Source organism: Delftia sp. PE138 (genome assembly GCF_018320755.1).
GTDB lineage: Bacteria > Pseudomonadota > Gammaproteobacteria > Burkholderiales > Burkholderiaceae_C > Comamonas > Comamonas tsuruhatensis.
Map to the genome: position 1 here is coordinate 55,120 of NZ_JABEPN010000012.1, position 54,341 is coordinate 109,460.

The window sequence follows — 54,341 nt, forward strand, 5'->3', positions numbered from 1 at the left end:
GGGCGTGGACTACCGGGCCCAGGGCCTGGGCGACTGCATCGACTGCACGCTGTGCGTGCAGGTCTGCCCGGTGGGCATCGACATACGCGACGGCCTGCAGTACGAGTGCATCGGCTGCGGCCTGTGCATCGACGCCTGCAACAGCGTCATGGACCGCATGCACTACCCGCGCGGGCTGATCCGCCTGTCCACGCAGAACGGCGTGGCCCGGGGCTGGCGCCAGAGCGAGCTGGTGCGCCGCATCTTCCGCCCGCGCGTGCTCATCTACGGCACGGCGCTGGTGGCCATCTCCACGGCCATGGTGGCCAGCCTGGCGCTGCGCACGCCGCTGAAGGTGGACGTGGTGCGCGACCGGGGCACGCTGTCGCGCATCGTGGCCGGCGGCCAGATCGAGAACATCTACCGCGTGCAGATCGGCAATGCCACGGAGCAGGACCAGCGCTATGTGCTGTCGGCCTCGGGCATCGAAGGCCTGCGCGTGGCTTCGGAGACCGAGGTGGACGTGGGCGCGGCCCAGGACCGCTGGGTCGTGGTGCGGCTGCAGGCGCCCTATGGCGCGGCCGGCCCTGGCTCGCACGGCGTGGAGATCACGGCCACGGCGGTGGGCGATCCGGCGCTTTCCAAGCAGGCGCACAGCACGTTCCTGGTGCCGCGCTGAAGGGCCAGTTGGATGGATTGATTCACGAGTACAGCGCAGTTGTTGTGCACGATGCCTGGTCCGCTGCAGCGCGGGCTGGCATCGGTTTTGAGGCCCCGGAAGTTTGTTCCGGGGCCTTTTTTTATCGTGTCTTCCCGACAAGGCGGACAAGCGGGCTGGCAGTCAGGCCAAGGAGAAACGACAGGGGCTTGAATGAGGCAGGCACGAGGCAGCACTTCAAATTCGCAGGCTCTACCCTGTGGTGATATGTATGAAGGTGAAATACATACCCGTAACGGGTATAGTTGGGAGGCTGGCATGGCGCGCGTTCTCAAGCGCAAGGACTTTTCCCGATGGCAGGCGAGCGAGAAACTGCCCGATACCGCGCTGTGCAAGGCGGTCAGGGAGATGGAAAGAGGGCTGATCGACGCGGACCTGGGGGGCTTTCTCTACAAGAAGCGGGTGGCGCGTCCAGGCGCGGGCAAGAGTGGGGGTTATCGAACGCTGTTGTCGGCACGAATCGGCAACCGATACATCTTCCTGCATGGTTTCACCAAGAACGACAAGGCGAACATCACACAGGAAGAACAGAGGGCTTTGAGGTTTGCAGGCAAGCTGTTTCTGGACCTGTCCACCCAGGCCTTGTCGGCGGCCTTGCAGTCAGGCGTTTTGTTGGAGGTGCATTGTGAGCAAGATCATTGAATCCCTGCGCGGCGATCTGGCTGCGCTGTACGAAGCGGGCGCCATCGACAAGGTGACGATGCGCGAGTTCGACGCGATCTGTCCTCCCCCGGTGCGGGAGTTCGAGGCGGCCGACATCAAACAGCTGCGCGAGACTTTGAAGTTCAGCCAACCGGTGTTTGCGCTGCATTTGCACACCACGGCTTCCACGGTGCGCAAATGGGAGCAGGGCGAAACCCGTCCCGCCGGACCGGCGCTCAAGCTGCTCAACGTCATCGCCGACAAAGGCCTTCAGGCCATCCTCTGAGCCGGGGCGACACAAGGGTGGTATGCGGGCGACTCCCGGGCGACACGATCTGGTGTAAATGCTCATAGGGAAATCCGCAGACCCCGCTATGGTGGGCGGCTGTTTTCCGTCCCGCGTATGAACAAGAAACCTGCCTCCCCCGACAACGTCTTTTCCGAGTCCAGCGCCTCCGCATCGCTGGCCGCCTCCACCACCACAGCCGGCATCACCAGCACCACCGGCAGCAGCCCGGCAGCGGCCACGCCCACGCCCACGTCCTTTCGCTCCGCCCTGATCCGCTCCGGCACCATCCGTGCCACCACGCGCAGCTTCCTGCATGCCCTGGGCCAGGACGACGAAGACATAGAGCGCCCGCACATCGGCGTGTTCCACACGGGCGGGGAGATGAGCCCCTGCAACCTCAACCTGCGCGACCAGGCCCAGCATGCCAAGACCGGCATCTATGCCGGGGGCGGTACGCCGCATGAATGCCCGGTGGTGTCGGTCAGCGACGGGCTGACCATGGCGCATTCGGGCATGCGGTTCTCGCTGGTCTCGCGCGAGCTGATCGCCGACAGCGTGGAGGCTTCGGTGCGCGGCCACCAGTGGGATGGCATCTTCGCCATCGGCGCCTGCGACAAGAACCTGCCGGGGCTGATGATGGGCATGGTGCGCTGCAATGTGCCCAGCGTCTTCGTGCATGGCGGCTCGGCCCTGCCGGGACAGGCGCCCGGCGTGCACGGGCGCGACCTGAATGTGGTCGATACCTACGAGACCATCGGCCAGGTGCTGGCCGGCACCGCCACGGCGCAGGACCTGGAGGCCATGAGCCGCGCCTGCCTGCCCACGGCCGGCGCCTGCGCTGGCCAGTTCACGGCCAACACCATGGGCATGGTGAGCGAGGCGCTGGGCCTGGCGCCCATCGGCTCCAGCATGGTGCCTGCCGTGTTCAGCGAGCGCGCACCGCTGATGCGCCGCGCCGCGCGCCAGCTCATGCAGGCCGTGTGGGCCAGCGCCGAAGGCGGCGGCCCGCTGCCGCGCGACATCATCACGCGCCGGGCGCTGGAGAATGCCTGCGCCGTGGTCAGCGCCACGGGCGGATCGACCAATGCCGCCCTGCACCTGCCGGCCATCGCGCACGAGGCCGGCATCCGCTTCCACCTGGACGACGTGGCCGAAATCTTCGCGCGCACGCCGCTGATCGCCGACCTGCGCCCCGGCGGGCGCTTCCTGGCGCGCGACGTGTACTACATCGGCGGTGCCGGCGTGATCCTGCGCACGCTGATGGAGCAGGGCTTTGTCCACGGCGATGCGCTCACCTTCACGGGCCGCACCCTGGCCGAAGAACTGGCCGATGCCGCGCCGCCCGATGGCGAGGTGGTGCGCACGCCCGGCAACCCCATCACGCGCGACGGTGGCCTGACCGTGCTCAAGGGCAACCTCTGCCCCGATGGCGCGTTGCTGAAGACGGCCGGCCTCAAGACCCTGGTGCACCGGGGCCCGGCGCGCGTCTTCGAGTCCGAGGAACAGGCCCAGGCCGCCGTGCAGGCCATGCAGTACGCGGCCGGCGATGTCATCGTCATCCGCAACGAAGGCCCGCGCGGCAGCCCCGGCATGCGCGAGATGCTGGGCATCACGGCGCTGCTCTATGGCCAGGGCATGGGCGACAAGGTGGCCCTGCTGACCGATGGGCGCTTCTCCGGCGCCACGCGCGGCCTGTGCATCGGCTACGCAGGCCCCGAGGCCGCCGACAACGGCCCCATTGCCGCACTGCGCGACGGCGACCTCATCGCCATCGACGCCCGCGCCGATGCGCGCAGCATCACGGTGGAAATCGGCGAGGCCGAACTGGCCGAACGTCTGGAACAATCAGCCGCCGCGCGCCGCCAGATGCCGCCGCTGGGCGGCGTGCTGGAAAAATACGCGCTCACCGTGCGCCCGGCCCACCAGGGAGCGGTCACGCATTCGGGCCAAGTGGTCTGGCTGCGCGACGACAGTTGAAGCCGCCGGGCTGGCACGCATTTCCCCCGCTGTTCCCCCACTGTTTTTTTCAGAGTTTCAATTTCAACCGGAGACATACGCATGAACATCGACCGCCGCCAATGGCTGGGCACCGCTGGAGCGGGTGCGCTGCTGGCCAGCCTGGGCCAGCAGGCCTGGGCGCAGGCCCAGGGCCCCATCGAGACCCTGAACATCATCACCGGCTTCGCGGCCGGAGGCACCTCTGACGCCATCTGCCGCCGCGTGGGCACCAAGCTGTCGGGCTATGCCAAGACCGCCGTGGTGGAGAACCGCACGGGCGCGGGCGGGCAGATCGCCATCAGCTACGTCAAGGGCCGGCCCGCAGACGGTGCCACCCTGCTGCAGACGCCCACGTCCATGCTGTCCATCTACCCGCACATCTACAAGAAGCTGCCCTATGACCCGGTGGCCGACCTGGCGCCAGTCACCGTGGGCTGCATCTTCGACTTCGGCTTTGCCGTCGGCCCCGCCGTGCCCGCCAGCGTGACCACCGTGCCCGAATTCTTCGCCTGGGCCAAGGCCAACCCCGCAGGCGCCAACTTCGGCTCGCCTGCGCCCGGCTCCACGCCGCACTTCATCGGCGCCCTGCTGGGCCAGCATGCCGGTGTGGACTTCAAGCACGCCGGCTACCGCGGCACCCAGCCGGCGCTGCTGGACATGCTGGGCGGCAACGTCTCCGCCGTCTGCGGCCCCGTGGGCGACATGCTGCAGCACCTGGCCGGCGGCAAGATGCGCATCCTGGGCGTCAGCGGCGCCAAGCGCAGCCGCTTCGCACCCCAGGTGCCCACGCTGGTGGAGCAGGGCTACAAGGACATGGCGCACAGCGAATGGTTCGCCTTCTTCGTGCCAGCCAAGACCCCCGCCGAGACCGTGCAGCGCCTGAACGGCCACATGCGCAAGGCCCTGGCCACGCCCGACGTGGTGGACAGCCTGGCTACCTTCGGCCTGGACGCCCAATCCTCCACCCCCGCCGAACTGGCCGCGCTGCTGCAGTCCGAACTCGCCAAATGGGGCCCCATCGTCAAGCGCGTGGGATTCACAGCGGAAGGCTAAAAAGAACAAAATGGGCCGAGCGAAGCGACGGCCCGCTCCATGCCCACTCCCCACTCCCCGTATGTCAGCGCAGGTTGCCCGCAGCGAAGCGGAGGGTCGCGGACATTCGGGTCGCCTGCTTTGATCTGACCTTTCTTGGCGAATCAAGAAAGGGCAGTCGGCCGCCGGGCCGAGACCCGGCCTCAGAAAAATACCACCCGGCAGGGTCAAAAACAGACCCACGTAAACCAAAGCCTCAGAACGGCAACGTCCCCTGCACATACAACGTCCGAGGCATCCCCACATACTTGCCCCCGTTGTTGTCCGTAGACCGCGTGTAGTACCTGCGATCAAACAGATTCTTGACCCCCACGGCCACCCGCAGATTGCTCAGCGACTTGCCAAAGTCATAGCCCGCACGCAGGCCCACGGTTGCAAACCCGGGAATATCGCCCAGCCGCCCCGCAGCATCTTCCTGCGTCACATACTGCGTGCCCGACCCCGGAGAGCGCTGCTTCGATTGCGCGGCCAGGTCCGCATTCAGCGTCCACTGCCCCAGCGCATAGCGCGCCCACAGCTGGCCCGTGTGGCGCGAGTACAGCGGCAGGTCGCGCCCCGCGAAATCGCCGGCGCGCGAGACGGCCTCGGTATAGGTATAGGACACACCCGCCGTCAGCCCCTTGAGCGCGGCATTCCACTGGCCCAGGTCGTAGCGCAGCGAGGACTCGATGCCGCGGTGGCGCGTGGCGCCCAGGTCGGTCCAGATGCCGTCCACGCCCACGCGGGTCAGCAGCAGTTCCTTGTCGAAGTCGATGTTGAACAGCGTCAGCTCGGCGTTCAGCGCCGGGCTGTTGTAGTGCGTGCCCACCTCATAGGTCTTGGCCGATTCGGGATGCAGGCCGCGCTCGGTCTGGGCCAGCTGCGCATACTGCTGCGGTCCGAAGGACTTGCCCGCGTTGGCGAACAGCGACCACTGCGCATTCATGCGGTAGAGCACGGACAGCGTGGGCAGGAGCTCGCGTGCCTCGGCCTTGGGGAACAGCTGGCTGGTGACGGTGCTGCCGTCGGCGCCCAGGTTGCTGACGTTGTTGAACGAGTTGATGCGTTCGTAGCGCACGCCGGGCGTGATGGTCCAGTTGCCGATGTCGATGCGGTCATCGATGTAGAAGGCATGGGCCGTGGTGCCGCCCTGGCTGGTCTGGTAGGGCGTGATCGGCAGGGCCATGGCGTTGGCCATGGTGGCGGGGTTGTAGTAGGCGGTGCGCAGCGCGACCTCGGAACTGCTTTCCTTGAGGTAGCGGTAGCCCACGCTGACTTCCTGCACCACGGAGCCGGTCTCGAACAGGCGCGAGTAGCGCGGCTCGATGCCGAAGTAGTGGTAGCTGCGCGGCGCGGCCGTCAGGCGGCGCTGGTTGGCGTTGTCCTGCTCGATGTGGCTGCCGCGGAACGAGTCCACGTAGTAGCCCAGCACCTCGAAGTTGTTGCGCCCGTCCTTGTGGTTGTACTTGAACGAGGCATCGGTGCGGCGGCCGTCGAAGCTGTCGTAGGAGCGCGTGGACTGGAACGGGTCGGCCGCGTACTGCGCCGTGGTCAGGCCGCCGGGCATGCGGCCCGAGCCCTCGAAGTGGTGCAGCGACACGGCGATGTCGTCCTGGGCCGAGATGCGGTAGGCGCCCTTGAGCAGGATGTCGTCGATATCGGTCTTGTCATTGCCTGCGCGCCAGCCGTCGCCATGCGTGCCCGAGTACAGCAGGGCCAGGCCCAGGCCGGATTCGCTGGTGCCGCCCACGAAGAGGCTGGGCGTGGTCTTGGCATTGCCGCCGTGGCTGTAGAACTCGGTGCCCACCGAGGCCTCGGCCGCGAAGGTCTTGGGAATGGCGCGCGTGACGAAGTTGATGATGCCGCCCACGTTCTGGGGGCCGTAGCGCACCGAGCCCGCGCCGCGGATCACGTCCACCGACTCCAGGTTGCCCAGCGAGACGGGCGCCAGCGACAGCTGGGGCTGGCCGTAGGGCGCGTAGGAGACGGGCACGCCGTCCATCAGCACATACGAGCGCGGCGACAGGCGTGCCGTCAGGCCGCGCACGCCGATGTTCAGGGACACATCGCTGCCGCCCGTGCCGTTGCTGTCCTGCACCTGCACGCCGGGCACCAGGCGCAGCACGTCGCGCAGGCTGGAGGAGCCGGTTTCCTCGATGCGCGCCCGCTCGACGATGGTGCGCGCGCCGGCATGGTCCAGCACTTTTTCCTCGCTGGGGTTGTCCAGCCAGTTGCCCGTGACGGTGATGGTGGACAGGCCGGCCTCGGGTGCGGTGGTGGTGGATGGTGCCTGTGCCGACGCCTGCAGCGACAGCAGGGCGGCGGCGACAGCGGCCGCGCAGCGTGTGAGCGTGGCGCAGTGATTGCTGGAAACCATGGAAAACTTCCTTTGTGCCTCTGGGAATGGTGCAGCGCTGAAGGGTCGGCTGGCAGGCTGCAGGACGCGTGGCGGCGGGCGAGGCGGAAGCAGGAGACAAGGACCGGTCAGCATGCATGGCGGCAATGCCGGTTCGGTGCGCGAGTCTAAATGAGAATCATCCAGCCGGCACCAGGCTGGCAGCAGCTGCGCGGGGTCGCGTTGCCCGGGCGCTACAGCGCAGCAGGTGCCGCCAGCGCAGCGGGCGCTTACCCTGCTGCTTTTGCTGCGGGAAGGGACTGCATTGCGCGGGCCAGCTCGCCCAGCGTGGCCAGGGCCTGCCCGGTCTCGTCGCTCCAGTCATGGCCGTAGTTCAGCCGCAGGCAGTGGCCGAAGGCCTGCGAGGCCGAGAAGATCGGCCCCGGCGCCACGCTGATGCCGCGCGCCAGCGCTGCGCGGTGCAGGGCCAGCGCATCGCAGTACGGCGGCAGCTCTATCCACATGAAGTAGCCGCCCTCGGGCCGCGTGGCCCGCGTGCCTTGCGGAAAGTGGCGGGCAATGGCCGATGCCATGTGGTCCCGCTGCAGGGCCAGGCTCTGGCGCAGGCGGCGCAGGTGACGGTCCACGCCACCGCTTTCCAGGTAGTCGGCCAGCGCCTGCTGGCTGGGGGCATTGGTGGCCAGCGTGGTGGTGAGCTTTTGCCGCGCCACGGCGCGCGTGAAGCGGCCCGGAGCGGTCCAGCCCACGCGCCAGCCGGGCGCCAGGCACTTGGAGAACGAGGCGCAGTGCAGCACCCAGCCCTCGGTGTCGAAGGCCTTGGCCGGTGGCGGGCGGTGTTCGCCAAAGTACAGCTCGCCGTAGACATCGTCCTCGATCAGCGGCAGCTGGTGGCGCGTGGCCAGTTCCACCAGGGCCTTCTTGCGCGCCTCGGGCATCAGGCTGCCCAGCGGATTCTGGAAGCTGGTCATCAACCAGATGGCCTGGGGCCGGTGACGCTGCACGGCGGTCTCCAGCGCGGCCAGGTCCATGCCTTCGCCGGGATGCGTGGGCACCTCGATGGCGGACAGCCCCATGCGCTCCAGAGCCTGCAGCGCGCCATAGAAGCAGGGCGATTCGATGACCACGGCGCCACCGGGCCGCGTGACGGCGGCCAGACACAGGTTCAGTGCCTCCAGCGCGCCATTGGTGATGACCAGGTCGGACGGTGACAGTGCCAGACCGTCGGCCAGGTAGCGCCGCGCGATCTGGCGTCGCAATGCCATGCTGCCGGGCGTGAGGTCGTCGATGGCGCTGCGCGGATCGGCCTGGCGCGCGGCGCGGGCCAGGGCCTGGCCCAGGCGCTGCAGCGGGAACAGGCGCGGCGAGGGAAAGGCCGAGCCCAGCGGCACGACATCGCGGTCCATGGACGATTCCAGAACCTCGAACACCCGCTCGCTCACATCGACCACGGCAAAGCGCTCGCCCGGGGGGGCCGACAGCTGCGTGGGCTCGGGCGGGGCGCTGTGCGGCCGCGCCGCGACGAAGTAGCCCGAGCGCTCGCGCGCGCGCACCAGGCCGCGTGCCTCCAGCAGGTAGTAGGCCTGGAACACCGTGGAGGCGCTGACGCCGCGCCGCTCGCTGGTGTGACGCACGGAGGGCAGCTTGTCGCCCGCGCGCAGCACGCCTGCGGCGATGGAGGCCTCGATATCGTCGGCCAGTTCCTGGTAGCGCGTCATGCCTGGGGAGGTCGCGGCCCGGGGATCAGCCCTGTTCGGCCAGCAGTTCCTGCAGCGCCTTGATCTGCTGGCGCAGGCGCTCGTTCTCGGCTTCGAGTTCGTTCACGCGCTGCTGCAGTTCCTCGGGCGAGGCGGTCACGGCCGCACCTTCGCCGTCGGCCGCTTCGGCTTCGGGCTTGGCGGCCTTGGGCTTTTTCTTGGCATCGCGCACGCGCTTGGCGGCCTGCTTGAGTTCGTCGGCGCCGGCGGCGGCCACGGCCTGCTGCTCATCCACGGGCAGGCTGGCGACCACGGCGGCGGTGCTCAGCGAGATGTCGCCCGAGCGCACGGCGGCCACCACTTCGGGCGCGGCCTTTTGCTGGATGGTCTCGATCAGCTTGACCTGGCTGCTGGACAGGCGGGCCACGCGGGCCAGGGCCTCGCGCGTGTCCAGGGCCTCATCGGGCACCTTGGCCACGCTGGCCAGGGCGGCGGCGACCACGGGGTCGGTCTCGCCTTCCCAGGGCGCTTCGCCTTCGGGCTGGGCCGGCGCCTCGGCCTTGGCCGCCATCACGGCGGCGGCAGCGGCCGAGCGGCGGGCCGCAATGATCTCGCGCTTGCGCAGCGCCAGCACGCCGCGCTGGAAGTCGGACACGCTGCGGCGGCCCAGGTGCTGGTCGATCATCCACAGGTGCACGTCATCCATGTTCTTGAACTGCGTGGCCTGGATGGTGTTGAAGGGCAGGCCGTGCTTTTGGCAGATGGCGTAGCGGTTGTGGCCGTCGATGAGCAGGTCGTTCCAGAGCACGAGCGCATCGCGGCAGCCCTCGGCCAGGATGCTGCGCTCCAGCGCGTCGAGTTCATCGGGGGTCAGCGGGTCGATGTAGGCCTTGAGTTCTTCGTTGACGACGATGTCCATGGCAGTGCAGAAATGAGGAATGAAAGAAAAAGGCGCCCGCTCCAGGCCATTGCGGCAATGGACCTGGACGGCCGCCAAGAAGAAAAACTGGAAGCAGGGGCGAAGCCCGCCCTCAGAGCAGGCGCGAGATCAGCGCGCCTTCAACCGGGCCTTCCAGGGGGATGCGCACGCGCACCGGGTTGCCCTGGGCCACCTGCACGGGCTCGCCGTCGAGGTTGAACATCTTCTCCAGCAGCACCTGGCGGTTGCCCTGGGGGTGGATGATCTCCAGCGTGTCGCCCACCGAGAAGCGGTTCTTGGTCTCCACCTCCGCCATGCCGTCGGCATAGCTGCGCACTTCGCCCACGAAGTGGCTGCGCTGCAGCACCGAGTGGCCGGTCTCGTAGTTCTGGTAGTCCTGCGAGGGACGGCGCTCCAGCAGGCCGCCCGTGTAGCCCCGGTTGGCCAGGCCTTCGAGTTCGGTGATCAGGTGCGGGTTGAAGGGGCGGCCGGCCACGGCATCGTCGATGGCGCGGCGGTAGACCTGGGCCGTGCGGGCCACGTAGTACAGGCTCTTGGTGCGGCCCTCGATCTTGAGCGAGTCCACGCCGATCTTCACCAGGCGCTCCACATGCTCCACGGCGCGCAGGTCCTTGGAGTTCATGATGTAGGTGCCGTGCTCGTCTTCCATGATGGGCATCAGCTCGCCGGGGCGGCCCTTTTCCTCCAGCAGGTAGACCTGCTCGGCCTTGGGGTGGCGCGCGCCGTCGCCGCAGGTGCTGGTGAACTGGCTGTCGGCTTCCTCGCGGGCCTTCTCGAAGCTGAAGTCCTGCTCCATGGTCTGGGCCAGGGCCTCGCCGGTATTGGGGTCCACGGCCGCGTCATGCGTCTTGTAGTCCCAGCGGCAGGCATTGGTGCAGGTGCCCTGGTTGGGATCGCGCCGGTTGAAGTAGCCCGACAGCAGGCAGCGGCCCGAGTAGGCGATGCACAGCGCGCCGTGCACGAAGACCTCGATCTCCATGTCCGGGCATTCCTGGCGGATCTTCTCGATCTCGTCCAGCGACAGCTCGCGCGACAGGATGATGCGCGAGACGCCGGCCTTCTGCCAGAACTTCACCGTGGCCCAGTTGGTGGTGTTGGCCTGTACCGAGAGATGGACCTCGGTCTCGGGCCACTTTTCCTTGACCATCATGATCAGGCCGGGGTCGGCCATGATCAGCGCGTCGGGCTTGCACTCGATCACGGGCTCGATGTCGCGGATATAGGTGCGCACCTTGTCGTTGTGGGCGATCAGGTTGCTGGTGACGAAGAATTTCTTGCCCCGCGCATGCGCCTCGGAGATGCCCTGGGCGATCTGTTCGAGGCGGAATTCGTTGTTGCGTGCGCGCAGGCTGTAGCGGGGTTGCCCGGCGTAGATGGCGTCGGCGCCAAAGTCGTAGGCCGCGCGCATCTTGTCGAGCGAGCCGGCCGGCAGCAGCAGTTCGGGGGCTTTGAGGGTCATGATCCCCGTATTGTCCTGCATAGCGCTTTCCAACATGGTTCGCTAAGGCTCAGGCGAGCCAAGCCCTTGCAGATGCTCCAGCAACTGCCTGGCATGGGCGGGCAACTGGTCTTCCCGGACGGTGCACAGCAGCAGCTGGCGCCGGGCCCAGGCATCGCTCAAGGGCACGGCGCGGGCGCCGCTGGCCGGGGCCAGGCGCTGCGCGGCTGCCGCCGGCATGACGGCCACGCCCACGCCCTGGCCCACCAGCTGGCAGATGCTGTCCAGGTGCTGCAGCTGGGCACGCCAGCGCAACTGCCCTTCCGACGGCCCCCCCAGCAAGGCGGCCTGCTGGCGCACCAGCATCTGCAGGGCGGCATCGTGCGGCAGGCCCACCCAGTCTTCGGCCAGCAGCTCCTGCAAGGCCAGGCGCGTGCGCCGGGCCAGGCGGTGGCCGCGCGGCAGCACGGCCACCAGCGGGTCGGGGCGCCAGGGCGTGGCCTGCAGGCCGGTGGTGTCCTGCGCATCGCTGGCCACGCCGATGTCGCACAGGCCCTGGCGCAGCCGGTCCAGCACTTCGGCGCTGCCGCATTCCTGCAGCTCCAGCGCCACGCGCGGGTGGCTGCGCAGAAAGCCCGCCACGGCCAGCGGCAGGTGCTCGCCCACGGCCGAGGTGTTGCCGCAGACGCGCACATGGCCGGCCAGCCCCGCGCCGTATTCGGCCATGTCGCCGCGCAGGCGCTGCATCTGGGCCAGCACGCTGCGCGCATGCTGGCCCAGCGTGTGGCCGGCCGCCGTGGGCCGTACGCCGCGCGCCTGGCGAGCGAGCAGGGCGCAGCCCAGTTGCGCCTCCATGCCGCGCACGCGCTCGCTGGCCGAGGCCAGCGTCATGTGCGAGCGCCCGGCCGCCGCGGTGAGCGTGCCGCAGTCGAGGATGTGGACGAACAGCTGCAGGTCGGTGAGGTCGAATCGCATGGCCTGTGGTGCTGAAGGATCAGGCCATGCCTGAGCCTTGGTTTGAAGATTCCCGATTGTGATCCCTTTGTCGGTGCACGAGCATGGCGCCATGAGGTTCAGGAAGGGCCTGAGCCAAGTCGGTGGAAAGTGCAGGGTGGCCGTGATGTGGGATGCGTGGTGGGTGCTGGCGGCGGCGGTGGCCGTGTTCGGGCTGGCCGGTGTCGTCAAGGGGGTGGTGGGCCTGGGCCTGCCCACGGTGTCCATGGCGCTGCTGGCGCTGTTCATGCCGGCCGGGCAGGCGGCGGCCTGGCTGCTGCTGCCGTCCCTGGTGACCAATGTGGTGCAGATGCGGCCCATGCCATCGCTGCGGCCGCTGCTGCGGCGCCTGGGCTGGATGCAGCTGGGCATTGTCGCGGGCACGGTGGGCGGCATGCTGTGGTGGGGCCCGGTGGGCGAGGCCGCCGTGGCGCGCACGGCGCTGGGCGTGGCCTTGGCTGTGTATGCCCTTTGGGGCCTGTGGGGGCCGGGCCTGCAGTTGCCGATGAGGCATCAGGCCTGGCTGGGCCTGTTGTGTGGTCTGTTGACGGGCGGGATCACGGCGCTGACCGGCGTGTTCGTGGTGCCGGCCGTGGCCTTTTTGCAATCGCTGGCGCTGGGCCGGCAGGCGCTGATGCAGGCCATGGGCCTGTGCTTCACGGTGTCCACGCTGGCGCTGGGCGCGGGCATGGCGCTGGCGCAGGGGCCGGGCCATGCCGCTTCGTCCTGGACGGGCTGGGGGGCCACGGCCCTGGTTTCCGCGCTGATGCTGCTGCCCGCCCTGGCCGGCATGGCCTGGGGCGAGCGGCTGCGCCAGTCGCTGTCGCCCCAGGTCTTCAAGCGCGTGCTGATGTTGGGCCTGCTGGCCCTGGGCATCTACATGTGCGCCAGGGGCTAGCCCCGGGGCGTTCAGGCGCGGAACACCTTCACGGGGCTGCCGCGCTCCACCTCCCAGTGCAGCTGGCTGCGCGTGCGCCGGGCCTGGCCCTCGCCCTGCGCGTTGAGGCGCGCCAGCTTCAGGGCCAGCAGCTCGCGCGCCAGCCGCTTGTTGGCGTGCTGGCTGCGCTCGCTCATGACCTTCACCGAGATCCCGCTGGGCACATGCAGGGCATGGACGGCGGAGTCCGTGGTGTTGACATGCTGGCCGCCCTTGCCCGAGGCCTTGCAGGCCTGGAAGACGATCTCTCCATCGGCCGGCAATTGCCGGGGCGGCTCGCACTGTTGCACGGCCACGAACCAGTTCCTGCGCGGGTGGTGGGGGCGCAGGGGACTGTCGAAGACCCACTGGATGGTGCCCAGCCAGGCGCCCAGCGTGCCGTGAAGCAGGCCGGTGTCGCCCTCGCAGCGCAGCAGCACGGACTTGTAGCCGGCCGGCGTGGGCGTTTCTTCCAGCACGTCCACGGTGATGCCGCTGGCGGCGCAGTCGCGCAGCAGCTCGCGCAGGGTCAGGCGCACGGCATGCTCGCACTCGGCGGGGCCGTGGGATGCGGTCAGCTGGATCAGCAGCATTGCATGGCTCCCTTCTTGTAGGTCAGCAGGGGGCGCAGCCGCGCCACCAGCTGCACCAGGCCGGCTTCCTGCAGGCTGGCGACGACGGAGTCCACGTCCTTGTAGGCCTGGGGGGCCTCCTCGTAGACCAGTTCGCGGTCGGCGCAGACCACGGCGCTGCCGAATTTTGTGCGCAGCAGTTCGTCCAGCGTGAAGCGCGGGCGCAGGCGGCCCATGCAATCGGTACGTGCCCACTTGCGGCCCGCGCCGTGCGCCAGCGAGTGCAGTGCCTCGTCACGCCCGGCCACGGGCCGCACAAGGTAGCTGTAGTCGCCGCGCGAACCCGGGATCACCACCAGACCCTGGTCGGCCGGCGTGGCGCCCTTGCGGTGCAAAAAGCCGTCTTCGCCGCGCCAGTGGTGGGCGATCACGTGGTTGTGGGTGATGTCCAGCAGGGCCTGGCCGCGCGTGCGCAGGGCGCGCAGCAGGCGTGCCGCAATGCTGGCGCGGTTCAGTTGGGCGAAGGCGATGGCGGCCGCGTGCTGGCGCAGGTACTGCGTGGCGGCATCGCTGCTGGCGGCCAGGCCGTCGTGGCTGAAGGCCTCCACATGGGCGCGCAGGATGGCGCCGCCCAGCCCGCGCGAGCCGCTGTGCACCATGAGGTGCACGCGCTTCCTGTCGAGCGCGCCGTCCTCGTACAGCGTGTCCACCACCTGCAGTTCGGCAAAGTGGTTGCCGCCGCCAATGGTGCCCAGGCTGTCCTGCAGATACGCCAGGTCGGCCACGCCGCTGGCCTGGGCGATGTGCTCCAGCTGCTGCATGTCCACGGCGTCCAGCAGTTCCTGGGGCAGGGGGCCGTCGATGTTGCCCACCGCCTTTTCCAGCTTGGGGGCCGAGGTCTTGTGCGCCGCCAGCTCCGTGCTGTACAGCGACATGCCGCAGCCGATGTCGCCGCCGACCAGGGCCGGGTAGAAGCGGCCCACGGAAAAGAAGGCTGCCCCTACCGGGTAGCCCCGGCCCGGGTGCAGGTCCGGCAGGCCCACGGCTGCGCGCATGCCGGCCAGGTTGCGGGCCGTCGTTTGAAGTTGTTGGATGGCGGTGTCTTCAATCCAGACGCCGCGGTTGGCGAACACCTGAAGATGGATGTCCGGCCCCCCTGAGTCGCTGCGCGCCTTCCCCCCTCTCGCTTCGCGGGGGGAGACGACACCCTCGGTGCGGGGCGGCCCTTCCTCGGTGTCTCTGGCTTGAGTGATTGCGGGTGCCGCGTTTGCGCCACGGAATACTATGGAATTGCCCATGAATGGCTTTCGATCGAGTGCTTGGGGCACATTCCGGCAGATGCGGAATGCGCAATGGGCAGTCGCCGCAAGCTCGATGGACAGGCATCAGGAAAAGCGCACGCGCAGCCGAAAGCCGGGCCTCTTGCGGGGCCGGGAATCAGGTCTGCAGCGTGGCCTGGAGGCGCTAGGGCTTCAAGCGTGCACGACTGCAAAGGGACGTGTCGAATGGGACATGGGTTCTCTCCTTTGCGATGGTGGACGGGGGCCGCGAATGCGGCAAAGACGGGGATGCTAGGGACAAGCGGCCGGTGCCGCAAGCGAAGTCGCAGGCGCGTGGCGGATTGCATACAACGCAAGATGGAAAAAGCCCCACCGGCAGGTACCGGCGGGGCTTTTTGATGAAGGGCCCGTGTCCGTTCAGTCCTGCGGGCGGAAGCCGATGACCAGGTCCGAAGGAACGCGGCCATCGATGTCGCGCGGCAGCGTCTCGGTCTTTTGCAGCGCGCGGATGACGGCGTCGTCCCAGGCCTTGTTGCCGCTGGACTTGGCGATGGTGGCGCCGGTGATGGTGCCATCGGGTGCGGTGCGCACGCGCACCTCGGCACGCGGGTTGCCGCTGATGGCGTCCGGGTAGACGATGTTGGGTTTGACGCGCGCGGCCACCTTGGCGCCATAGCCGGCCGAGGGGCCTCCGGCCGAGCTGCCCGAGCCGCCGCTCTTGCTGCCACCGGCGCCTTCGCCGGCCGAGCCGCCGCTGCCGGCCAGGCCCTGCATGCGGCGGATGTTCTCCAGGCGGCGTGCCTCGGCTTCCTTGGCCTCGCGCGCTTCCTTGGCGGCCTGTTCCTTCTTGCGCTTGTCCTCGGCGGCCTTCTTCTCGGCTTCTGCCTTGGCGGCCTTTTCGGCCTTTTCTTTCTCCGCCTTCTCGGCTTTCTCGCGCTCGGCCTTGTCCTTGGCAGCTTTTTCCTTGTCCGCCTTTTCCTTTTCGGCCTTGTCCTTCTTTTGCTGCTCCAGGCGTTCCTTGCGGTCCTGCTCGGCCTTGTCCTTTTTCTGCTGCTCGAGCTTGTCGCGGCGGTCCTTCTCGGCTTTTTCCGCCTTCTCGCGCTCGGCCTTGTCCTTGGCCGCCTTCTCGGCCTTTTCCTTGTCCAGGCGCTCCTGGCGTTCCTTCTCGCGCTGCTCGCGGGCGGCCTGTTCGGCGCGCTCCTTCTTTTGCTGCTCGATCTTGCGCTTCTTCTCCAGCGCGATCTCGGCCTCGCGGTCGTCGTCCACGGCCTGCGGCTTGGGAGGTGGGGGCGGCGCAATCACCGGCGCGGGCGGCGGCGGTGGCGGCTGGGGAACGGGCTCGGGCGCAGGTGGCGGGGGAGGCGCGGGCACGGGCAGGGCAGGGGCCGGCGCGGCCGTGGACCAGAACTCGGCCTCGACCATGGGCTCGTCGGCCTGCTTCGGGGGGCGCACGGTCCACAGCATGGCGGCCACGAGCAGCCCGTGCGCGGCCACGGCCATGGCCCACGAACGGGTGCGGCCGCGCGTGCGCGGCGGTGCGAACTGGTCGTGGTCTTGCAGGTTGGGCATGGAGTCGAAGGCGGGCGGCGCTGCTTACTGGGAGGACTTGACGCCGAAGGCCACGCGCTTGACGCCGGCCGATTGCAGGGCCGACATGGCGGCCATCACGGTCTCGAAGGGCAGCTTCTTGTCGGCCGAGATCAGCACGGCGCTGTCGTCGCTTTGCTGGTCCTGCCAGCTCCTGGCGACCGCGCCCAGTTCCTGGATCGTGACGGTCTTGTCGGTGCTGCCGGCCTTGATGCGGATGCCGCCGTCCTTGTCGATCATCACGTCGGCGCGTTTCGGGGGCGTGCGCGCGGCCTTGCCGGCGCTGGGCACGTTGATGGAGCCCGGCGTGAGCATGGGCGCCGTCACCATGAAGATGATGAGCAGCACCAGCATCACGTCGATGAAGGGCACCATGTTGATCTCGTTGACGGTGCGGCGGCTGCGGCCGCCGCGCGAGGCTACTGCGGGCATGTGCTCACTCCTTGCAAACTGTGCGCGACTTCAATGGCCGGACGGGGTGCTGGAGCCGGTCGCACCCACGTTGCGCTGCAGGATGTTGGAGAACTCTTCGATGAAGGTTTCCTGCTGGCTGGCCACGCGGTCGATCTGGTGGGCGTAGCGGTTGTAGGCCGTGACGGCCGGGATGGCGGCGAACAGGCCCATGGCCGTGGCCACCAGCGCCTCGGCAATGCCGGGGGCCACGGTGGCCAGCGTGATCTGCTCCATGTTGGCAAAGCCGGTGAAGGCGTGCATCACGCCCCAGACGGTGCCGAACAGGCCCACGTAGGGAGAGACCGAACCCACGGTGCCCAGGAAGGACAGGCCCGACTCGACCTCGTCCATCTCGCGCTGGAAGCTGGCGCGCATGGCGCGGCGGGTGCCGTCCATCAACTGGTTCACATCGGCGATGCGGCGCTCGCGCAGCTTCTGGTACTCGCGCATGCCGCTGGCGAAGATGCGTTCCATGGGGCCGCCCTGCTTGGCGTGGTGGGCCGCCGAGGCATAGAGGTCGTTGAGGCTGGTGCCCGACCAGAAGTCCTGCTCGAAGCCGTCGTTGAGCGTGCGCACGCGCTTCAAGGTCTGCGACTTGCGGAAGATGGTGGCCCAGCTGGCCACCGAGGCGCCCACAAGGATCAGCATGACCAGCTGCACGACCCAGCTGGCCTGCAGCACGAGGCTGAGTATGGACATGTCATGGGAGTTCATGAGAGTTGCTCCAGGATGCGGTTCGGAATTCTTGCGGGGCGCATGGTCGAGCCATCCACCCATCCAATGCGGATCGTGCCTTCGCACAACAGGGGCGGCGGCGCATTGCCATCGCCGGCGGATGCCAGCAGCGCCTGCTGGCGTATTGTCAGCGAAGCGCGGCCACTGCTTTGCAGCTCGGCGGTAACAAGGAGTTGGTCATCGAGCCGGGCCGCCCGCAGGTATTGCAGCTGGGCCTGGGTTACGACAAACATGCCGCCCGTTTGTTCCCGCAGCTGCTGCTGGCCTATGCCCAGGGCGCGCAGCCACTCGGTGCGGGCGCGCTCGAAGAACTTGAGGTAGTTGGCGTAGAACACGATGCCTCCGGCATCGGTGTCCTCCCAGTAGACGCGGATGGGAAATTCGAAGGCCATGTGCGGCGGCCCTCAGGCCAGCAGGCGCTGCAGGCGGCGCACGGCCTCCTGCAGCTGTTCCATGGAGTTGGCCGTCGAAAAGCGCACGAAGTCGGCGGTCTCGAACGTGCCGAAGTCGCGGCCCGGCGTGATGGCCAGGTGGGCGCGCTCCATGACGGCGTAGGCAAAGTCCCAGCTGCCCTGGACGCCGAGCCTGGCGGCAGCGGCACGGCAGTCGGCCCAGGCGTAGAAGGCGCCGTCGGGCTGTACGGGCACGGGCAGGCCCAGGGCCTCGAGCGCGGGGATGAAGAAGTCGCGCCGGGCCTTGAACTCGGCGCGGCGGCGTTCGTACTCGGCAATGGACTCGGGCTCGAAGCAGGCCAGGGCGGCGCGCTGCGAGACGGTGCTGGCGCAGATGAAGAGGTTCTGCGCCACGCGCTCGACCACGGGCACCATGGCCTCGGGCACCACCATCCAGCCCAGGCGCCAGCCCGTCATGTTGAAGTACTTGCTGAAGCTGTTGATGCTGATCACGTCCTCGCCCAGCGCCAGCGCGGTCTGGCCGAAAGCCGCATCGTACGAAAGGCCCAGGTAGATCTCGTCGATGATGGTCAGCCCGCCCCTGGCGCGCACCACGTCGAGGATGCGGCGCAGCTCGGCCGGCGCAATCGAGGTGCCGGTGGGGTTGGAGGGCGAGGCCAGCAGCACGCCGCGCGTGTGCGCGTTCCAGGCGGCCTCGACCTTGTCGGCGCTCAGCTGGTAGCGCTCGGCCGCCGTGGTCGGCACCATCACGGCCCGGCCTTCGGCTGCGCTCACGAAGTGGCGGTTGCAGGGATAGCTGGGGTCGGGCATGAGGATTTCGTCGCCCGCGTCGATGGTCGCCAGGCAGGCCAGCTGCAGCGCGGCCGAGGCGCCGGCCGTGACCACGATGCGTCGCGCCGGCACATCCACGCCGAAGCGCTGCGCATACCAGTGGCTGATGCGCTCGCGCAGCTGGGGCAGGCCCAGGGCCGGCGTGTACTGCGTGGCGCCGTCCTGCACGGCACGGGCCGCAGCCTCCTGCACCAGCGGGGGCGCGGTGAAGTCGGGCTCGCCGATGTTCAGGAAGATCATCGGCGTGTCGCTGTCCGCGCAGCCGCGCGCCATCTCCTGCGCCGCCTTGGCGATCTCCATCACGTAAAAGGGCTCAATGCGGTCGGCGCGGGTCGAAAACTTCATGACGGGTGAAATCCTGAAAGAGGCGCCCGCGCCCGGCAGGCGCGGGCGGGCCAGGGACGGCCGGATGCGGCGGGGCCTGTGCCCCGGTGGATGCAGGCGCGTGGCAGGACGCGCTTCAGCCGGCCTGGCCGGCCGCGTCGTCGGCCGCAGGCGCGGCCGGTGCAGCAGGCGCTGCGCTGCTCTTTGCGGCGCGGTCGTGTGCCACCTCATCGGCGCGCAGCGTGGGCGCCAGGCCGTTGAGCACGGCGTTCACGTACTTGTGGCCGTCGGTGCCGCCGAATTCCTTGGCCAGCTCGATGCACTCGTTGAGCACCACGCGCCAGGGCACGTCCATGCAGTGCTGGAATTCATAGACGCCTATCCACATGCTGGCGTGCTCGATGGGCGAGATCTCGGCCATGGTGCGGTCCAGCTTGGGGGCGATCAGTGCGTCCAGGTCCGCCTGGGAGTTGATGCAGCCGCGCAGCAGCGCGTCGTAGTGCACCGAGTCGGCCTTGTGAAAGCCCGACAGGTCGCGCGTGAAGCGGTCGATGGCCTCCACGTCGTTGCCACCCACCAGGTGCTGGTACAGGGCCTGCAGCGCGAATTCACGCGCGCGGCTGCGGTTGGACTTGGAGGCGGCCTTGCGCGCGCCGGTGCTGGTCAGGCCGGTGCGGCTCTGGCGGGGAGGGCGTGCGGAGGCCGGTGTGGAGTGTTCGTCGCTCATGGTCGGTCAATGGTTTGGAGCAGGTTGGCCATTTCCACGGCGACCCGGGCCGCGTCGCGTCCCTTTTCGGTCTGGCGTGCAATGGCCTGCTCGGTGTTCTCGGTGGTGATGATCGCGTTGGCGATCGGCAGCTGGTAGTCCAGGGCCAGGCGCGTGACACCCGCGCCCGATTCGTTGGCCACCAGCTCGAAGTGGTATGTCTCCCCACGGATGATGCAGCCCAGCGCCACCAGGGCGTCGTAGCGGTCGGACTCGGCCATCGCCTGCAGCGCCACGGGCACTTCGAGGGCGCCGGGCACGGTGACGTGGTCGATGTTTCCGGCCTGCACGCCCAGGGCCAGCAGCTCTTCGCGGCAGGCCTGGGTCAGGCTGTTGGTGATGCTTTCATTGAAGCGGGCCTGCACGATGCCAATGCGCAGTTGCGCACCATCAAGATTCAGGGCCTGGCCCTTTTCTGCGTTCAACATTTCTTATTCCTTGGGGATGTAGCCGCTGATTTCGAGGCCGTAGCCGGCCATGCTGGGCAGGCGGCGCGGCTGGCCCATGAGCTGCATGCGCTGCACGCCGCACTCGCGCAGGATCTGCGCGCCCACGCCATAGGTGCGCAGGTCCATGCGGCCGCGCTCGGGCGCCTGGGCGGCGCGTGCGCTGCCGTCGAACTGGGCCAGCAGCTGGTCGCCGCTTTCGCCGCAGTTGAGCAGCACGGCCACGCCGTGGCCCTGGCGGGCGATGTATTCGAGGCTGGTGTCCAGGCTCCAGGAATGCAGGGTGCGGCCGGTCTCCAGCGCGTCCAGCACGGACAGCGGCTCATGCACGCGCACGGGCACGGGCGTGTCGGCATCCCACTGGCCCTTGACCAGGGCCAGGTGCACGGACTGGCTGGGCAGGTCGCGGAAGGCATGGGCGATGAACTCGCCATGCGCCGTCTGCAGCGGGCGCTCGCCGACCTTGCTGAGCAGAGTTTCGTTGCGGCTGCGGTACTGGATCAGGTCGGCAATGGTGCCGATCTTCAGGCCGTGATCGGCCGCGAACAGCTGCAGGTCGGGCAGGCGGGCCATGGTGCCGTCGTCCTTCATGATCTCGCAGATCACGGCGGCGGGGCTGCAGCCGGCCAGGGCGGCGAAGTCGCAGCCGGCCTCGGTGTGACCGGCGCGCATGAGCACGCCGCCGTCGACGGCCTGCAGCGGGAAGATGTGGCCCGGCTGGACCAGGTCCGTGGGCTTGGAGTCCTTGGCCACGGCGGCCTGCACGGTACGGGCGCGGTCGGCGGCGGAGATGCCGGTGGTCACGCCCTCGGCCGCTTCGATGGAGACGGTGAAGGCCGTGCTGTACACGGTGCCGTTGCGCGCGGCCATGGGCGGCAGCTTCAGGTATTCGCAGCGCTCGCGCGTGAGCGTCAGGCAGATCAGGCCGCGGCCGAAGCGCGCCATGAAGTTGATCGCCTCGGGGGTGACATGGTCGGCGGCCAGCACCAGGTCGCCTTCGTTCTCGCGATCTTCCTCATCGACGAGGATGACCATGCGGCCCGCGCGCATGTCGGCAATGATGTCTTCCACCGGCGAGATGGGCACGGGGGACGTGGAGTTGTTCATGGAGTGCCTTCTGGAGGAGCCGGGTCGTGCGGACGGGGCGCGGCACACGCGCCGGCTCCCTCGGCCTGGCAGGCGTCAGAAGTGGGCTTCCAAAGAACGTGTGGCGCGGCGCAGCCGCTGTCGGCAATCGGCATGACCCGGAATGACCTTGCGAAAGCGCACATTCTATTCCAGCGGCCATCGGCCGCAGGCGGCGCGGGCTTTGGCCGGATTCAGGGGCCGGGGTCCTGCAGCACCACATCGCCTTCGGGATAGGCGATGCAGGGCAGCACGCAGCCCTCGGCCCGCTCCTCGCGCGTCACGCCCGGCCATTCGATCTCGTAGCGCACGCTGCCCGACACCAGCTGCCCGATGCAGGTGCGGCAGGTGCCGTTGCGGCAGGAACTGGGCCAGTCCACGCCGCCCTGCTCCAGCGAGTGCAACAGCGGCTGGTCGGCCCAGGCATCGACCTGCAGGCCGCTGGGCGTGAGGTGGGCGGTGAAGAAGGGCGGGGCAAAAGGGGAGGAGGCGGGGGAATCCTGGCTCATGGTTATCAAGGGGGGGGGGCTGCAATTCTGTGGGGCGAAGGGTGTTTGTACCCTGTATCGGGCTCTGTATCGGGCCTATATCAGGCAATGTCTGGCACCAGGGGCCGGGTTGAGGTGGGTCTCCCGGGCAGCGGTCAGCGGTGCGCTAGGCTTGGCGCCATGCATATCAAGCCCTACCTCCTGCCTGTGCTCGTTTTCCTGCTGGTCGGTCCCGGTGTGGGCGTGCTGACCGTGATGCTTGTGGGCGCGGACGGTGCGCCGGTCCTGCCGGTGAACTGGCTGCTCGTCGTGTTCGGCTATGGCATAGGTGCTGTTCCTGCCGCTTTGGCGGGGGTGATCTATGTGGTCGGCTGGCCTCTCAGGGGCCTGCTCCAGGTACTGAGCACCAGGGAGTTCGGCGCCGTGCTGGGTGCGGTGAGCGGTGTCGCCGCGCTGGCTGCATGCTTTTCAGCGACCTCCGGCACGCCGTTTCCCAAATCCCTCGGCGTCTATGTCTTTCCCCTGGTTGCCGGTGCCGTCTGCGGGGCGCTTGCAGCGCATGCGCGTGATGAGGCCTGTGAGGGGAGCGGGTCGCAAGGCGTTTGAACGCGTCCGGCTGCGACGCACAGGTTTGCCTGTTTTTTGAGCAATTGGCTGGCTTGTTTGTCAAATCAATGACTTATGTTGCGAATTCGGCATTTTTGGCGGCTTGTCCACATGCTTGTCCAGTACGAATGGGGGTAAATGCGTACATGCAGGTTGCGCGGTGGATAAGCGGGACGTGGCCCGAAAATACGGGGTCTTCTGCCTATTTTTTAAGCGATCCTCCTGTTTCTCTTTTGAATCAATGACTTGCGTGTCTTATCCCGCCCGCTGTGAAAGTTGTTCACAAGATTGTTCAGGGTGAGGCGGGATAAGTCGGGCACACGACTTGTGGATTTGATCAAAAAATAGGCAAAACGAAAAAATCGAATAAAAACAATTACTTAACCAGCCAGTCCCGAGCCTGCACATGGTTTTCCACAGGCTTGTCACGAAATGATGGGGACAAGGCCGGCGGGCCTGCCGCAGTCGCTTCGGCAACCGGAATGCGGCCGGCGTCCGTCTACATTGCTGGGTGGCCGGTGCCCTGCCATCCGGAGGGCGCAACCGGCATCCAACGACACAAAGGGAGCATCTCCATGGCGATTGAGTTTGAAGGCCGCGTGGCCATCGTGACGGGGGCCGGCGGCGGCCTGGGGCGCCTGCATGCGCTGGCGCTGGCGGCGCGCGGCGCCAAGGTGCTGGTCAATGATCTGGGCGGCGCGGTCGATGGCAGCGGCGGTTCGGCCACGGCGGCCCAGGCTGTGGTGGACGAGATCCGCGCGGCGGGCGGCCAGGCGCTGGCCAACGGTGCATCGGTCACCGATTTCGAGGCCGTGCAGGCCATGGTGCAGCAGGCCGTCGATGCCTGGGGCCGCGTGGACATCCTGGTCAACAACGCCGGCATCCTGCGCGACAAGAGCTTTGCCAAGATGGGCATGGACGACTTCCGCCTGGTGGTGGAAGTGCACCTGATGGGCGCCGCGCATTGCTGCAAGGCCGTGTGGCCGCACATGCAGGCGCAGAACTACGGGCGCATCGTGATGACCACCTCGTCCACGGGCCTGTACGGCAACTTCGGCCAGGCCAACTATGGCGCGGCCAAGCTGGCCCAGGTCGGCCTCATGCAGACCCTGGCCATCGAAGGCGCCAAGCACGGCATCCATGTGAATGCATTGGCACCCACGGCGGCCACCCGCATGACGGAAGGCCTGATGCCCGAGGCCGTGCTGGCCGCCCTCAAGCCCGAGGCCGTGGTGCCCGCCATGCTGGTGCTGGCCCACGAAAGTGCGCCCACACGCACCACGCTGTGCGCAGGCGCGGGCGGCTTCGAGGCCGCCTTCATCACGCTGACCGAAGGCGTTTACCTGGGCCAGGGCGAGCAGGTGCCGGAACAGCTGGCCGCGCAGCTGGCCCAGGTGCTGGACCGCAGCGGCGAACAGGTGCCCGCCAGCGGCGCCGCCCAGGGCACGCTGGAAGTGGGCAAGGCCATGGATGCAGCCCGTCGATGACCAGGGGCCGGCCAGAGGTTTCGCCGCTGGCCGGCCGTCCCTTGCCCGGTATCAAGGCAGCGCCGGCCGGGAGGGCGAAACTCTGACATATTCCTTTCGCTCGCGGCGATCCCATGCGGGGCAACAGGCCAAAACGCGTGGTTAAGCGGACAGGCGCCATCGCGTTTCCTGCCGTTTCTCTATCATTCGGCGTCCGGGTCGGGTCCGCCGGGAATCCTGGTGGTTTCCGTGTGGGCCGATGCCCATCAACGAATCGGTAAACAAGAATGAAAACATCGCAGGCATCCATGGCGGTTCCCGGTCCTGAGCGGCTCAAGGGCATACGCCGTGGCATAGAAAAGGAGGGCCTGCGCGTGCTGCCTTCCGGCAGCCTGGCACTGACGCCGCATCCCCTGGCGCTGGGCTCGGCGCTCACGCATCCGCACATCACCACCGACTACAGCGAATCGCAGATCGAGCTGATCACCGGCGCGCGGCTGGGCGTGCAGGAATGCCTGGACGAACTGGTGCAGATCCACCAGTTCGTGCTGCGCAGCCTGCGCGATGCGGGTGGCGAGATGCTGTGGTCGTCCAGCATGCCCTGCCAGCTGCCCACGGACGAGACGATTCCGCTGGCGCGCTACGGCTCCTCGCACTCGGGCCGCTCCAAGAGCGTGTACCGCATGGGGCTGGGCCACCGCTATGGCCGGCGCATGCAGACGATTTCGGGCATCCACTACAACTGGTCGCTGCCCGGCGTGACCAGCGACCAGTATTTCTCGCTCATCCGCAATTTCCGGCGCCATGCCTTCGTGCTGCTGTACCTGTATGGCGCGTCGCCCGCGCTGTGTCCCTGTTTCGTCGAGGGGCGCGAGCACCGGCTGCAGCCGCTGGGCAATACGGGCCAGGCGCTGTACCTGCCCCACGCCACCTCGCTGCGCATGGGACGCCTGGGCTACCAGAGCGATGCGCAGGCCAGCATCAACGTCAGCTACAACGGCCTGGAAGGCTATGCGAATTCGCTGTACGACGCGCTGACCCAGCCCTATCCCGCCTACGAGATGCTGGGAGTGCGCAACCCGGGCGGCGACTACAACCAGCTGGGCACGGGCCTGCTGCAGATCGAAAACGAGTTCTACGGCACCATCCGCCCCAAGCGCACCGTCAGCCGCGGCGAGCGCCCGCTGCACGCGCTGCGCGAGCGCGGCGTGGAGTATGTGGAAGTGCGCCTGATGGACCTCGATCCCTTCGAGGACGTGGGCATTGCCGCGCCCACCATGCGCATGCTGGACGTGTTCCTGCTGCACTGCCTGAACGCCGACAGCCCGCCGGATACGCCGGACGAGATCGCGGAACTCAAGCACAACCAGCACCTGACGGCCGAGCGCGGCCGCGAGCCGGGCCTGCAACTGGTGCGCGCCGGCCGAGAAGTGCCGCTGCGCGACTGGGCCCATGAAGTGCTGGACCAGTGCCGACCCTACGCCCAGGCGCTGGACAGCACCCACGGCACGCAGGACTACAGCGCCGCCCTGGCCCAGGCGCTGGAGCGCCTGGAGCACCCCGAGCGCACGCCGTCGGCCCATGTGCTGGGCGAGCTGACGGGCGCATACGGCAACAGCTTTGCGAACTTCACGCTGGCCCGGTCCGAGCAGGCCCGCGACTCGCTGCTGGCCCTGCCCTGGAGCCAGGCGCAGCAGCAGCGCTTCGAGCAATGGTCGGCGCAGTCCGTGCAGGAGCAGCGCGACATCGAGGCCGCGGACACGCTGTCGTTCGAGGAATGGCGCCTGCGCTACATGGCGCCGGAGAACCTGCGCTGAGCGCGCTTCAACCCCGCCCGGCGCCCAGCGCCTGGCCTGCGTCCTCGCACCAGAACAGCACGGCGTCGTAGAAGCCCTCCCAGACGCAGCCGTTGCAGCCGCGGCCGCAGCAGCTCGTGGGCTGGGGCGGCGCAGGGCGCAGTGCAATGCCTGCGGCCTGGGCGCGCTGCTGCCACAGCTGGATCTGCGACAGCGCCTGCTCCAGCGACCCCTGCACCATGCTCAGCGCCGCGCCTTGCTGCGGCGCACCGCAAACAGCACGATGAAGGCCGTGCCCAGCAGCAGGGCGAACCAGCCGACCAGGTACGACTGGGCCATCATCTGCACGATGCCCCCGGGCGCCATGAACTGTGGCGCCAGCAGAATCACCAGCCCGATCACGGCGCAGGTCACGCCCTTGATCAGCAGTTCGATGTCTGCCTTGCGCGAGGCGGAGCGGGACGAGGGGGTATCGGGCAAGGACATGGGCAGTGAGGCTGGGCGTAAAAGCGGGGGACAATTGCGGCTTGCGCAAGAAAAAATGGAAGTCTGCGGGTTGCGCCGGGGCGCCGCGCGTTGTTGCATCCTGTCTGCGCAAGCCATGAATTATCCTTGCGCCCCTGCCAGTCCCCCCGTTTCCCAGAAAGTAATCCCATGGCCATACAGTGGTTCCCCGGTCACATGAATCTCACGCGCAAGGTGATCACCGAGCGCGTCAAGGAAATCGATGTGGTCATCGAAGTGCTGGATGCGCGCCTGCCGGGGTCGAGCAGCAACCCGTTGCTGCAGGAGCTGACGGGCCACAAGCCGCGCCTGCAGGTGCTCAACAAGCAGGACCTGGCCGATGCCGCGCGCACGCCGCTGTGGCTGGACTGGTACAACGCCCAGAGCGACACGCGCGCCATTGCGCTGGACGCCTCCGAGCCCGCGCCCACGCGCCGGCTGATCGAGGCCTGCAAGCTGCTGGCGCCGAACCGTGGCGGCATGGCCAGGCCCATGCGCGTGCTGATCTGCGGCATCCCCAACGTGGGCAAGTCCACGCTGATCAACTCCATGAGCGGCAAGCGGCAGGCCAAAACGGGGGACGAGGCCGGCATCACCAAGCTGGAGCAGCGCATCGTGCTGGCCGACGACTTCTACCTCTGGGACACGCCCGGCATGCTGTGGCCGCGCATCATCGTCGAGCAAAGCGGCTACAACCTGGCCGCCAGCGGCGCCGTCGGCCGCAACGCCTATGACGAGGAACTGGTGGCGCTGGAGCTGCTGGGCTATCTGCAGAAGAACTACGCGGACATGCTGGAGGCGCGCTACAAGCTGGGCCTGGACAACGAACGCATCGCCGCCCTGCACGACGACGAGCTGCTGGACGCCATCGGCCGGCGCCGCGGCGCCATGATGGGCGGCGGACGTGTCAATGTGCAAAAGGCGGCCGAGCTGGTGCTCACGGATTTCCGCGCAGCGGTCCTGGGCCGCATCACGCTGGAGACGCCCGAGGAGTACGCGCAATGGCTGGCCGTGGGCCAGCAGCGCGATGCCGAGCGCCAGGCGCGCAAGGACGCCGTCAAGGCGCGCAAGCGGCCGCCGCGCGAGCGCAAAAGCGCGCCCTGAACCGGCGCCCGCATACCCTGTTTGGTGCAAGAGCGCGTCCGACCGGGGCGGTGGCACAACCACCACAGCCGCAGGCGGCGCCGACCGCTAGCATGTTGAGTGTTCTTTCTCTGTTGGGGCTTTTTCATGCGGCGTCATCGAGTCGAGGCGGAAACCCATTTGTCCTTGCGCAGGGTGGTCCTGGTGGGCAGCATATGGATCACCAGCCTCACCGTGATGCTGGCCATGGCGCTGCTGATGCAGGACCCCGTTCCCTGGCTCAGCGTGCGGCTGAACCTGGTTGCCGCAGGCGTGAGCTTCGGTGCCGTGCTGCTGGGCTGGCGCCGGCACTGGCGGCTGGCCTCCAATGTGCTTGTCTGGGGCACCTGGACGGCGGCCGTGACCGTGGTGGCCGCCACGGGCGGCGTGCAAAGCGGCTCGGTGCTGGCCTTTCCTGCCCTGCTGGTCATGTGCGCCTGGGTGCTGGGCGTGCGCACCACGCTGGTCATGCTGGTCCTGTCCGTGCTGACCATGGCCGGTTTCTGGGTGGCGGGCCGGGAAGGCGTTGACTGGATCGGCCAGCGCGAGACCTCGCCCGTGTTCTCCATGCTCTACTTCGTGGGCATGCTGGGGCTGACGGGCACGGTCACGCTGATGGCGCGGCGCAGCCTGATCCGCCGCGCCCAGGAGCTGCAGGACACACTGGGCGCGCTGGAGCAGCACCAGGACGATCTGCGCAAGTTCTACCGCGCCGTGGAGCAGAACCCCGAGAGCATCGTCATCACCGACGTGCACCAGAACATCGTCTATGTGAACGAGGCCTTTTTGCAGCGCACGGGCTTTGCGCGCAACGAAGTCCTGGGCCAGCCCACGCACCGCTACTCCACCATGGGGCTGGATGCTCCGGCCTGGGAAGAGGCGCTGCACCAGCTGGGCCGGGGCGCGCTGTGGCGTGGCCAGATGACCAACCGCACGCGCCAGGGCGAGGACCTGCCCGAGGCCGTGCTCGTGGCGCCGATACGGGCCTCGGACGGCAGCATCGTCAACTACGTGGAACTCAAGCAGGACCTGTCCGAGCGCATGCGCGCGGAGCGCCAGATCCATGCGCTGGCGCATTTCGATGCGCTCACCGGCCTGCCCAACCGCCTGTCGCTGACCCAGCGGCTGCGCGCGCTGGCGCGCGAGTTCCGCGAGGGCGGCAAGGGGGGCGAGCCGCGCCACGGCCTGCTGCTGCTGGACATGGACCGCTTCACGGCCTTCAACGATGTGCGCGGCACGGTGCGCGGCGACGCGCTGCTGGGCGCGCTGGCGCTGCGCCTGGCCGATGCCCTGCCCGACGGCGTGCTGCTGGCCCGCATGGGCGCCGACGAATTCGCCGTGCTGCTGGAGAAGGCAGGCCACGAGGCCGCCGAGGTCGACCAGCACATGCGCGCCCTGGCCCAGGTGCTGCAGGACGCGCTGGAGCGGCCGCTGTGGCTGGAGGAAACCGGCGAGGAAGTGCAGGCCAGCTGCAGCATTGGCGCGGCCAGCTTTGCCGCCTCGCGCACCGACAGCGGCGGCCATGACGTGCTGCGCCGCGCCGGCGTGGCCCTGCACCAGGCCAAGCAGGCCGGTCTGGGCCAGGTCGTCATCTTCCAGCCCGACATGGCCGAGGCCGTGGGCAAGCGCTTTCGCATCGAAAAAGACCTGCGCCGCGCCATCCCTGCCGGCGAGCTGCAGCCCTACCTGCAGTCCCAGGTGGACCGCATGGGGCGCTGCGTGGGCGCCGAGGTGCTGGTGCGCTGGAACCATCCGCGCCTGGGCATGGTCGAGCCCGGCGACTTCATTGCCGTGGCAGAGGAGTCGGACCTGATCGTGCAGCTGGGAGACTGGATGCTGGAGCAGGCCTGCCGCATGCTGGTGCGGCCCGAATTCGTGCAGCACGGCTGGCGGCTGTCGGTCAACGTCAGCTGGCGGCAGTTCCGCCAGCCCGATGTGGTGAACAAGCTCAAGCGCATCCTGGCCACCACCGGCGCCGACCCGCGCCGGCTGACGCTGGAGGTCACGGAAAGCGTGGTCATGCGCGACGTGGACGAGGCGCGCGAGCGCATGACCGAGCTGCAGCTGCTGGGCGTGGAGATGGGGCTGGACGACTTCGGCACCGGCTATTCATCGCTGGCCTATCTGCAGCGGCTGCCGTTCCGTGAACTCAAGATCGACAAGTCTTTTGTGCAGGACTGCCATGCCTCGCCCGGCAATGCCGCCATGGTCGAAGCCATTTTGCTCATGGCCCGTCGCCTGCACCTGCGCGTGGTGGCCGAAGGCGTGGAGACCGAGGAGCAGGCTGGCACCCTGCGCGCCTGGAACCAGGATGTGCTGTTCCAGGGCTACCACTACGGCCGGCCGCTGCCTGCCGCCGAGTGGGTGGATCTTCAAGTGGGGGCGGCCGGCGTGTGAGGCCGTAGGCACGCCAGGGTCGCGGCCCTGGCGCGGCCTGTCTCAGTCCCTGGCCTGGTTAGCGGGCTGCTCCAGCCAGCGGCGCGCCAGCAGATCCCAAAAGCGTGCGCCACGTCCCAGGTTGTCGTCGTTGAAGTCGTAGCCGGGATTGTGCAGGCCCACGCCGGGCTGGCCCGTGGCGGGACCGTTGCCTATCCAGCCATAGGCGCCGGGCACGGCCTCGAGCATGAAGCCGAAGTCCTCGGCCGTCATGGCCGGCAGGATGTCGGCGTGGGTGCGGTCCTCGCCCACCGCCTCGCGCATCACATCGGCCATGAAGCGGGCCTCGTGCGCGTGGTTGGTGGTGTTGGGGTAGCCGGGCTTGAGGATGAACTCGGCGCGGCACAGATGGGCGGCCGCCACATGCTCGCTGATGCGCTGCATGCCTTCGATGAACATCTGCTGCGTCTCGGTCCTGAGGGCGCGCACCGTGCCGAAGATGCTGGCCTCGTCGGGAATGATGTTTTCCACCGTGCCGCTGGTGATTTTGCCCACGGTGAGCACGGCGCTGTCCAGCGGATCGGTGCTGCGCGACACCAGGGTCTGCAGCTGGCCGACGATGGCGCAGGCCACGGGAATCGGGTCCAGCGTGGTGTGGGGCATGGCAGCGTGCCCGCCCTTGCCGTGCACGCGGATCTCGAAGCGCAGCGTGGACGCCATGATGGGCCCCACGCGCACCGCCATTTCGCCGGCAGGCAGGGCAGGCCAGTTGTGCAGCGCGAACACGGCCTCGCAGGGGAATCGCTCGAACAGGCCATCGTCCATCATGGCCTTGGCGCCTGCGCCGCCTTCCTCGGCGGGCTGGAAGATCAGGTGCACCGTGCCATCGAAATCGGGCTGCTGCGCCAGCAGCGTGGCCGCACCCAGCAGCATGGTGGTATGGCCGTCATGGCCGCAGGCATGCATGCAGCCCGGGTTCTGGCTGGCATGGCCGAAAGCATTGAGTTCCGTCACCGGCAGCGCATCCATGTCGGCACGGATGCCGAGGCTGCGGCCCGGGTTGGCGGCGCTGCGCCCCCGGCCGTGGATGCTTGCCACCACGCCGGTCCGGCCCAGCCCGCGATGCACCTGCAGCCCCAGCGCCTGGAGATAGGCCGCCACCTTGTCGCCGGTGCGGTGCTCCTCGTAGCGCAGCTCGGGGTAGGCATGCAGGTCGTGGCGGAACTTCAGCAGGGAGCCGAGATGGGGGGTGATGTCGGGTGTGGATCGCATACAGGGGCCGCGACGGCCTGCACGCCAAGCGGGTCCGCAGGCGGTCGCAGCAATTCAATGACAAGGCGGACATGATAGGTCCTGGGGTTTGCCTATGCCGTCTGCCGCGCCGATAGGCCTTGTGCTGCCGCGGCTTTGCGCTACGTTCTTTGATAGCTGCCCGCGCAATGCCCTGGCCCGGGGGTTGGCGCAGATGCAGGGGAATGGCGCCAGGACCGACAATCGCCCCCATCATGAAAAACACCATCCTGCCCCTGCAATTGTTCGTGCGCCCCGAGCATGACGATCCCCAGCCCCTGATCCTGTACCACGGCCGCCGCTGCCCGGACGGCTATGGCGCAGCGCTGGCGGCCTGGCTGTTCTACGGCGGGCAGGCCGAATTCCGCGGGCTGGACCATGGCGAGATCCAGAAGGCCGACGACCTGGGCGAGCTGGCCGGCCGCGCGGTCTACGTGCTGGACTTCGCCTTCGAGCCCGAACTGATGGCCGAGATCGAGTCGCGCGTGTCCAAGCTCGTGGTGCTGGACCACCACAAGAGCGCTGCCGAAAAGCTCACCGGCTACCAGTGCCGCTGCGGCGTCGTGCACTTCGACATGAACAAGTCCGGCGCGCGCCTGGCCTGGGAGTTCTTCCAGGCCGACAAGCCCGTGCCGGGCCTGATCCGCTTCATCGAGGACCGCGACATCTGGAAGTGGGAATTCGCCGAGAGCGCGGGCTTTCTCGCGGCGCTGGACATGGAGCCGCGCAGCTTCGAGCGCTGGGCCGAGATCGCGGCCTTCACGCCCGAGCAGGAAGCTGCCTTCATGGCACGCGGCGGCGCCATGGACGAGAAATTCCAGAAGCTGTGCGCCGACATTTCCGAGTCCGCCCAGCCCCTGGTCTTCAACGGCATGCAGGGCCTGATGGTCAACTGCCCCGGCATGTTCCACAGCCAGGTCGGCGACCTGCTGGCGCGCCAGAGCGGCAGCTTCGCGCTGATGTGGCATGCCAGCACCAAGGGCGTGAAGGTCGGGCTGCGATCGCGCTCGGAGTTCAACTGCATTGCGCTGGCCGAAAGCTTCGGCGGCGGCGGCCATGCCCAGGCCTGCGGCTTCAAGATGGGCAACGAGCGCCTGGTGGAGCTGCTGTCGGGCGTGCTCAAGGCCGATGCCTCGGCCGACTACGCCTACGTGGCCGCGCCGCTGATGGAGCAGCCTGAAACGGGCGCGCCTGCCGAAGCTGCCTGATCCAGCCCGGCCGTCGCCGGCAGGCCCGCACAGGCCTGCCAGCCGGGCAGGGCGCACAGCGCGCGCCATTGCTGCACATCGGGCACATGGCCCAGCCGGCTCCAGTCGGCCTCGAAGCTCAGCGGCTCGCCCGTCATCGGGTGCGCCAGCTCCAGCGCATGGGCATGCAGCCACAGCCGCTGCAGGCCCAGGCGCTCGGCCCACCAGCGGTTCAGCGGCCCCTTGCCGTGCGTGGCGTCGCCAATGATGGGATGGGCCACATGCTTGAGATGGCGGCGTATCTGGTGGCGGCGGCCCGTGGCAGGCAGCGCCTGGACCAGCGAGATCCGCGTGGCCGCATGGCGCGGATCAAAGGCCTCGGGCCATTCCAGGCGCGCCAGGCAGCGCAGCGAAGTCCGTGCGGGCTGGGCTGGCGCGTCCTCGGGCGCATCGTCGGGTCGGAGGGCATGGTCCACCTCCACCGCATCGGGCAGCCAGCCGCGCACCAGCGCCAGGTATTGCTTGCGCACTTGCTGCCCGGCAAACGCCTGGCCCAGCCGCTGCGCGGCCTGGGCATGCAGGGCCATCACCAGCACGCCGCAGGTGCCCTTGTCCAGCCGGTGCGCAGGGTGCACATGGCAGCCCAGCTGGTCGCGCAGGGTCTGCAGCACGAAGCGCGTCTCGTGCGCGTCCAGTCCCGTGCGGTGCACCAGCCAGCCTGCGGGCTTGTAGACCGCCACCAGGTGCTCGTCGCGCCAGAGGATGTGCAGCGGTGCGTCGCCGCACTCCGAGGGCAGCGGCTGGGCGATGGGGGATGAGGGCTGGGACATGAGGGCGTGAGTGTAGGCGCTGCTGTCCACCACGGCCCACGACCCTCTCCCAAGGCCCCTGCCCAACATCGCCGCTCAGTACCCCCGCGCAGGGCAACGCAGTGCTGCCCGGCAGTGCACGACTGGCGGCTCCGTGGCGATGCAAGATCGCGCCTGGTTCTGCGCTGGCGCATGAACCTCATTTTCGAGCCGCAGTTTTTGAACCTCATCGCAAAGGCACCGCACCGCATGGACCATCGCAGCACCGCTCCCATCCGCATCGCCATCGTCGGCCACGGCAACCTGGGCCGTGGCGTGGAGGCGGCTATTGCCCGCAACCCCGACATGGTGCTGGCCGGCATCTACTCCCGCCGTGATCCGGCGCAACTGCGTCCGCTGCAGCCCGGCACGCCCGTGCACGGCATGGACAGCCTGCTGGCCCATCGCGCAGGCATCGACGTGCTGGTGCTGTGCGGCGGCTCCAAGGACGACCTGCCGCAGCAGTCCCCCGCGCTGGCCGCGCATTTCAGCCTGGTGGACAGCTTTGACACGCATGCGCGCATTCCCGGGCATTTCGAGCTGGTCGACGCGGCGGCCCGCGCGGCGGGCACCACGGCGCTGATCTCGGCCGGCTGGGACCCGGGCATGTTCTCCCTGCAGCGCCTCATGGGCGAGGCCCTGCTGCCCGATGGCGCCACCTACACCTTCTGGGGCAAGGGCCTGAGCCAGGGGCACTCCGACGCCATCCGCCGCATTCCCGGCGTGGCCGGCGGCGTGCAGTACACCATTCCCGTGGACGAGGCCGTGCAGCGCGTGCGCAGCGGCGTGCGGCCCGAACTGTCTGCGCGCGAGCGGCACCGGCGCGAGTGCTTTGTGGTGCTGGAGCATGGGGCCGATGCCGACGGCGTGCGCCAGGCCATCACCGGCATGCCGCATTACTTCGACGAGTACGACACCACGGTGCACTTCATCAGCGCGCAGGAGCTGGCCCGTGACCATGCGGCCATGCCGCATGGCGGCTTCGTCATCCGCAGCGGCAGCAGCTCCGATGGGCTGCGCCATTCCATCGAATACCGGCTGCAGCTGGACAGCAACCCGGAGTTCACGGCCAGCGTGCTCGTGGCCTATGCGCGCGCCGTGCACCGGCTGCAGCAATCGGGGCAGACGGGCTGCAGGACCGTCTTTGACGTGGCGCCCGGCCTGCTGTCGCCCAAAACTGCGCAGCAGCTGCGGGCCGAGCTGCTTTAGCCCTGGCCCACGCGGGCCGCGTCTTCCAGCCGGTCCACGTCGCGCAGCGGCTTGAACAGGGTCATCCAGCTGCCGACCACGCCCAGCGTGCACAGGCTGCCCACCACGGCAGCGGGCACCGCGCCCAGCCAGGCGGCGCTGGTGCCGGCACGGAACTCGCCCAGTTCGTTGGACGAGCCGATGAACAGCATGTTCACCGCGTTCACGCGCCCGCGCATGGAGTCGGGCGTGGAAAACTGCACCAGGGCCGAGCGGATGTACACGCTCACCATGTCGGCCGCACCAGCCAGCATCAGCGCCGCCATGGACAGCCAGAACCAGTGCGACAGCGCAAACACCAGATTGGCCACGCCGAAGATGGCCACGGCGGCGAACATCACGCGGCCCACATGGCGCTGTATGGGGCGGGCCGACAGCCACAGGCCCATGGCCACCTCGCCCACGGTCATGGACGAGCGCAGCAGGCCCAGGCCTTCGGGCCCGACCTTGAGCACCTCGTGCGCGTACACGGGAAGCAGGGCCACCACGCCGCCCAGCAGCACGGCGAACAGGTCCAGCGAAATCGTGCCCAGGATGATGGGGCGCGTGCGGATGAAGTGGATGCCTTCGCCAAAGCGCAGCCACAGCGAGCCGCCGGCCGGCGCCATGGCTTCGGCATAGCGCACGGGCACCGTGCCCAGCAGCAGCACGGCCAGCACCAGGGACACGCCGCAGACCGCATAGGTCAGCACGGCGCCGCCCCAGGCGTAGAGCAGGCCGCCCAGCACGGGCGCCGCGATGGCGGCCGTGCGCATCAGCATGCTGTTGGTGGCCAGCGCCTGGGCCAGTTGCTCGCGCGGCACGATTTGCGGCAGCAGGCTTTGCAGGGCCGGCCCCGTGAAGGCGCGGCTGCAGCCGAACAGCACCAGCACGGCGTAGATCCAGTGCACATCGTGCGCGGCAGCGCCCTCGTGCCAGGACAGCCACAGCAGCAGCAGGGAGCACAGCGCCGCCACGGCCCAGCTGCCTGACAGCAGGCGCTTGCGGCTCATGCGGTCGCTGAGGTCGCCTGCCGGAATCAGCAGCGCCAGCATGGGCAGGAACTGGGCCAGTCCCACATAGGCCAGGGACATGGGGTCGCGCGTCAGGTCGTAGACCTGCCAGGCGACGACCACGGCCTGCATCTGCTGGGCGAACATGGACAGCATGCGCGCCATGACGAAAGGGACGAAGGCGCTGTTGCGCAGGCCGGCAGCGGGGCTGTCGGCCGAAGTGGGGGGAAGCGGGGAGGAGGGCAAGATCGGAAGTCCGTGGCAGAGCACGCGCAGTATCTGCGAAATGCCGCCGCCCTGCAGGCCGAACCGCCTGCGCCATGCTGCCGACGAAGGCATGCGGCCTGCTCCCACAAACACCGGGGACGCGGCGCGTGAACATGCCATCACGGGTCAGGCCAGAACCCCGCATCAGAGGAGCAACACACCATGTCCATGTTGTCCATGCAATACGCCGGCACCTTGATCGGGCGCGAAGCGGTCATCGATTTCCCCGATAGCAAGGCTGATGTGCGGTACACGCCGCAGGGCCAGATGGTCTGGCATGTGGTCGATTCCCTGGGCCATGTGTCCGACGGCTGCGAACGGCTCAGCTACCTGCAGGTCAGCGACAGCCTGCACTTCCTCAACTGGATCGAGAAAACCGGTTTCACCGTCAGCCAAGTCATAGACACGGCGCAGGGAACGGTGCAGGCCTTCTGGTCCTTTGCCGATCCGGCCAGCGAGGGCGGCCACCGGTCCTCCATGTTCGTCGAAGGCCGTTTCCGCTTTCGCTGAGAACCCTGCCGGTGCTGCGTGAAACATTGCGGCGGCGGCGCAACATGCCTGTTTTTTGAGCGCCACCGGCAAAGCCAAGGCTGGCGCCGCAAACACGGGTTGTCCCGAAGCTTGTCCACAGGCAGGCCCACAGTCGCTGGGCATAACCGTCACGCCACCGTCATTTTCTTCATCCAACGGAAAAGTTTCGTGGGATGTGTGCGTGTACTTTCGTCATGATTCAGGTTTTTCGTGGAATTCTGTTCCTGTATCCATGGCCGGGGGGGTAGCCGCCCGCCGCAGATCAAGGCCCGTGCCCCCGTGAAACATTGCGCGCCTGAGAAACAGGTCCGCAATGCCGCCGCTATGCTGGCCGCATGACCTGGCTGCTTGTCGCATTGCATCTGCTGCTCATCGCGGGTTTCGGCCTGCGCATCCTTTTGCGTGACGATGTGCGCCCCGACGTTCGCATGGGCTGGCTCACCGTCATCGTGCTGCTGCCCTACGTCAGTTGCGCGCTGTACTACCTGTTTGGCGAAGTCACGCTGCGCCGCCGCGGCCGGGCCCGGTACCGCAAGGTGCAGGACTTCGCCGCAGGCGCTGCCATGGACCACGGCGCCGCCGTGCCGATAGCGGGCATCGCCCCGCAGTGGCAGGCTGCCTTCGGCTATGCGGCCTCCATCAACCGCTTTGCCGCGCAGCCGGGCCACACCGCGCAGCTCATGGCCGATGGCGCCGAGGCCCGCGCCCGCATGCTGGCCGACATGGACGCCGCCCAGCATGAAATCAACGTGCTGTACTACATCTGGCTGGCTGATCACACGGGCACGGCCGTGGCCCAGGCGCTGGTGCGCGCGGCACGGCGTGGCGTGGTCTGCCGCGCCATGGTGGACGGCCTGGGCTCGCGCGCGCTGCTGCGCACCGACCTCTGGCAGCAGATGGCCCAGGCGGGCGTGCAACTGGCCGTGGCCCTGCCCACCAGCCATCCGATCCGCGTGATGTTCACCAGCCGCCTGGACCTGCGCAACCACCGCAAGATCACCGTGATCGACCAGCGCATCACCTACTGCGGCAGCCAGAACTGCGCGGATGAAGCCTTTGCCGTCAAGGCCCGCTATGCGCCCTGGGTCGATGTCATGCTGCGCATGCAGGGTCCTGTGGTGGCGCAGATGCAGCAGGTGTTCGCCAGCGACTGGGCGCAGGCACGCAGCGTCGCCCAGGTTCCTCCCATGCCGTTGGCTGTCCGGTCCGCAAACGGTCTGCCCGACCGGCCTGCAGGCGGCTTTGCCGCCGTCGTCATTGCCGAAGGCCCGGCCGAGCGGCCCCGCTCCACCTCGCAGCTCGTGTCCACGCTGCTGGCCAGCGCACGGCGCGAGGTCGTGATCTCCACCCCTTACTTCATTCCCGACGCCACGGTGCTCGAGGCCCTGTGCGCCGCCGCCTGGCGCGGCGTGCAGGTCAGTCTCATCCTGCCCGCGCGCAACGATTCGTGGATCGTGGGCGCGGCCAGCCGCAGCACCTACCGCTACCTGCTGCGTGCCGGTGTCATGCTCCATGAATTCCGCCCCGGCCTGCTGCATGCCAAGACCCTGTGCGTGGACGGGCAGGTGGCTTTGCTGGGCTCCACCAACCTTGACCTGCGCAGCTTCGACCTGAACTTCGAGAACAATGTGCTGCTGCAGGACGAGGCCGTGACCCAGGCCATCCGCCGGCGCCAGGCCGACTACATCCGCCAGTCCGACCGCATCACCGCCGCCCAGGTCCACGCCTGGCCCTGGGGCCGGCGCATCTGGAACAACCTGCTGGCGATGCTCAGTCCGGTGCTGTGAGGCGCAGCCCACAAAAAAGGCCTGCGCAGTGCAGGCCTTCAGGGCTGTGGGGCAGCAGGCGCGCTCAGCGGCCCACGCGCTCGCTCTCGACCACCATGTCCAGCACATAGGCGTAGGCCGATGCGTCGGCCGGCACGTTCTGGCGCTTGTAGCGCTGGATGCGCAGCACGTTGCGGATGCCGGGCTCGTGCTTGTAGCCCTCGATCTCGCTGTAGAAGTTCTCCCACTCGCCGGTGGAGGTCTTCACGCCGTTGTCGCCGTAGCGGATCTCGCGCACGCGCAGGCACTGGAAGTCCTTGATCAGCGGGTGGTTGCAGGCCGTGCGCTGGGGCGCCACTTCCAGGAAGATGCGTTCGCCTGCGCTGCCGTACTGGGTCTGGGCCGTGGGCGAGCCGTCGAGCTGCCAGCGCGTGCCGTCGATGAAGGTGAGCGTCAGGCGCGCAGGCTGCTTGCCTTCGCCCAGTTGCACGGACCATTGCTTGGCCGTGGGCAGGATGCGGGCCACCTTTTGCTCCAGCGCCATCAGCTGGTCGTCATCGCAGGCCATCAGCGTGCTGGCGGCGCGCTGGGTGGCGATGCGGTTGCCTTCGGTGCGGTAGCCCGTGGTCACCACGTTGCACAGGTTCTTGACGGCCAGGCGCTGGTCGGCGAACTCCAGTTGCAGGGGCCGCTTGCGCGAGGCGGCCGTCAGGAACCAGCTCTGGTCCTCGGTGCCCTGGGGCGTGAAGGCCTGGCGAAGACTCCAGTGGTAGGCGGTCAGCGATTGGGCGTCACCGGGCGGGCCGGCAGGAGCCGACACCTGGGGCTTGGCGCCGTCTTCGGCGTTGCCGCCCTTGTCGATATGGCTGCAGGCGCCGAGCCCCATGGTGACGATCACGGGCAGGCACCAGGTCCAGCTTGGCTTCATGTTGAGTTCCTTGGTTGATGGGTACAGGTACAGGCGCAGCGGCGGCAGGCTTGGGCAGCCCGGGTGCGGCATGAGCCGCACCGGCCCTGGCCGAACCGGGGCACCATAACGCAGATGCGCGGCGGCGCTTGTCAGAACGGGGCGCTATTCACATTCGTTTGCATCTATTTGATGCAGACGGAAAAACCGATTGCTGCAAAGTTGCCGGCCATTGCATTGCGCTCGGGTGAGAATAGGCGGCCAGCCGCCATGCCATCCGCAGGCAGCGGCACCGGAGCAAGGAGCAGGTTCGTGTATCGACGTTGGAGTGCAGCAAACAGGGTGCGTGGCATGCGCTGCGCAGGGGCTTTGGCCGTCATCATGGTGCTGGCGGGCTGCGGCTCGACGATTCCCCAGCATGTGCCGGTGCAGGAGAGCTTCGGCTCCACCGAGACCTTCTCGCGCATGTTCGATGCCTCGCCGGCCCAGACCTGCGAGGCCGCGCGCCGCGCGCTGCTGAGCCAGGGCTACATCGCCATGGCGCGCACGGCCGAACTCATAGAAGGCAGCAAGAGCTTCCAGCCCGACCCGGAGCTGAACCTGCAGATGAACATCCGCGTGGTCTGCGTGCCGGAGACCGCCGACGGCCAGGTCAGCATCGGCTTTGTCACGGCGCTGCAGGACCGCTACACCCTGAAGAAGAGCGCCAACTCGGCCAGCCTGGGCGTGGGTGCGCTGGGGTCCGTGTCGCTGCCGTTCTCCTCGGGCAGCGACTCCATGGTCAAGGTGGGAAGCGAGACGATTGCCAAGAGCGGCTTCTACGACAGCTTCTTCGAGCTGGTCTCGCGCTACCTGGCGCAGGACCGCGACTCCATCGCCGTGCCCACGCCGGTGGCGCCGCAGAACACCATTCCCTCGGCCGACCACTGACGCCGGCGGGCGCCACAGCTCCGTTCACGCCGCCAGGAACAGCGCCGGATCCACCATGCTGCGGTTGAGCATCACGCCCCAGTGCAGGTGCGGGCCGGTGACGCGGCCCGTGGCGCCGACCTTGCAGAAGGCCTCTCCCGTGTCCAGCTGATCGCCCAGCTTGCACTGCACGCTGCTCAGGTGGCAGTACATGCTCAGCAGGCCGCCGCCGTGGTCCAGCCACACGGTGCCGCCGTTGAAGAAATAGTCGCCCACGTCCACCACCTTGCCCGGCAGCGGCGCGACGACGTTGGTGCCCGTGGCTGCCGCGATGTCCATGCCGCTGTGCGGATTGCGCGGCTGGCCGTTGAACACGCGGCGCAGGCCGAAGCTGCTGCTGCGCCGGCCCGGCACGGGCTGGCGCATGCGCAGGTCGCCGGGGCGTGCGGGCGGCTCGGTGAACAGCGCCATGATGGTCTGCTGGTGGGCGCGCTCACGCTGGTAGCGCGCATCGTCCTCGGGCGACAGGTCCACGGTCTTGGGCGAGACCTTCAGGCGCTGCTCGGTGTACTTCTTGTCACGCACCTCGTAGGCCAGGGAGCGCGCTGCGCCTTCGCCCTTCACGGTCACGCTGTGGGTGCCAGGTGCGGCCGACAGCGCAATGCCGACCACGGCCGTCCATTCGATCATGTCGCCCACCACCAGCACGGGCACGTCGCCGGCCAGTACCTGGGGCCGCTGGGATGCGGGCCCCAGCGACAGACGGGCCACGCCGCCGGGCACGCGGCTGTCATGGGGCCAGGGGGATTCGCTGGAGGGCGCTGCGGCCTTGGCGGCCCAGGAGGGAAGGATCAGGCCCGCGCCCGAGGCGCACAGGGATTGCACGAACAGTCGGCGGGAGCGGGGATTCGTCGTCGGTATCTGCATGGATGAAGCGGCGGGCTTGGCGCCGGCATGGGGCCGTTATCGATCGCCCCATTGTCCGCCAAGCGTGCGCCAAGCCAAACCTCTGCCGGGCCGTTCAGCGGTCCCGGCGTTCGTCACGTCCGCCGCGCCGTTCCTGCGGGCGGGATGCGTTGGCCATGCGCTGCTGCTGTTGGCGCTGCTCCTGCTGCGCGCGGGCCTGCTGCTGCTGGGCGCGCGCCTGGGCCTGCTGTGCCTGCTGGAGCTGCATGCGTTGCTGCTGCGCCTGACGCTCCTGCATCTGGGCCTGTCGTTGCGCTTGCTGCTGCGCCTGTTGTTGGGCCTGCATTCTGGCCTGCATCTGCTCCTGCGCACGGGCTTGTTGCTGTTGCTGTTGTTGCTGCAACTGCTGCTGGCGGGCCTGCATCTGCGCCTGTTCGCGGGCCTGGTCCCTGGCCTGCACCTGCATCTGCATCTGTGCCTGGCGCTGGGCCTGTTGTTGCTGCCGTTGTTGCTGTTGCTGTTGCTGTTGCTGCCGCGACTGCTCCTCGCCACGCAGGCGGGCGGTCTGCATCTCCATCTGCTGTTGCTGCTGCTGGCGCATGCGCGCGGCATCGGCCATGGAACGGTCGCGGTCCTGCCGGTCCTGCTGCCGCATGCCCTGCTGCGCGGCGGCAGACGACCACGAAGGCACGCGGGAATCGCGGCCCCGCTCGCCCCGCATGGCGGCAGCGGGCAGGGCGGCTGGCGGGCGCTGCACCCCTGCAGCCTGGGTCGAATGCGGAGCCTGCGGCCACTTGCCGAACTGGCCCGGCTGCGAGGCCGGCACCGGGTTCATCCTGGGCTGCAACGCTGCCTGCGGCCGGTCATCGGGCCGCAGGCCCGGGCGGCCGCGATCGGCGCCGTCATGCCGGGCAGATCCTTGCGTGGCGCCGGGCGGCAGCATGCCTTGGGAGGACGCCGGCGGGCCGCCCTGCGGTGGCCTCAGGCCCAGCCGCTGCGGCATGCCGCCTTGCGCTGCGGCGGCCGCGCCTGCCATGCCGGCGGCGCCGGCCAGGGCCGCCGCAGCCATGCCGCCCGGGCGCGGATCGCCGCCCTGTGGCGGGTTGGGCGGGTTGCCGGCAGGGCGGGGCTCGACGTGCGGGTTGTTCGCGATGTGGGTGACGTTGCCACCGTTGTTGATCTGCGTGTTGCGGATGTTCTGCACCACCGTGGTCGAGCGTGTCACATAGGTGTTGTTGTTGTAGATCACGGCTGGCCGGCGCGAGGGCGGTGGCGGCGGCTCGTTGCGGTGCCAGCGGTAGCCGGGCTCGCCCCAGCGCATGCCCCAGGAGTTCCAGCCCCAGGGGCGACGGTCCACGGACTCGGCGAGGATCACGCCTGCGCCAAAGCCGATCAGCCCCGCCACCACGGGCGCGGCCGAACTGCCCACGTAGACGGGCTGCGGCGCCACGATGGGGCGGTAGCCGCCATACACCGGCAGCGGCTCGCCATACACCACACCCGGGTCGTACTGCGGCACGTAGACGGTGTCGGGCTGGGCGGGAGTGATCTCGATGAACTGCGCGGGCGCATCGATCACCGGCACCGGCAGCATGGACGACAGGGGCTCGCCCATGTCCTGGGGCGCTGGCTGGGGATCGCGCGGCGGGGCATCGGCCGCGGCCACGGCCACCTTGAGCCGGCTGGAGTCCTTGAGCGTACCGGCCTTGTAGGCGCGCTGGCGCATTACCTGGATGGCGTTCATCACGTCGGCCGGATCGTTGTAGTAGGCCCTGCCCAGGGCCGTGGTCCAGGGAATGTTGGAAGACAGCTGCGCCAGCACGTTGGGAAACTGGGCCAGGGACTTGACCGACGGGTCCCAGTCCTGGCCGTTGACGGCGTCCTGCAGCTCCTGGGGCTTGAGGCCCGGGTTCTGCCCCAGCCAGACCTCGGCGGCGCCGACCTGGTCGGGATAGGTGGAGGCGGCCAGCACCTGGGCCACGAGCTTGTCGGGGTACAGCGCAATGGGCGCCACCATCTGGTAGAGCGTCTCGGCCGACGGCGGCACATAGGCCACGGGCGTGGCGACGGGCTGGGCGCTTTCGGTGGCAGGCGGCAGCGGCGCGCTGGCGGCCTGCGGGGGCTTGTCCTGGGATTCGTTGCAGGCGCTCAGCGCCAGGGCGGCGGCCAGGCCCAGCACGCTCAGGCGCAGGGCGCCGGCGTGGGAAGCTGAGGGGGCCATGGTGCGTGCTCTGGGCACGGCGGATTGCAGCATTGCGTTCTCCTGGGCAGGAACGCCTTGCGCGCCGAAGCGGCAAGGCACATGTCATTTGAACGCCAAAGTGCACGCTGCGTTGACACCGGCGTGTCAGCCGATGCCCCCAGTCCGCGCAACTTCTGTGACGCGGTGTTTACCCAGGCGGAATCAGGCCGCGATCAAGCCGCGAGCAGGCGGGCCTGGTAGCTCTCGGCACCCTTGGACCAGGCCAGCAGGCGGTCGATGTTGGGGTGCTTGCCGGGGAAGGCGATGGCGTCCTGCGTGTGCTCGGCATACCACTCCAGGCCCAGTTCGGCGGCGGCCGGCGTGATGCTGCCGCCGTAGAGGGCGGCCAGCGCGTGGTACACGGCCAGCGAGCCTGTCTGGCCGGGCTTGTTCTCGATGGTGGCCACGACCTGGCCCTGGGCATCGGCCAGCTGGAGCGCGGCGAGGTGGGTGACGGTGGGCAGTTGCTGAAGGCGTGCGGAGAAGTTCATGCTGAAAGGCAAATCAAAGAAAGGAAGGCGGAGAAAGAACGATCGGCTCGGGGCGATCAGGCCTTGGCGGCAATCCACGCACACCAGAACAGGCTGGAGAAAAAGCGCTTGGCCTGAACGAAGCCGGCCTGGGCCAGCATCTGCTCCACTGCCTCTTCCGAGGCGGGTGGAACCGCGCCCTGCCTGATCTTGCCGAGTTTCGCATGGACGGCGGCCTCGTCCGCGCCTGCCATGCGCCAGCGCATGGCCCAGGCTTCGAGAAACAGCGGCTCGCTGTCGTAGCGATGGCGATTGCAGGCCAGGATGAAGGGCGCGCCCGGCGCCAGCCTGGCCGACAGGGCCTGCAGCAGCCTGAGCTTGTCCGCATCGTCAGGAATGTGGTGCAGCACGCCGATCAGCGTGGCCGCGTCGAACACCGTGCCGGCGGGCAGGTCCTCCACCGCACAGGGTGCTGCACGCACCTGGGCCGACAGGCCGGCGGCTGCGATGCGGTCCATGGTCTGGTCCAGCATGGGGGCCGAAGGGTCGGCGGCCGTGAATGTCCACTGCGGCCTGAGCCGCGCCGTGGCCAGGATTTCCTGGCCCGTGCCACCGGCGCCGCCAATCAGCACGGACTTCGGCCCGGCATCCAGGCTGGCTGCCAGCAGGCAGGCGGCCAGCTCGTGGCAGGCGTCGTAACCGGCCAGGGCGATGCGGCTTTGCGTCTCGTACTCGGCCGCGCGGGAGGTGTCGAACTTGGCGGCGGAAGCCGCCTGTGGCAAGGCTTGGTTCATGGCCTGGAATTGTGCTGAGGCCATGGTCACTGCAAAAGCGCCGATGTGCGATGGCCCACCCCTGCAAAGCAGGATGGTGGGCCATCTTCGGGGGAGCGGTGCAGGTGCCCGCCAGCGGGCCGTGCGCCTACTTGCCCCAGGAGTCCTTGAGACCCGTTGCGCGGTTGAACACGGGCTTGCCCGGTGCGTGGTCCTTGCGGTCGGCCACGAAGTAGCCGAAGCGCTCGAACTGGAACTTGTCGTCAGGCTGTGCCTGGGCCAGCGACGGCTCCACGTAGGCCGTCACGACCTTGAGGCTGTCCGGGTTGAGCAGGGCCAGGAAGTCCTTGCCGCCCGCATCGGGCTGCGGGTCGGTGAACAGGCGGTCGTACAGGCGCACTTCGGCCTGCACGCCGTCGGCCGCGCCCACCCAGGTGATGGCGGCCTTGACCTTGACGCTGTCGGCGCCCGGCGTGCCGCTCTTGGTGTCGGGCACCACGGTGGCCAGCACCTTGGTGACGTTGCCCTCGGCATCCTTCTCGCAGCCCGTGCACTCGATCACGTAGCCGCCCTTCAGGCGCACCTTGTTGCCGGGGAAAAGGCGCTTGTAGCCCTTGGGCGGCACTTCGGCGAAGTCCTCGCGCTCGATCCACACCTCGCGGCCCAGCGTGAAGCGGCGCACCGGCACCTGCTGGCCTTCGGCGGCGTGGGGCAGGGCGGGCAGCTCGCAGGCTTCCAGGTGCTCGGCGCTGCCGAAGACCTCGGCCCAGTTGGTCAGCTCCAGCTTCAGCGGGTCCAGAGCCACCATGCCGCGATGGGCCTGGTTTTCCAGGTCTTCGCGCAGGCAGCCTTCCAGCGTGGAGTAGTCGATCCAGGCGTAGTCCTTGGTCACGCCGATGCGCTCGCAGAAGGCCTGGATGCTCTGCGGCGTGTAGCCACGGCGGCGCAGGCCGACGATGGTGGGCATGCGCGGATCGTCCCAGCCGCTGACGATGCCGTTGTCCACCAGGTGCTTGAGCTTGCGCTTGCTGGTGATCACATAGGTCAGGTGCAGGCGCGAGAACTCGTACTGGCGCGGCTGCGGGGCAGCGATCAGGCCGCCTGCGCGCAGGTGGTCCAGCAGCCAGTCGTAGAACGGGCGCTGGTCCTCGAACTCCAGCGTGCAGATGCTGTGGGTGATGTGCTCCAGCGCGTCCTCGATGGGATGGGCGAAGGTGTACATCGGGTAGATGCACCACTGGTTGCCGGTGTTGTGGTGCTCGGCATGGCGCACGCGGTAGATGGCGGGATCGCGCAGATTGATGTTGGGCGATGCCATGTCGATCTTTGCGCGCAGCACGGCAGCGCCATCGGGCAGCTTGCCGTCGCGCATTTCGCGAAAGCGCGCCAGGTTCTCGGCCACGGTGCGGCTGCGGAACGGGCTGTCCACGCCGGGGCGCGAGAAATCGCCGCGGTTGGCCTTCATGTCGTCGGCGCTTTGCTCGTCCACATAGGCCAGGCCCTGCTCGATCAGGTACTCGGCCGCGCGGTACATGAAGTCGAAGTAGTTGCTGGCGAAGTACAGGTTCTCGTGACCGTCGGCTTCCTTCCAGCCGAAGCCCAGCCAATGGACGGCATCGATGATGCTGTCCACGTACTCCTGGTCTTCCTTCTCGGGATTGGTGTCGTCGAAGCGCAGGTGGCAGGCGCCTTGGTAGTCGCGCGCCAGGCCGAAGTTCAGGCAGATGGCCTTGGCGTGGCCCACGTGCAGGTAGCCGTTGGGCTCGGGCGGGAAGCGTGTGCGGATCTTCGCCACGTCCACCTGGCCCTGGTTGTGGTGGTCGCCATCACCGGGGCTTCCACCCCAGCGGCGCTGGGCGTAGGTACCGTTGGCCAGGTCGGCCTCGATGATTTGGCGCAGAAAGTTACTCGGTTTGACCGGATCTTTGGAGATGGGGGAGGCGTCAGCAGAGCTCATCGCAGCATTGTAGGCGCGCGCCTGCCGACCCGCTCCGGACGGCTTTCGGACAGCCGCGCCAGCCAAGGGTTGAGGCATTTGGAAACAAACTTGTATAAAAGCCTGCCATCCGTAGACCCCTGTCGCGCGTTGAGAATGCAGGGCGTATGCCGTCCCCCTGTGCCAAAGTGCGGGAAGGCGGCACCAGCGGCAATGCCTGCCACGCCTGTCCAACTTCGAGGAGAGACACCATGACAACGACAGCTTCCCCGTGGGTTGCAAGAGCAGCAGCAGCCGGCCTCGCATTGGCCGCCCTGGTGGCTTCGGGCGCCGCCCAGGCCCGGGGCGATGTGCACTGGTCCATCAGCCTGAATTCGCCGGGCATGTATGGCCCGCCCGTCTATGTGGCGCCGGCCCCCGTCTATGTGGCGCCGCCCCAGCCCATCTACTACGCTCCCCCGCCTCCGGTCTACTACGCGCCGCGCGCCGTCTACCGTGCGCCGCCCGTCGTGGTCGTTCCCGGCTATGGGTACGGCTATCGCGGCGGCTACCGTGGCGGATACCGCCATGGTCATGGCCATGGTCACGGTCACGGTCACTGGCGCCGTTGAGCCGGACCGGGCTGGATTGACTTGTGCCGCCCTCCGGGGCGGCTTTTTCCGTGGTGCCAGCGTTGCGGCCGGGCCCGGGATGGCCCGCATAATCCAGCCCGTTGGAAACCTGGAGTGTCCCCGCCGTGAAAACCGTCTATGTCCTCAATGGCCCGAACCTGAACCTGCTGGGCCTGCGTGAACCCGCCATCTATGGCTCCCAGACCCTGGCCGATGTGCGTGCGCTGTGCGAAGCCGCCTGTGCGCGCTACGGTCTGGCCCTGGAGTTCCGCCAGAGCAACCACGAAGGCGAGCTGGTGGACTGGATCCACGAGGCCGGCCGCGTGCACGCCGAAGGCCGCCTGGCCGGCCTGATCTTCAACGCCGCCGCGTACACCCACACCAGCGTGGCCCTGCTGGATGCCGTCAAGGGCACGGGCGTGCCGCTGGTGGAGCTGCACATCAGCAACGTGCATGCGCGCGAGAGCTTCCGCCACCACTCCTACCTGTCGGCTGCGGCGCGCGCCGTGATGTGCGGCTTTGGTGTGGCCGGCTACGGCCTGGCCATCGACGCCGTGGCCCAGTGGTGAACACGCCTGTCGCCATAGAGCGCCTGCGCGCCCGTGCGCGGCGCCTGACCACGCCGCTGTCTGCCGCGCGGCCCGAAGACGGCCACATGGTCTGGCATGTCTGGGGCGAGGCGCGCGCGGGCGTGCTGCCGGTGGTCATGCTGCACGGCGGCAGCGGCAGCTGGACGCACTGGCTGCGCTGCATGGACGCTCTGCTGGCCCAGGGCCGCCAGCTGTGGATACCGGACCTGCCGGGCTTTGGCGATTCCGATGGGGTGCCAGGCGGCCAGGATGCCGACACCCTGGTCGAGCCGCTGCGCCAGGGCCTGCGGCAACTGCTGGCCGATGGCGGAGCGCCCGCCGCCCCGCTGTGCGATCTGGTCGGCTTCTCTTTTGGCGGCATGACGGCCGGCATGCTGGCGGCTGCCGACGGCACGCTGGCCCGGCGCCTGGTGCTGGCCGGGGCGCCCGGCATGGGCGTGGGCAAGGGCCTGGCCGTGCGGCTCAAGGGCTGGCGCCACCTGGCCACGCCCGAGGCGCAGGCCGTGGCCCACCGCTACAACCTGCAGGCGCTGATGCTGCATGACGCCAGCCTCATCGACGAGGACACGCTGGCCCTGCATGTGCTCAATGTGGAGCGCGACCGCCTTCCACGCCGCCGCCTCTCGCACACCGATGTGCTGGCCCGCGCCCTGCAGGCCGTGGACGGCCCCGTATGGGCCATCTATGGCGAGCACGACGCGCTCTACCCGGGACCGATGATGCAGGAGCTGGCCCAGGCCTTTGCACGCCATGCGCGCGACTTCCGGGGGCTGGCCCTGGTGCCCGGCGCAGGCCACTGGGTCATGCATGAGCGTCCCGATGCCTTTGTGGCGGCATTGGCCGCTACGCTGGATGCCTGAGCGCATGCGCCCCATCGAGCTGCACGAGGTGCAGTGGACCGCCATGCGCGCCCAGGGCGCGGGCGGCCAGAACGTGAACAAGGTCTCCAGCGCCGTGCACCTGCGCTTCGACGTGCGCGCCTCGCGCCTGCCCGAGGCCGTGCAGCAGCGCCTGCTGGCCCTGCGCGACGGCCGCATCACCAACGAGGGCGTGGTCGTCATCAAGGCCCAGCAATACCGCACGCAGGAGCAGAACCTGCGCGCCGCGCTGCAGCGGCTCAACGCGCTGGTGGCCGCCGCCTATCCCGAACCCATTCTTCGCCGCGCCACCCGGCCCACGCTGGGATCGCAGCGGCGGCGCCTGGACAGCAAGAGCCGGCACAGCGCCACCAAGGCCCTGCGGGGCCGCCCGCGCGACGATTGAGCCGGCCAGCGCAACAATGTGTGCCGCCTTTGGCGGCTTGGCGCGGCCCGCTTGCGTCCCTACATTAGGGGAATGCAAGATTTTCACGCTTCCCTCGATTCCGGCGCCTCCTCCATAGCCGCTTCGGCCGGCACTCGGCTGCCCGTGCTCTACGTCTCCCATGGCTCGCCCATGTTCGCGCTGGAGCCGGGTGAAACAGGCCCCGTGCTCGCGCAATGGGGCAGGGCGCTGCGCCAGGCCCACGGCCCGCTGCGCGGCGTGGTCGTCATGTCGCCGCACTGGATGTCGCATGGCGTGGAAGTCATGACCGGAGCCACGCCCTCCACCTGGCACGACTTCGGCGGCTTCCCGCCCGCGCTCTACGAACTGCAGTACCCGGCCCCCGGCGCGCCCCAGCTGGCGCAGGAAGTCATGGAGCGCCTGCAGGCCGCAGGCATTGCCTCCACCGCCAACGCGCAGCGGCCCTTCGACCACGGCGCCTGGGTGCCGCTGATGCATTTGCTGCCCGATGCCGACCTGCCCGTGGTCCAGCTGTCCCTTCCCGCCTCGGCCGGGCCGGCCGAAACCCATGCGCTGGGCGCGGCCCTGGCGGCGCTGCGCGATGAAGGGGTGCTCATCGTCGGCTCCGGCAGCATGACGCACAACCTGGCCGAATTCCGGGGCGGTATGGGCGAGGCCACGGTGCGGGTGGACGACGCCGTGCAGGCCCTGCGCAGCCAGGATGGCCTGCAGGACGACCATGCCGTCGGCGGCTCCAGCGCCTCCTCGCCCTACGTGCAGGATTTCAGCCGCTGGATCGAGTCGCGCCTGCAGGTGCAGGACCTGCCCGCGCTGCTGGACTACCGCGCACGCGCTCCCTCGGCCCGGCGCGCCCATCCCAGCGAAGAGCACTTCATGCCGCTGTACTTCGCCCTGGGCGCGGCCGGCGCCACGGCGCGGCCTCGGTATCTGAGCCGCGAAGTCATGTACTCCATCCTGGCCATGGATGCGATGGTCTTCGAGGACGCGCAGGCGGCATAACCTCCTGCCCCCGCGGACTTGGCGAGGCGCCACAATGGCGCGTTGCCCGGGACCACCCCGGTCCCGGAAATCGCTTAAAAACCAAGGAGTCCGTGATGATCGACCTGCCCCTGCTGGCGCTGGAGCGCCCCGCACAACCCGCACCGGGGCAGCAGCCCTGGCTGCTGGTGCTCATGCATGGCGTTGGCAGCAATGAACAGGACCTGTTCGGCCTCGCATCGTTCGTGCCGCCGCAGTTCCACGTGCTCAGCCTGCGTGCCCCGTTTTCCATGGGGCCCAGTGCCCATGCCTGGTTCCAGTTCACGGTGGATGCCAACGGCACGCGCCACATCCACGCATCGCAGGAAGAGCACAGCCGCGCCCTGGTGGCCCAGACCGTGCAGCAGGCCGGCGCGCGGCTGGGCATTCCTGCCCAGCGTACCGTGGCGGGCGGCTTCAGCCAGGGCGGCATCATGGCGCTCAGCCTGCTGCTGACCCAGCCCGCGCTGCTGCGCGCCGCCATGTGCTGGCACAGCCGCCTGCTGCCCGAGGCCTTGCCGCACCAGGCCCCTGACGCGGCCTTCGACGGCAAGTCGCTCTGGGTCAGCCACGGCACCTACGACAACGTCATTCCGCTGACCAGCGCCCACGCCATTCGCAGCCACGTGCAGCGCCTGCCGCTGCAACTGAGCTACCACGAATACCCGAGCATGCATGAGATCCGCCCCGACGAGCTGCAGGCCGCCATGGCCTGGCTCCAGGATCTGGGCACGCAGGGCTGAGCCTGCTGCACCGCCCCCTTCTTGTGCGCAGGCTGGCCGCGTAAGCCGGGTAACGCCTTGTTGCCTGGCGCGCACAAGGGCCTGCGCGGGCAGCGGGGCGGCTTATAAACACCAGTCAGGGGCTGGTGTCAGGAAAGCCCGGGAACCCCGGTTGTGCTTTGCTGTCGCACGTCCTGCGGCAACTGTGCTGCCAGCCCCCTGCCCAAGCCAAAGGACCCCTCCATGCCAGAACGCGACCCCCAAGACTTCCGCCCCCGCGCCAGATCCTCCGGCCCATCGGCTTTCGGCATCGCCGCAGCGGTACTGGCGGCTGCCGCCGTGGGGGGCGCAGCCTGGTGGTACTGGTGGCGTCCCGCCGACGTGCCCGAGGCGCCGCCCGAAGTGGCAGAGGCGCCCGCCCAGCCTGCCGAGCCTGAACCCGTCCCCGCGCCCGAGCTGACCGAGCCCCAGAACCCTGTCGATGCGCTGGAGCCACCCGCGCCCGGCCTGCCCGCGCTGCAGGACTCCGACGCCCATGTCGCCCAGGCACTCAACGGCCTGCTGGGCCGTGACAAGGCAGGCAGCTTTCTGCAGATGGACGGCTTTGTGCGCCGCGCCGTGGCCACCGTGGACAACCTGACCCGCTCCCAGGCCCCTGCACGGCTTTGGCCCGTGCACCCCGCGCCGCAGCGTTTCACGGTGGAGGGCGCGGCGGAGGCCGGGGAGGCACAGGCCATCTCCCCCGCCAACGCCGCACGCTACAAGGCCTTCGTGGCCTTCGCCGAGTCCATTCCCATGGACGGGGCCGTCAAGCTCTATGCCCGGCTGTATCCCCTGTTCCAGACCGCCTATGAAGACCTGGGCTATCCCAGCCGCTATTTCAACGATCGTCTCATTGCCGTCATAGACCATCTGCGCGCCGCGCCCGAGCCCGCGGGTCCGGTGCAGGTCAGGCTGACCAAAGTGGAGGGCGAGGTGCCCTCCGTCCAGCCCTGGGTGCGCTACGAATACGCCGACCCGGAGCTGCAGGCCCTGTCCAGCGGCCAGAAGATGCTGGTGCGCGTGGGGCTGGACAACGAGCGCCGCCTCAAGGCCGTGCTGGGCGAGCTGCGCCGCCGCATCGCCACCGGCGAGATGGCCAAGCCTGCGGGCTGAGGCCAGTCTCCATCCGCCTCAGCCTGCGGCCGGCAGGGGCAGGGCGGTCTTGTACCGCACCTGCTTGAGCGTGAAGCTGGAGCGGATCTTCTCTATGCCCGGAATCGGCGTGAGCTGCTCCACGATGAAGCGCTCCAGCGCACCGATGTCGGCCAGGGCCACGCGGATCAGGTAGTCGGCGTCGCCGCTCATCAGGTAGCACTCCATGACCTCGTCGTGCTCGGCAATGCGGCGCTCGAAGTCGGCCAGCGATTCCTTGGCCTGCGACTTGAGGCTGATGTTGATGAACACGTTCAGCCCCAGCCCCAGGGCCGACGCATTGGCCAGCGCCACATAGCGCGCGATCACGCCGGCCTTCTCCAGCGCCTTGACGCGCGCCAGGCAGGGCGAGGGCGACAGGTGCACACGCCGCGCCAGCTCCACGTTGGACAGCGAGCCGTCCGTTTGCAACTCGGCCAGAATGCGCAAGTCGATGGTGTCCAGTTTCATGTGCCGGATTTTATGTAGATGCCGGCATGAAATGCTGGAATATGGCGTTTTCCTTATCCATGAACGGCTGCTCATGCCGGTCCGCCAGTCCTAAAGTGGCGGGCATGAACGCACCCACGCCGCTGGCCACGCTGGCCGATATCGATACCGATCCCCAGGAAACCACCGAATGGCGGGAGGCCTTCGTGGCCCTGGTCGCCGCCGAGGGGCCGCAGCGCGCGCGCTTCGTGCTCGAAGAGCTGGCGCGCATGGCGCGCGAGCAGCGCCTGGGCTGGCAGCCCGACCTGAATACGCCCTATGTGAACACCGTGGCCGCGCAGCAGCAGCCGGTGTTTCCGGGCGACCTGGCCATGGAGGAGCGGCTGGCGTCCATCATGCGCTGGAATGCGCTGGCCATGGTGGTGCGCGCCAACCAGGCCTATGGCGAGCTGGGCGGGCACATCGCCAGCTACGCCAGCGCGGCCGACCTGTTCGAGACCGGGTTCAACCATTTCTTCCATGCCCGGGAGGGGCTGGCGCCGGGCCAGCACCGGGGCGACCTGGTGTTCTTCCAGCCGCACAGCGCCCCCGGCGTGTATGCGCGCGCCTTCCTGGAAGGGCGGCTGAGCGAGCAGGACCTGCAGCACTATCGCCAGGAGATCAGCGCGCCGGCCGCTGGCGCGCAAGGCCTGTCCAGCTATCCCCATCCCTGGCTGATGCCCGACTTCTGGCAGTTCCCGACGGGCTCCATGGGCATAGGCCCCATCAGCAGCATCTACCACGCGCGCTTCATGCGCTATCTCACGCACCGCCGCCTGCTGGACTGCCAGGAGCGCAAGGTCTGGGGCGTGTTCGGCGACGGCGAGATGGACGAGCCCGAAAGCATGAGTGCCCTCACGCTGGCCGCGCGCGAGGGGCTGGACAACCTGGTGTGGGTGGTCAACTGCAATCTGCAGCGCCTGGACGGCCCGGTGCGCGGCAACGGCCGCATCGTCGATGAGCTGGAGCGGCTGTTCGCCGGCGCGGGCTGGAACGTGGTCAAGCTGCTGTGGGGCAGCGACTGGGACGGGCTGTTGGCTCGCGACATCACCGGCACCCTGGCACGCACGCTGGGCGGCACGGTGGACGGGCAGATGCAGACCTTCGCCGCCAAGGACGGCCGCTACAACCGCGAGCATTTCTTTGGACAGAAACCCGAGCTCGCCGCCCTGGCCCAGGGCCTGACGGACGAGCAGATCGACCGCTTGAAGCGCGGCGGCCATGATCTGGTGAAGATCCATGCGGCCTATGCAGCGGCTGCCGCCCATCGCGGCCAGCCCACGGTGATCCTGGCCCATACCAAGAAGGGCTACGGCATGGGCTCGGCCGGGCAGGGCAAGATGACCACGCACAGCCAGAAGAAGCTGGACGAGACCGACCTGATCGAGTTCCGCAACCGCTTCAACCTGCCGCTCAGTGACGAGCAGGCCAAGGGCCTGGCCTTCCACAAGCCTGCCGATGACAGTGCCGAGATGCAGTACCTGCGCGAGCGCCGAACGGCCCTGGGCGGCGCACTGCCGCGCCGCGAAACGGTGTGCGACCGCGTGCCTGTTCCAGCGCTGGAGCGATACGCCCAGTTCGCGCTGGCGCCTGCCGGCAAGGAAATGAGCACCACCATGGCCTTCGTGCGCATGCTGGGCAGCCTGCTCAAGGATGCGCAGCTGGGCCCGCGCATCGTGCCCATCGTGGCCGACGAGGCGCGCACCTTCGGCATGGCCAACCTGTTCAAGCAGGTGGGCATCTACAGCAGCCTGGGCCAGCGCTACGCGCCCGAGGACATCGGCTCGGTGCTGTCCTACCGCGAGGCGCTGGACGGCCAGATCCTGGAGGAGGGCATCAGCGAGGCCGGCGCCATTGCCAGCTGGACGGCGGCGGCCACCAGCTACAGCGTGCACGGCCTGGCCATGCTTCCGTTCTACATCTACTACTCCATGTTCGGCTTCCAGCGCGTGGGCGACGCCATCTGGGCGGCGGCCGACCAACGGGCGCGCGGCTTTTTGCTGGGCGCCACCTCGGGCCGCACCACGCTGGGCGGAGAAGGCCTGCAGCACCAGGACGGCTCCAGCCATCTGGTGGCGGCCACCATTCCCAACTGCAAGGCCTGGGACCCTGCGCATGCCGGCGAACTCGCCGTGATACTGGACGCCGGCATGCGCGAGATGCTGGTCGAGCAGCGCGATGTCTTCTACTACGTCACGCTGATGAACGAGAACTATGCCCAGCCCGACCTGCCCGCAGGCGCTGCCGAAGGCGTGCTGC

The 54,341-nt window shown here is 68.5% G+C and carries 52 protein-coding genes (2 of these 52 only partly in view); 24 read left to right on the plus strand and 28 right to left on the minus strand.

Annotated features, from left to right (window positions below; translation table 11 throughout):
- The 5 genes from ccoG to HFGMBDPB_RS27345 form a co-directional block, all read left to right on the plus strand.
- Positions 1–658, plus strand: partial view of a cytochrome c oxidase accessory protein CcoG gene (ccoG, locus tag HFGMBDPB_RS27325; RefSeq protein ID WP_212646659.1) — the 3' portion only. It extends 812 nt beyond the left edge of the window; only the last 658 of its 1,470 coding nucleotides appear in the window; the start codon falls outside the window, past its left edge; its stop codon occupies positions 656–658.
- 297 nt (positions 659–955) lie between these two features.
- The gene (locus HFGMBDPB_RS27330; RefSeq protein WP_016450217.1) at positions 956–1,339 is read left to right on the plus strand and encodes a type II toxin-antitoxin system RelE/ParE family toxin; all 384 of its coding nucleotides are present in this window, start codon (positions 956–958) and stop codon (positions 1,337–1,339) included.
- On the plus strand, positions 1,323–1,625 hold the full coding sequence (locus tag HFGMBDPB_RS27335; RefSeq protein ID WP_016450218.1) for a helix-turn-helix domain-containing protein: 303 nt from the start codon (positions 1,323–1,325) through the stop codon (positions 1,623–1,625). Before HFGMBDPB_RS27330 ends, HFGMBDPB_RS27335 begins: the two co-directional genes overlap by 17 nt.
- Before the next feature lie 117 nt (positions 1,626–1,742).
- Positions 1,743–3,605, plus strand: a complete 1,863-nt coding sequence (gene ilvD / locus HFGMBDPB_RS27340) for a dihydroxy-acid dehydratase (protein ID WP_212646660.1) — start codon at positions 1,743–1,745, stop codon at positions 3,603–3,605.
- An 81-nt stretch (positions 3,606–3,686) separates the two neighbouring features.
- Complete coding sequence (locus tag HFGMBDPB_RS27345) at positions 3,687–4,679, plus strand: Bug family tripartite tricarboxylate transporter substrate binding protein (RefSeq protein ID WP_012204371.1); 993 nt, start codon at positions 3,687–3,689, stop codon at positions 4,677–4,679.
- A gap of 235 nt (positions 4,680–4,914) precedes the next feature.
- Here the strand turns inward: HFGMBDPB_RS27345 and HFGMBDPB_RS27350 are convergent, their stop codons facing one another.
- The 5 genes from HFGMBDPB_RS27350 to HFGMBDPB_RS27370 all read right to left on the minus strand — a co-directional run bounded on the left by HFGMBDPB_RS27350 (position 4,915) and on the right by HFGMBDPB_RS27370 (position 12,100).
- Positions 4,915–7,074 carry a TonB-dependent receptor family protein gene (locus HFGMBDPB_RS27350; RefSeq protein ID WP_212646661.1) on the minus strand — a complete coding sequence of 720 codons (2,160 nt, stop codon included), beginning with the start codon at positions 7,072–7,074 and terminating at the stop codon, positions 4,915–4,917.
- Between the two features lie 248 nt (positions 7,075–7,322).
- The gene (locus HFGMBDPB_RS27355) at positions 7,323–8,768 is read right to left on the minus strand and encodes an aminotransferase-like domain-containing protein (protein WP_212646662.1); all 1,446 of its coding nucleotides are present in this window, start codon (positions 8,766–8,768) and stop codon (positions 7,323–7,325) included.
- Between the two features lie 25 nt (positions 8,769–8,793).
- Complete coding sequence (locus HFGMBDPB_RS27360) at positions 8,794–9,666, minus strand: plasmid replication/partition related protein (RefSeq protein WP_212646663.1); 873 nt, start codon at positions 9,664–9,666, stop codon at positions 8,794–8,796.
- A 112-nt stretch (positions 9,667–9,778) separates the two neighbouring features.
- The gene (trhP, locus tag HFGMBDPB_RS27365) at positions 9,779–11,167 is read right to left on the minus strand and encodes a prephenate-dependent tRNA uridine(34) hydroxylase TrhP (RefSeq protein WP_212646664.1); all 1,389 of its coding nucleotides are present in this window, start codon (positions 11,165–11,167) and stop codon (positions 9,779–9,781) included.
- Between the two features lie 21 nt (positions 11,168–11,188).
- On the minus strand, positions 11,189–12,100 hold the full coding sequence (locus tag HFGMBDPB_RS27370) for a LysR family transcriptional regulator (RefSeq protein ID WP_016450448.1): 912 nt from the start codon (positions 12,098–12,100) through the stop codon (positions 11,189–11,191).
- A 145-nt stretch (positions 12,101–12,245) separates the two neighbouring features.
- On the opposite strand from HFGMBDPB_RS27370, the gene HFGMBDPB_RS27375 reads away from it, so the two are divergent.
- Complete coding sequence (locus HFGMBDPB_RS27375) at positions 12,246–13,016, plus strand: sulfite exporter TauE/SafE family protein (RefSeq protein ID WP_212646679.1); 771 nt, start codon at positions 12,246–12,248, stop codon at positions 13,014–13,016.
- Positions 13,017–13,027: 11 nt separating this feature from the next.
- Here HFGMBDPB_RS27375 and prfH read toward each other — a convergent pair whose 3' ends face one another.
- From prfH to HFGMBDPB_RS27430, 11 genes are all read right to left on the minus strand, one after another.
- Complete coding sequence (prfH, locus tag HFGMBDPB_RS27380; RefSeq protein ID WP_212646665.1) at positions 13,028–13,627, minus strand: peptide chain release factor H; 600 nt, start codon at positions 13,625–13,627, stop codon at positions 13,028–13,030.
- Positions 13,618–14,904 (minus strand): RNA ligase RtcB family protein, encoded by a 1,287-nt coding sequence (locus HFGMBDPB_RS27385; protein ID WP_151021188.1) that lies wholly within the window; start codon positions 14,902–14,904, stop codon positions 13,618–13,620. The genes prfH and HFGMBDPB_RS27385 overlap by 10 nt, the downstream gene beginning before the upstream one ends.
- A gap of 399 nt (positions 14,905–15,303) precedes the next feature.
- Positions 15,304–16,455: a cell envelope integrity protein TolA gene (gene tolA, locus HFGMBDPB_RS27390; RefSeq protein WP_016453908.1), complete on the minus strand. Its 1,152-nt coding sequence runs from the start codon at positions 16,453–16,455 to the stop codon at positions 15,304–15,306.
- Between the two features lie 24 nt (positions 16,456–16,479).
- Positions 16,480–16,905: a biopolymer transporter ExbD gene (locus tag HFGMBDPB_RS27395; RefSeq protein ID WP_016453907.1), complete on the minus strand. Its 426-nt coding sequence runs from the start codon at positions 16,903–16,905 to the stop codon at positions 16,480–16,482.
- A 30-nt stretch (positions 16,906–16,935) separates the two neighbouring features.
- A complete protein-coding gene (gene tolQ / locus HFGMBDPB_RS27400) occupies positions 16,936–17,640 on the minus strand; it encodes a protein TolQ (RefSeq protein WP_016450454.1) in 705 nt (234 codons plus the stop codon).
- Positions 17,637–18,053 carry a tol-pal system-associated acyl-CoA thioesterase gene (ybgC, locus tag HFGMBDPB_RS27405; RefSeq protein WP_016450455.1) on the minus strand — a complete coding sequence of 139 codons (417 nt, stop codon included), beginning with the start codon at positions 18,051–18,053 and terminating at the stop codon, positions 17,637–17,639. Before ybgC ends, tolQ begins: the two co-directional genes overlap by 4 nt.
- Positions 18,054–18,065: 12 nt before the next feature.
- Complete coding sequence (locus HFGMBDPB_RS27410) at positions 18,066–19,250, minus strand: pyridoxal phosphate-dependent aminotransferase (protein WP_016453905.1); 1,185 nt, start codon at positions 19,248–19,250, stop codon at positions 18,066–18,068.
- 115 nt (positions 19,251–19,365) lie between these two features.
- Entirely contained in the window at positions 19,366–19,956 is a 591-nt protein-coding gene (nusB, locus tag HFGMBDPB_RS27415) for a transcription antitermination factor NusB (protein ID WP_016450457.1), read from the minus strand.
- Positions 19,953–20,423, minus strand: coding sequence for a 6,7-dimethyl-8-ribityllumazine synthase (ribH, locus tag HFGMBDPB_RS27420; RefSeq protein WP_016450458.1), 471 nt, complete (start codon positions 20,421–20,423; stop codon positions 19,953–19,955). Before ribH ends, nusB begins: the two co-directional genes overlap by 4 nt.
- A 3-nt stretch (positions 20,424–20,426) precedes the next feature.
- Positions 20,427–21,548 carry a bifunctional 3,4-dihydroxy-2-butanone-4-phosphate synthase/GTP cyclohydrolase II gene (gene ribBA, locus HFGMBDPB_RS27425; RefSeq protein ID WP_212646666.1) on the minus strand — a complete coding sequence of 374 codons (1,122 nt, stop codon included), beginning with the start codon at positions 21,546–21,548 and terminating at the stop codon, positions 20,427–20,429.
- A gap of 212 nt (positions 21,549–21,760) precedes the next feature.
- Positions 21,761–22,075: a 2Fe-2S iron-sulfur cluster-binding protein gene (locus HFGMBDPB_RS27430; RefSeq protein WP_212646667.1), complete on the minus strand. Its 315-nt coding sequence runs from the start codon at positions 22,073–22,075 to the stop codon at positions 21,761–21,763.
- Positions 22,076–22,234: 159 nt separating this feature from the next.
- Between HFGMBDPB_RS27430 and HFGMBDPB_RS27435 the strand changes: the two genes are divergently transcribed.
- The 3 genes from HFGMBDPB_RS27435 (at position 22,235) to gshA (ending at position 25,943) form a co-directional block, all read left to right on the plus strand.
- Positions 22,235–22,660: a hypothetical protein gene (locus tag HFGMBDPB_RS27435; protein WP_016453902.1), complete on the plus strand. Its 426-nt coding sequence runs from the start codon at positions 22,235–22,237 to the stop codon at positions 22,658–22,660.
- Positions 22,661–23,235: 575 nt separating this feature from the next.
- Entirely contained in the window at positions 23,236–24,147 is a 912-nt protein-coding gene (locus HFGMBDPB_RS27440; protein WP_212646668.1) for an SDR family NAD(P)-dependent oxidoreductase, read from the plus strand.
- Between the two features lie 266 nt (positions 24,148–24,413).
- Entirely contained in the window at positions 24,414–25,943 is a 1,530-nt protein-coding gene (gshA, locus tag HFGMBDPB_RS27445) for a glutamate--cysteine ligase (RefSeq protein ID WP_034348046.1), read from the plus strand.
- 7 nt (positions 25,944–25,950) lie between these two features.
- On the opposite strand, the gene HFGMBDPB_RS27450 is transcribed toward gshA, so the two are convergent.
- Both HFGMBDPB_RS27450 and HFGMBDPB_RS27455 read right to left on the minus strand, forming a co-directional pair.
- A complete protein-coding gene (locus HFGMBDPB_RS27450; protein ID WP_017405583.1) occupies positions 25,951–26,163 on the minus strand; it encodes an oxidoreductase-like domain-containing protein in 213 nt (70 codons plus the stop codon).
- A 2-nt stretch (positions 26,164–26,165) separates the two neighbouring features.
- Complete coding sequence (locus HFGMBDPB_RS27455; RefSeq protein ID WP_013803403.1) at positions 26,166–26,408, minus strand: hypothetical protein; 243 nt, start codon at positions 26,406–26,408, stop codon at positions 26,166–26,168.
- A gap of 168 nt (positions 26,409–26,576) precedes the next feature.
- On the opposite strand from HFGMBDPB_RS27455, the gene ylqF reads away from it, so the two are divergent.
- Together ylqF and HFGMBDPB_RS27465 are read left to right on the plus strand one after the other, a co-directional pair.
- Complete coding sequence (ylqF, locus tag HFGMBDPB_RS27460) at positions 26,577–27,530, plus strand: ribosome biogenesis GTPase YlqF (protein WP_209672652.1); 954 nt, start codon at positions 26,577–26,579, stop codon at positions 27,528–27,530.
- Between the two features lie 126 nt (positions 27,531–27,656).
- Positions 27,657–29,945 carry a putative bifunctional diguanylate cyclase/phosphodiesterase gene (locus HFGMBDPB_RS27465; RefSeq protein WP_026062425.1) on the plus strand — a complete coding sequence of 763 codons (2,289 nt, stop codon included), beginning with the start codon at positions 27,657–27,659 and terminating at the stop codon, positions 29,943–29,945.
- A gap of 42 nt (positions 29,946–29,987) precedes the next feature.
- On the opposite strand, the gene HFGMBDPB_RS27470 is transcribed toward HFGMBDPB_RS27465, so the two are convergent.
- On the minus strand, positions 29,988–31,196 hold the full coding sequence (locus HFGMBDPB_RS27470) for a M20 aminoacylase family protein (protein WP_047472268.1): 1,209 nt from the start codon (positions 31,194–31,196) through the stop codon (positions 29,988–29,990).
- 233 nt (positions 31,197–31,429) lie between these two features.
- On the opposite strand from HFGMBDPB_RS27470, the gene HFGMBDPB_RS27475 reads away from it, so the two are divergent.
- Entirely contained in the window at positions 31,430–32,422 is a 993-nt protein-coding gene (locus HFGMBDPB_RS27475; RefSeq protein WP_017405579.1) for a DHH family phosphoesterase, read from the plus strand.
- On the opposite strand, the gene HFGMBDPB_RS27480 is transcribed toward HFGMBDPB_RS27475, so the two are convergent.
- The gene (locus HFGMBDPB_RS27480; protein ID WP_249343738.1) at positions 32,362–33,231 is read right to left on the minus strand and encodes a pseudouridine synthase; all 870 of its coding nucleotides are present in this window, start codon (positions 33,229–33,231) and stop codon (positions 32,362–32,364) included. The two genes, HFGMBDPB_RS27475 and HFGMBDPB_RS27480, sit on opposite strands and share 61 nt — an antisense overlap.
- 228 nt (positions 33,232–33,459) lie before the next feature.
- Here HFGMBDPB_RS27480 and HFGMBDPB_RS27485 point away from each other — a divergent pair, with 228 nt between their 5' ends.
- On the plus strand, positions 33,460–34,458 hold the full coding sequence (locus HFGMBDPB_RS27485; RefSeq protein ID WP_212646680.1) for a diaminopimelate dehydrogenase: 999 nt from the start codon (positions 33,460–33,462) through the stop codon (positions 34,456–34,458).
- Here HFGMBDPB_RS27485 and HFGMBDPB_RS27490 read toward each other — a convergent pair.
- The gene (locus tag HFGMBDPB_RS27490) at positions 34,455–35,828 is read right to left on the minus strand and encodes an MFS transporter (protein WP_016450471.1); all 1,374 of its coding nucleotides are present in this window, start codon (positions 35,826–35,828) and stop codon (positions 34,455–34,457) included. The genes HFGMBDPB_RS27485 and HFGMBDPB_RS27490 overlap by 4 nt on opposite strands.
- A 90-nt stretch (positions 35,829–35,918) precedes the next feature.
- On the opposite strand from HFGMBDPB_RS27490, the gene HFGMBDPB_RS27495 reads away from it, so the two are divergent.
- Together HFGMBDPB_RS27495 and cls are read left to right on the plus strand one after the other, a co-directional pair.
- Positions 35,919–36,266 (plus strand): MoaF-related domain-containing protein, encoded by a 348-nt coding sequence (locus tag HFGMBDPB_RS27495; protein ID WP_012204400.1) that lies wholly within the window; start codon positions 35,919–35,921, stop codon positions 36,264–36,266.
- Between the two features lie 356 nt (positions 36,267–36,622).
- Positions 36,623–38,074 (plus strand): cardiolipin synthase, encoded by a 1,452-nt coding sequence (gene cls, locus HFGMBDPB_RS27500; RefSeq protein ID WP_212646670.1) that lies wholly within the window; start codon positions 36,623–36,625, stop codon positions 38,072–38,074.
- A 64-nt stretch (positions 38,075–38,138) separates the two neighbouring features.
- On the opposite strand, the gene HFGMBDPB_RS27505 is transcribed toward cls, so the two are convergent.
- Positions 38,139–38,981 (minus strand): META and DUF4377 domain-containing protein, encoded by an 843-nt coding sequence (locus HFGMBDPB_RS27505; protein ID WP_016450473.1) that lies wholly within the window; start codon positions 38,979–38,981, stop codon positions 38,139–38,141.
- 330 nt (positions 38,982–39,311) lie between these two features.
- Between HFGMBDPB_RS27505 and HFGMBDPB_RS27510 the strand changes: the two genes are divergently transcribed.
- Positions 39,312–39,890, plus strand: a complete 579-nt coding sequence (locus HFGMBDPB_RS27510; protein WP_016450474.1) for a DUF2242 domain-containing protein — start codon at positions 39,312–39,314, stop codon at positions 39,888–39,890.
- A 24-nt stretch (positions 39,891–39,914) separates the two neighbouring features.
- On the opposite strand, the gene HFGMBDPB_RS27515 is transcribed toward HFGMBDPB_RS27510, so the two are convergent.
- The 5 genes from HFGMBDPB_RS27515 to HFGMBDPB_RS27535 form a co-directional block, all read right to left on the minus strand.
- Positions 39,915–40,796, minus strand: coding sequence for a peptidoglycan DD-metalloendopeptidase family protein (locus HFGMBDPB_RS27515; protein ID WP_016450475.1), 882 nt, complete (start codon positions 40,794–40,796; stop codon positions 39,915–39,917).
- A 94-nt stretch (positions 40,797–40,890) separates the two neighbouring features.
- Entirely contained in the window at positions 40,891–43,029 is a 2,139-nt protein-coding gene (locus HFGMBDPB_RS27520) for a DUF3300 domain-containing protein (protein WP_212646671.1), read from the minus strand.
- Positions 43,030–43,190: 161 nt separating this feature from the next.
- Complete coding sequence (locus HFGMBDPB_RS27525; protein WP_016453887.1) at positions 43,191–43,508, minus strand: DUF2322 family protein; 318 nt, start codon at positions 43,506–43,508, stop codon at positions 43,191–43,193.
- Positions 43,509–43,564: 56 nt separating this feature from the next.
- Positions 43,565–44,281 (minus strand): class I SAM-dependent methyltransferase, encoded by a 717-nt coding sequence (locus HFGMBDPB_RS27530; protein WP_047325724.1) that lies wholly within the window; start codon positions 44,279–44,281, stop codon positions 43,565–43,567.
- A 127-nt stretch (positions 44,282–44,408) separates the two neighbouring features.
- Positions 44,409–46,217: a glutamine--tRNA ligase/YqeY domain fusion protein gene (locus HFGMBDPB_RS27535; protein WP_047468446.1), complete on the minus strand. Its 1,809-nt coding sequence runs from the start codon at positions 46,215–46,217 to the stop codon at positions 44,409–44,411.
- Positions 46,218–46,447: 230 nt separating this feature from the next.
- Between HFGMBDPB_RS27535 and HFGMBDPB_RS27540 the strand changes: the two genes are divergently transcribed.
- The 7 genes from HFGMBDPB_RS27540 (at position 46,448) to HFGMBDPB_RS27570 (ending at position 51,575) form a co-directional block, all read left to right on the plus strand.
- Positions 46,448–46,807 carry a hypothetical protein gene (locus HFGMBDPB_RS27540; protein ID WP_016450550.1) on the plus strand — a complete coding sequence of 120 codons (360 nt, stop codon included), beginning with the start codon at positions 46,448–46,450 and terminating at the stop codon, positions 46,805–46,807.
- 125 nt (positions 46,808–46,932) lie between these two features.
- A complete protein-coding gene (aroQ, locus tag HFGMBDPB_RS27545; protein WP_016450549.1) occupies positions 46,933–47,376 on the plus strand; it encodes a type II 3-dehydroquinate dehydratase in 444 nt (147 codons plus the stop codon).
- A complete protein-coding gene (locus HFGMBDPB_RS27550; RefSeq protein WP_212646672.1) occupies positions 47,373–48,257 on the plus strand; it encodes an alpha/beta fold hydrolase in 885 nt (294 codons plus the stop codon). Before aroQ ends, HFGMBDPB_RS27550 begins: the two co-directional genes overlap by 4 nt.
- Positions 48,250–48,660 (plus strand): alternative ribosome rescue aminoacyl-tRNA hydrolase ArfB, encoded by a 411-nt coding sequence (gene arfB, locus HFGMBDPB_RS27555; RefSeq protein ID WP_016450547.1) that lies wholly within the window; start codon positions 48,250–48,252, stop codon positions 48,658–48,660. The genes HFGMBDPB_RS27550 and arfB overlap by 8 nt, the downstream gene beginning before the upstream one ends.
- A 72-nt stretch (positions 48,661–48,732) precedes the next feature.
- Complete coding sequence (locus HFGMBDPB_RS27560) at positions 48,733–49,680, plus strand: dioxygenase family protein (RefSeq protein WP_212646673.1); 948 nt, start codon at positions 48,733–48,735, stop codon at positions 49,678–49,680.
- 95 nt (positions 49,681–49,775) lie between these two features.
- Positions 49,776–50,441: an alpha/beta hydrolase gene (locus HFGMBDPB_RS27565; protein WP_016450545.1), complete on the plus strand. Its 666-nt coding sequence runs from the start codon at positions 49,776–49,778 to the stop codon at positions 50,439–50,441.
- A 222-nt stretch (positions 50,442–50,663) separates the two neighbouring features.
- Positions 50,664–51,575, plus strand: coding sequence for a DUF3014 domain-containing protein (locus tag HFGMBDPB_RS27570; protein ID WP_047219662.1), 912 nt, complete (start codon positions 50,664–50,666; stop codon positions 51,573–51,575).
- A gap of 18 nt (positions 51,576–51,593) precedes the next feature.
- On the opposite strand, the gene HFGMBDPB_RS27575 is transcribed toward HFGMBDPB_RS27570, so the two are convergent.
- Complete coding sequence (locus HFGMBDPB_RS27575) at positions 51,594–52,064, minus strand: Lrp/AsnC family transcriptional regulator (protein ID WP_012204416.1); 471 nt, start codon at positions 52,062–52,064, stop codon at positions 51,594–51,596.
- Between the two features lie 104 nt (positions 52,065–52,168).
- On the opposite strand from HFGMBDPB_RS27575, the gene mdeB reads away from it, so the two are divergent.
- Positions 52,169–54,341 carry the 5' portion of an alpha-ketoglutarate dehydrogenase gene (mdeB, locus tag HFGMBDPB_RS27580; protein ID WP_212646674.1) on the plus strand. The gene runs 458 nt beyond the window's last position, so 2,173 of the gene's 2,631 nt are visible here — the first part of the coding sequence; its start codon is at positions 52,169–52,171; the stop codon falls past the right edge of the window.

What these genes read in the sequence shown, in the direction of transcription:
- arfB (WP_016450547.1), top strand. Translation starts at nt 48,250, where the DNA reads ATGCCTGAGCGCATGCGCCCCATCGAGCTGCACGAGGTGCAGTGGACC.
- HFGMBDPB_RS27455 (WP_013803403.1), bottom strand. Translation starts at nt 26,408, where the DNA reads ATGTCCTTGCCCGATACCCCCTCGTCCCGCTCCGCCTCGCGCAAGGCA.
- ilvD (WP_212646660.1), top strand. Translation starts at nt 1,743, where the DNA reads ATGAACAAGAAACCTGCCTCCCCCGACAACGTCTTTTCCGAGTCCAGC.
- HFGMBDPB_RS27490 (WP_016450471.1), bottom strand. Translation starts at nt 35,828, where the DNA reads ATGCCTTCGTCGGCAGCATGGCGCAGGCGGTTCGGCCTGCAGGGCGGC.
- ylqF (WP_209672652.1), top strand. Translation starts at nt 26,577, where the DNA reads ATGGCCATACAGTGGTTCCCCGGTCACATGAATCTCACGCGCAAGGTG.
- HFGMBDPB_RS27510 (WP_016450474.1), top strand. Translation starts at nt 39,312, where the DNA reads ATGCGCTGCGCAGGGGCTTTGGCCGTCATCATGGTGCTGGCGGGCTGC.
- HFGMBDPB_RS27570 (WP_047219662.1), top strand. Translation starts at nt 50,664, where the DNA reads ATGCCAGAACGCGACCCCCAAGACTTCCGCCCCCGCGCCAGATCCTCC.
- HFGMBDPB_RS27470 (WP_047472268.1), bottom strand. Translation starts at nt 31,196, where the DNA reads ATGCGATCCACACCCGACATCACCCCCCATCTCGGCTCCCTGCTGAAG.
- HFGMBDPB_RS27485 (WP_212646680.1), top strand. Translation starts at nt 33,460, where the DNA reads ATGGACCATCGCAGCACCGCTCCCATCCGCATCGCCATCGTCGGCCAC.
- ribH (WP_016450458.1), bottom strand. Translation starts at nt 20,423, where the DNA reads ATGTTGAACGCAGAAAAGGGCCAGGCCCTGAATCTTGATGGTGCGCAA.
- HFGMBDPB_RS27480 (WP_249343738.1), bottom strand. Translation starts at nt 33,231, where the DNA reads ATGTCCCAGCCCTCATCCCCCATCGCCCAGCCGCTGCCCTCGGAGTGC.
- HFGMBDPB_RS27495 (WP_012204400.1), top strand. Translation starts at nt 35,919, where the DNA reads ATGTCCATGTTGTCCATGCAATACGCCGGCACCTTGATCGGGCGCGAA.
- HFGMBDPB_RS27465 (WP_026062425.1), top strand. Translation starts at nt 27,657, where the DNA reads ATGCGGCGTCATCGAGTCGAGGCGGAAACCCATTTGTCCTTGCGCAGG.
- HFGMBDPB_RS27430 (WP_212646667.1), bottom strand. Translation starts at nt 22,075, where the DNA reads ATGAGCCAGGATTCCCCCGCCTCCTCCCCTTTTGCCCCGCCCTTCTTC.
- tolQ (WP_016450454.1), bottom strand. Translation starts at nt 17,640, where the DNA reads ATGAACTCCCATGACATGTCCATACTCAGCCTCGTGCTGCAGGCCAGC.
- tolA (WP_016453908.1), bottom strand. Translation starts at nt 16,455, where the DNA reads ATGCCCAACCTGCAAGACCACGACCAGTTCGCACCGCCGCGCACGCGC.
- HFGMBDPB_RS27350 (WP_212646661.1), bottom strand. Translation starts at nt 7,074, where the DNA reads ATGGTTTCCAGCAATCACTGCGCCACGCTCACACGCTGCGCGGCCGCT.
- HFGMBDPB_RS27515 (WP_016450475.1), bottom strand. Translation starts at nt 40,796, where the DNA reads ATGCAGATACCGACGACGAATCCCCGCTCCCGCCGACTGTTCGTGCAA.
- HFGMBDPB_RS27535 (WP_047468446.1), bottom strand. Translation starts at nt 46,217, where the DNA reads ATGAGCTCTGCTGACGCCTCCCCCATCTCCAAAGATCCGGTCAAACCG.
- prfH (WP_212646665.1), bottom strand. Translation starts at nt 13,627, where the DNA reads ATGCTGCTGATCCAGCTGACCGCATCCCACGGCCCCGCCGAGTGCGAG.
- HFGMBDPB_RS27410 (WP_016453905.1), bottom strand. Translation starts at nt 19,250, where the DNA reads ATGAAGTTTTCGACCCGCGCCGACCGCATTGAGCCCTTTTACGTGATG.
- HFGMBDPB_RS27540 (WP_016450550.1), top strand. Translation starts at nt 46,448, where the DNA reads ATGACAACGACAGCTTCCCCGTGGGTTGCAAGAGCAGCAGCAGCCGGC.
- trhP (WP_212646664.1), bottom strand. Translation starts at nt 11,167, where the DNA reads ATGCAGGACAATACGGGGATCATGACCCTCAAAGCCCCCGAACTGCTG.
- HFGMBDPB_RS27560 (WP_212646673.1), top strand. Translation starts at nt 48,733, where the DNA reads ATGCAAGATTTTCACGCTTCCCTCGATTCCGGCGCCTCCTCCATAGCC.
- HFGMBDPB_RS27375 (WP_212646679.1), top strand. Translation starts at nt 12,246, where the DNA reads ATGTGGGATGCGTGGTGGGTGCTGGCGGCGGCGGTGGCCGTGTTCGGG.
- HFGMBDPB_RS27435 (WP_016453902.1), top strand. Translation starts at nt 22,235, where the DNA reads ATGCATATCAAGCCCTACCTCCTGCCTGTGCTCGTTTTCCTGCTGGTC.
- HFGMBDPB_RS27440 (WP_212646668.1), top strand. Translation starts at nt 23,236, where the DNA reads ATGGCGATTGAGTTTGAAGGCCGCGTGGCCATCGTGACGGGGGCCGGC.
- nusB (WP_016450457.1), bottom strand. Translation starts at nt 19,956, where the DNA reads ATGAGCGACGAACACTCCACACCGGCCTCCGCACGCCCTCCCCGCCAG.
- HFGMBDPB_RS27330 (WP_016450217.1), top strand. Translation starts at nt 956, where the DNA reads ATGGCGCGCGTTCTCAAGCGCAAGGACTTTTCCCGATGGCAGGCGAGC.
- HFGMBDPB_RS27565 (WP_016450545.1), top strand. Translation starts at nt 49,776, where the DNA reads ATGATCGACCTGCCCCTGCTGGCGCTGGAGCGCCCCGCACAACCCGCA.
- HFGMBDPB_RS27345 (WP_012204371.1), top strand. Translation starts at nt 3,687, where the DNA reads ATGAACATCGACCGCCGCCAATGGCTGGGCACCGCTGGAGCGGGTGCG.
- HFGMBDPB_RS27505 (WP_016450473.1), bottom strand. Translation starts at nt 38,981, where the DNA reads ATGAAGCCAAGCTGGACCTGGTGCCTGCCCGTGATCGTCACCATGGGG.
- HFGMBDPB_RS27530 (WP_047325724.1), bottom strand. Translation starts at nt 44,281, where the DNA reads ATGAACCAAGCCTTGCCACAGGCGGCTTCCGCCGCCAAGTTCGACACC.
- HFGMBDPB_RS27370 (WP_016450448.1), bottom strand. Translation starts at nt 12,100, where the DNA reads ATGCGATTCGACCTCACCGACCTGCAGCTGTTCGTCCACATCCTCGAC.
- cls (WP_212646670.1), top strand. Translation starts at nt 36,623, where the DNA reads ATGACCTGGCTGCTTGTCGCATTGCATCTGCTGCTCATCGCGGGTTTC.
- gshA (WP_034348046.1), top strand. Translation starts at nt 24,414, where the DNA reads ATGAAAACATCGCAGGCATCCATGGCGGTTCCCGGTCCTGAGCGGCTC.
- HFGMBDPB_RS27395 (WP_016453907.1), bottom strand. Translation starts at nt 16,905, where the DNA reads ATGCCCGCAGTAGCCTCGCGCGGCGGCCGCAGCCGCCGCACCGTCAAC.
- HFGMBDPB_RS27450 (WP_017405583.1), bottom strand. Translation starts at nt 26,163, where the DNA reads ATGGTGCAGGGGTCGCTGGAGCAGGCGCTGTCGCAGATCCAGCTGTGG.
- ybgC (WP_016450455.1), bottom strand. Translation starts at nt 18,053, where the DNA reads ATGGCCTTCGAATTTCCCATCCGCGTCTACTGGGAGGACACCGATGCC.
- HFGMBDPB_RS27575 (WP_012204416.1), bottom strand. Translation starts at nt 52,064, where the DNA reads ATGAAACTGGACACCATCGACTTGCGCATTCTGGCCGAGTTGCAAACG.
- HFGMBDPB_RS27355 (WP_212646662.1), bottom strand. Translation starts at nt 8,768, where the DNA reads ATGACGCGCTACCAGGAACTGGCCGACGATATCGAGGCCTCCATCGCC.
- HFGMBDPB_RS27525 (WP_016453887.1), bottom strand. Translation starts at nt 43,508, where the DNA reads ATGAACTTCTCCGCACGCCTTCAGCAACTGCCCACCGTCACCCACCTC.
- HFGMBDPB_RS27520 (WP_212646671.1), bottom strand. Translation starts at nt 43,029, where the DNA reads ATGCTGCAATCCGCCGTGCCCAGAGCACGCACCATGGCCCCCTCAGCT.
- HFGMBDPB_RS27360 (WP_212646663.1), bottom strand. Translation starts at nt 9,666, where the DNA reads ATGGACATCGTCGTCAACGAAGAACTCAAGGCCTACATCGACCCGCTG.
- HFGMBDPB_RS27475 (WP_017405579.1), top strand. Translation starts at nt 31,430, where the DNA reads ATGAAAAACACCATCCTGCCCCTGCAATTGTTCGTGCGCCCCGAGCAT.
- ribBA (WP_212646666.1), bottom strand. Translation starts at nt 21,548, where the DNA reads ATGAACAACTCCACGTCCCCCGTGCCCATCTCGCCGGTGGAAGACATC.
- HFGMBDPB_RS27385 (WP_151021188.1), bottom strand. Translation starts at nt 14,904, where the DNA reads ATGGGCAATTCCATAGTATTCCGTGGCGCAAACGCGGCACCCGCAATC.